Annotated in this window: 59 protein-coding genes (2 of these 59 only partly in view); 33 read left to right on the top strand and 26 right to left on the bottom strand. The window is 72.9% G+C overall.

Annotated features, from left to right (window positions below):
• The 4 genes in view from AAD528_RS03915 to AAD528_RS03900 are tightly spaced (at most 29 nt apart) and all read left to right on the top strand, a layout consistent with a single transcriptional unit that may run on beyond the window.
• Window positions 1-225, top strand: the 3' portion of a protein-coding gene (locus tag AAD528_RS03915) for a lycopene cyclase domain-containing protein (protein ID WP_345750712.1). It extends 93 nt beyond the left edge of the window; the window shows 225 of its 318 coding nt (coding positions 94-318); its start codon lies off the left edge, out of view; its stop codon occupies window positions 223-225.
• Window positions 222-1,082, top strand: coding sequence for a prenyltransferase (locus AAD528_RS03910; RefSeq protein WP_345750711.1), 861 nt, complete (start codon window positions 222-224; stop codon window positions 1,080-1,082). The genes AAD528_RS03915 and AAD528_RS03910 overlap by 4 nt, the downstream gene beginning before the upstream one ends.
• A gap of 29 nt (window positions 1,083-1,111) precedes the next feature.
• Window positions 1,112-2,296 carry a ferrochelatase gene (locus AAD528_RS03905; protein ID WP_345750710.1) on the top strand — a complete coding sequence of 395 codons (1,185 nt, stop codon included), beginning with the start codon at window positions 1,112-1,114 and terminating at the stop codon, window positions 2,294-2,296.
• Window positions 2,293-3,888, top strand: a complete 1,596-nt coding sequence (locus tag AAD528_RS03900) for an SDR family oxidoreductase (protein ID WP_345750709.1) — start codon at window positions 2,293-2,295, stop codon at window positions 3,886-3,888. Before AAD528_RS03905 ends, AAD528_RS03900 begins: the two co-directional genes overlap by 4 nt.
• 72 nt (window positions 3,889-3,960) lie before the next feature.
• On the opposite strand, the gene AAD528_RS03895 is transcribed toward AAD528_RS03900, so the two are convergent.
• The 4 genes from AAD528_RS03895 to AAD528_RS03880 all read right to left on the bottom strand — a co-directional run bounded on the left by AAD528_RS03895 (window position 3,961) and on the right by AAD528_RS03880 (window position 7,123).
• The gene (locus tag AAD528_RS03895; RefSeq protein ID WP_345750708.1) at window positions 3,961-4,842 is read right to left on the bottom strand and encodes an NAD(P)H-hydrate dehydratase; all 882 of its coding nucleotides are present in this window, start codon (window positions 4,840-4,842) and stop codon (window positions 3,961-3,963) included.
• A complete protein-coding gene (locus tag AAD528_RS03890) occupies window positions 4,826-5,626 on the bottom strand; it encodes a histidine phosphatase family protein (RefSeq protein ID WP_345750707.1) in 801 nt (266 codons plus the stop codon). Before AAD528_RS03890 ends, AAD528_RS03895 begins: the two co-directional genes overlap by 17 nt.
• A 97-nt stretch (window positions 5,627-5,723) precedes the next feature.
• Entirely contained in the window at window positions 5,724-6,134 is a 411-nt protein-coding gene (locus tag AAD528_RS03885) for a VOC family protein (protein ID WP_345750706.1), read from the bottom strand.
• A gap of 20 nt (window positions 6,135-6,154) precedes the next feature.
• On the bottom strand, window positions 6,155-7,123 hold the full coding sequence (locus tag AAD528_RS03880) for an intradiol ring-cleavage dioxygenase (protein WP_345750705.1): 969 nt from the start codon (window positions 7,121-7,123) through the stop codon (window positions 6,155-6,157).
• A 797-nt stretch (window positions 7,124-7,920) separates the two neighbouring features.
• Here AAD528_RS03880 and AAD528_RS03875 point away from each other — a divergent pair.
• From AAD528_RS03875 to nhaA, 3 genes are all read left to right on the top strand, one after another.
• A complete protein-coding gene (locus tag AAD528_RS03875; protein ID WP_345750704.1) occupies window positions 7,921-10,212 on the top strand; it encodes a HelD family protein in 2,292 nt (763 codons plus the stop codon).
• Between the two features lie 94 nt (window positions 10,213-10,306).
• Complete coding sequence (locus AAD528_RS03870; protein WP_345750703.1) at window positions 10,307-11,221, top strand: hypothetical protein; 915 nt, start codon at window positions 10,307-10,309, stop codon at window positions 11,219-11,221.
• A gap of 144 nt (window positions 11,222-11,365) precedes the next feature.
• Window positions 11,366-13,231 carry a Na+/H+ antiporter NhaA gene (gene nhaA, locus AAD528_RS03865; RefSeq protein WP_345750702.1) on the top strand — a complete coding sequence of 622 codons (1,866 nt, stop codon included), beginning with the start codon at window positions 11,366-11,368 and terminating at the stop codon, window positions 13,229-13,231.
• A 37-nt stretch (window positions 13,232-13,268) separates the two neighbouring features.
• Here nhaA and AAD528_RS03860 read toward each other — a convergent pair whose 3' ends face one another.
• The 3 genes from AAD528_RS03860 to AAD528_RS03850 all read right to left on the bottom strand — a co-directional run bounded on the left by AAD528_RS03860 (window position 13,269) and on the right by AAD528_RS03850 (window position 15,606).
• The gene (locus tag AAD528_RS03860; protein WP_345750701.1) at window positions 13,269-14,582 is read right to left on the bottom strand and encodes an NAD(P)/FAD-dependent oxidoreductase; all 1,314 of its coding nucleotides are present in this window, start codon (window positions 14,580-14,582) and stop codon (window positions 13,269-13,271) included.
• Window positions 14,579-14,956, bottom strand: coding sequence for a UBP-type zinc finger domain-containing protein (locus tag AAD528_RS03855; RefSeq protein WP_345750700.1), 378 nt, complete (start codon window positions 14,954-14,956; stop codon window positions 14,579-14,581). Before AAD528_RS03855 ends, AAD528_RS03860 begins: the two co-directional genes overlap by 4 nt.
• Before the next feature lie 80 nt (window positions 14,957-15,036).
• Window positions 15,037-15,606: a TetR family transcriptional regulator gene (locus tag AAD528_RS03850; protein WP_345750699.1), complete on the bottom strand. Its 570-nt coding sequence runs from the start codon at window positions 15,604-15,606 to the stop codon at window positions 15,037-15,039.
• Window positions 15,607-15,724: 118 nt separating this feature from the next.
• Here AAD528_RS03850 and AAD528_RS03845 point away from each other — a divergent pair, with 118 nt between their 5' ends.
• From AAD528_RS03845 to AAD528_RS03805, 9 genes are all read left to right on the top strand, one after another.
• Window positions 15,725-16,618 (top strand): SDR family oxidoreductase, encoded by an 894-nt coding sequence (locus AAD528_RS03845; protein ID WP_345750698.1) that lies wholly within the window; start codon window positions 15,725-15,727, stop codon window positions 16,616-16,618.
• 117 nt (window positions 16,619-16,735) lie between these two features.
• On the top strand, window positions 16,736-17,161 hold the full coding sequence (locus AAD528_RS03840) for a hypothetical protein (protein WP_345750697.1): 426 nt from the start codon (window positions 16,736-16,738) through the stop codon (window positions 17,159-17,161).
• A 12-nt stretch (window positions 17,162-17,173) separates the two neighbouring features.
• Window positions 17,174-18,328 (top strand): PP2C family protein-serine/threonine phosphatase, encoded by a 1,155-nt coding sequence (locus AAD528_RS03835; RefSeq protein WP_345750696.1) that lies wholly within the window; start codon window positions 17,174-17,176, stop codon window positions 18,326-18,328.
• Window positions 18,329-18,404: 76 nt separating this feature from the next.
• Window positions 18,405-18,737, top strand: a complete 333-nt coding sequence (locus AAD528_RS03830; RefSeq protein WP_345750695.1) for an STAS domain-containing protein — start codon at window positions 18,405-18,407, stop codon at window positions 18,735-18,737.
• The gene (locus tag AAD528_RS03825) at window positions 18,727-19,149 is read left to right on the top strand and encodes an ATP-binding protein (protein ID WP_345750694.1); all 423 of its coding nucleotides are present in this window, start codon (window positions 18,727-18,729) and stop codon (window positions 19,147-19,149) included. Before AAD528_RS03830 ends, AAD528_RS03825 begins: the two co-directional genes overlap by 11 nt.
• Before the next feature lie 220 nt (window positions 19,150-19,369).
• Window positions 19,370-19,591, top strand: coding sequence for a hypothetical protein (locus AAD528_RS03820; RefSeq protein WP_345750693.1), 222 nt, complete (start codon window positions 19,370-19,372; stop codon window positions 19,589-19,591).
• A gap of 250 nt (window positions 19,592-19,841) precedes the next feature.
• On the top strand, window positions 19,842-20,150 hold the full coding sequence (locus AAD528_RS03815; protein WP_345750692.1) for a hypothetical protein: 309 nt from the start codon (window positions 19,842-19,844) through the stop codon (window positions 20,148-20,150).
• Window positions 20,151-20,315: 165 nt separating this feature from the next.
• On the top strand, window positions 20,316-21,431 hold the full coding sequence (locus tag AAD528_RS03810; RefSeq protein ID WP_345750758.1) for a fatty acid desaturase family protein: 1,116 nt from the start codon (window positions 20,316-20,318) through the stop codon (window positions 21,429-21,431).
• Between the two features lie 105 nt (window positions 21,432-21,536).
• A complete protein-coding gene (locus AAD528_RS03805; RefSeq protein ID WP_345750691.1) occupies window positions 21,537-22,841 on the top strand; it encodes an MFS transporter in 1,305 nt (434 codons plus the stop codon).
• A gap of 10 nt (window positions 22,842-22,851) precedes the next feature.
• On the opposite strand, the gene AAD528_RS03800 is transcribed toward AAD528_RS03805, so the two are convergent.
• Window positions 22,852-23,070, bottom strand: a complete 219-nt coding sequence (locus AAD528_RS03800) for a KTSC domain-containing protein (protein ID WP_345750690.1) — start codon at window positions 23,068-23,070, stop codon at window positions 22,852-22,854.
• Window positions 23,071-23,145: 75 nt separating this feature from the next.
• Entirely contained in the window at window positions 23,146-23,640 is a 495-nt protein-coding gene (locus AAD528_RS03795) for a MarR family winged helix-turn-helix transcriptional regulator (protein WP_345750689.1), read from the bottom strand.
• A gap of 136 nt (window positions 23,641-23,776) precedes the next feature.
• On the opposite strand from AAD528_RS03795, the gene AAD528_RS03790 reads away from it, so the two are divergent.
• Window positions 23,777-24,433 (top strand): NAD(P)H-dependent oxidoreductase, encoded by a 657-nt coding sequence (locus AAD528_RS03790; RefSeq protein ID WP_345750688.1) that lies wholly within the window; start codon window positions 23,777-23,779, stop codon window positions 24,431-24,433.
• Window positions 24,434-24,602: 169 nt separating this feature from the next.
• On the opposite strand, the gene AAD528_RS03785 is transcribed toward AAD528_RS03790, so the two are convergent.
• The 3 genes from AAD528_RS03785 to AAD528_RS03775 all read right to left on the bottom strand — a co-directional run bounded on the left by AAD528_RS03785 (window position 24,603) and on the right by AAD528_RS03775 (window position 27,780).
• Complete coding sequence (locus AAD528_RS03785; protein ID WP_345750687.1) at window positions 24,603-25,052, bottom strand: acyl-CoA thioesterase; 450 nt, start codon at window positions 25,050-25,052, stop codon at window positions 24,603-24,605.
• Window positions 25,053-25,323: 271 nt separating this feature from the next.
• Window positions 25,324-26,118 carry an SDR family NAD(P)-dependent oxidoreductase gene (locus AAD528_RS03780; RefSeq protein WP_345750686.1) on the bottom strand — a complete coding sequence of 265 codons (795 nt, stop codon included), beginning with the start codon at window positions 26,116-26,118 and terminating at the stop codon, window positions 25,324-25,326.
• A 39-nt stretch (window positions 26,119-26,157) separates the two neighbouring features.
• On the bottom strand, window positions 26,158-27,780 hold the full coding sequence (locus AAD528_RS03775; protein ID WP_345750685.1) for an ABC-F family ATP-binding cassette domain-containing protein: 1,623 nt from the start codon (window positions 27,778-27,780) through the stop codon (window positions 26,158-26,160).
• A 252-nt stretch (window positions 27,781-28,032) separates the two neighbouring features.
• Between AAD528_RS03775 and AAD528_RS03770 the strand changes: the two genes are divergently transcribed.
• The gene (locus tag AAD528_RS03770; protein WP_345750684.1) at window positions 28,033-29,451 is read left to right on the top strand and encodes an MFS transporter; all 1,419 of its coding nucleotides are present in this window, start codon (window positions 28,033-28,035) and stop codon (window positions 29,449-29,451) included.
• A 10-nt stretch (window positions 29,452-29,461) separates the two neighbouring features.
• On the opposite strand, the gene AAD528_RS03765 is transcribed toward AAD528_RS03770, so the two are convergent.
• Entirely contained in the window at window positions 29,462-29,932 is a 471-nt protein-coding gene (locus AAD528_RS03765; protein ID WP_345750683.1) for a DUF2000 domain-containing protein, read from the bottom strand.
• Between the two features lie 102 nt (window positions 29,933-30,034).
• Between AAD528_RS03765 and AAD528_RS03760 the strand changes: the two genes are divergently transcribed.
• On the top strand, window positions 30,035-30,505 hold the full coding sequence (locus AAD528_RS03760; RefSeq protein ID WP_345750682.1) for an Lrp/AsnC family transcriptional regulator: 471 nt from the start codon (window positions 30,035-30,037) through the stop codon (window positions 30,503-30,505).
• A gap of 63 nt (window positions 30,506-30,568) precedes the next feature.
• Here AAD528_RS03760 and phnF read toward each other — a convergent pair whose 3' ends face one another.
• Window positions 30,569-31,405 carry a phosphonate metabolism transcriptional regulator PhnF gene (phnF, locus tag AAD528_RS03755; protein WP_345750681.1) on the bottom strand — a complete coding sequence of 279 codons (837 nt, stop codon included), beginning with the start codon at window positions 31,403-31,405 and terminating at the stop codon, window positions 30,569-30,571.
• A 138-nt stretch (window positions 31,406-31,543) separates the two neighbouring features.
• Between phnF and phnG the strand changes: the two genes are divergently transcribed.
• From phnG to AAD528_RS03700, 11 genes are read left to right on the top strand one after another with little or no spacing between them, the layout of a single operon-like run.
• On the top strand, window positions 31,544-32,026 hold the full coding sequence (gene phnG, locus AAD528_RS03750; RefSeq protein ID WP_345750680.1) for a phosphonate C-P lyase system protein PhnG: 483 nt from the start codon (window positions 31,544-31,546) through the stop codon (window positions 32,024-32,026).
• On the top strand, window positions 32,023-32,676 hold the full coding sequence (gene phnH / locus AAD528_RS03745; RefSeq protein WP_345750679.1) for a phosphonate C-P lyase system protein PhnH: 654 nt from the start codon (window positions 32,023-32,025) through the stop codon (window positions 32,674-32,676). The genes phnG and phnH overlap by 4 nt, the downstream gene beginning before the upstream one ends.
• Window positions 32,676-33,803: a carbon-phosphorus lyase complex subunit gene (locus AAD528_RS03740; protein ID WP_345750678.1), complete on the top strand. Its 1,128-nt coding sequence runs from the start codon at window positions 32,676-32,678 to the stop codon at window positions 33,801-33,803. Before phnH ends, AAD528_RS03740 begins: the two co-directional genes overlap by 1 nt.
• A complete protein-coding gene (locus AAD528_RS03735) occupies window positions 33,796-34,686 on the top strand; it encodes an alpha-D-ribose 1-methylphosphonate 5-phosphate C-P-lyase PhnJ (protein WP_345750677.1) in 891 nt (296 codons plus the stop codon). Before AAD528_RS03740 ends, AAD528_RS03735 begins: the two co-directional genes overlap by 8 nt.
• On the top strand, window positions 34,683-35,462 hold the full coding sequence (gene phnK, locus AAD528_RS03730) for a phosphonate C-P lyase system protein PhnK (RefSeq protein WP_345750676.1): 780 nt from the start codon (window positions 34,683-34,685) through the stop codon (window positions 35,460-35,462). The genes AAD528_RS03735 and phnK overlap by 4 nt, the downstream gene beginning before the upstream one ends.
• 27 nt (window positions 35,463-35,489) lie before the next feature.
• Window positions 35,490-36,185 (top strand): phosphonate C-P lyase system protein PhnL, encoded by a 696-nt coding sequence (gene phnL / locus AAD528_RS03725; RefSeq protein ID WP_345750675.1) that lies wholly within the window; start codon window positions 35,490-35,492, stop codon window positions 36,183-36,185.
• A complete protein-coding gene (locus AAD528_RS03720; RefSeq protein ID WP_345750674.1) occupies window positions 36,182-36,910 on the top strand; it encodes a DUF1045 domain-containing protein in 729 nt (242 codons plus the stop codon). The genes phnL and AAD528_RS03720 overlap by 4 nt, the downstream gene beginning before the upstream one ends.
• Complete coding sequence (locus tag AAD528_RS03715) at window positions 36,907-38,079, top strand: alpha-D-ribose 1-methylphosphonate 5-triphosphate diphosphatase (RefSeq protein WP_345750673.1); 1,173 nt, start codon at window positions 36,907-36,909, stop codon at window positions 38,077-38,079. The genes AAD528_RS03720 and AAD528_RS03715 overlap by 4 nt, the downstream gene beginning before the upstream one ends.
• A 24-nt stretch (window positions 38,080-38,103) precedes the next feature.
• On the top strand, window positions 38,104-38,700 hold the full coding sequence (gene phnN, locus AAD528_RS03710) for a phosphonate metabolism protein/1,5-bisphosphokinase (PRPP-forming) PhnN (RefSeq protein ID WP_345750672.1): 597 nt from the start codon (window positions 38,104-38,106) through the stop codon (window positions 38,698-38,700).
• Window positions 38,701-38,743: 43 nt separating this feature from the next.
• Window positions 38,744-39,637: an oxidoreductase gene (locus AAD528_RS03705; protein ID WP_345750671.1), complete on the top strand. Its 894-nt coding sequence runs from the start codon at window positions 38,744-38,746 to the stop codon at window positions 39,635-39,637.
• Window positions 39,634-40,251, top strand: coding sequence for an LbetaH domain-containing protein (locus AAD528_RS03700; protein WP_345750670.1), 618 nt, complete (start codon window positions 39,634-39,636; stop codon window positions 40,249-40,251). The genes AAD528_RS03705 and AAD528_RS03700 overlap by 4 nt, the downstream gene beginning before the upstream one ends.
• A gap of 13 nt (window positions 40,252-40,264) precedes the next feature.
• On the opposite strand, the gene AAD528_RS03695 is transcribed toward AAD528_RS03700, so the two are convergent.
• Window positions 40,265-41,023 (bottom strand): SDR family NAD(P)-dependent oxidoreductase, encoded by a 759-nt coding sequence (locus AAD528_RS03695; protein ID WP_345750669.1) that lies wholly within the window; start codon window positions 41,021-41,023, stop codon window positions 40,265-40,267.
• Window positions 41,024-41,153: 130 nt separating this feature from the next.
• On the opposite strand from AAD528_RS03695, the gene AAD528_RS03690 reads away from it, so the two are divergent.
• Window positions 41,154-41,645: a MarR family winged helix-turn-helix transcriptional regulator gene (locus tag AAD528_RS03690; protein ID WP_345750668.1), complete on the top strand. Its 492-nt coding sequence runs from the start codon at window positions 41,154-41,156 to the stop codon at window positions 41,643-41,645.
• A 3-nt stretch (window positions 41,646-41,648) separates the two neighbouring features.
• On the opposite strand, the gene AAD528_RS03685 is transcribed toward AAD528_RS03690, so the two are convergent.
• The 6 genes from AAD528_RS03685 to AAD528_RS03660 form a co-directional block, all read right to left on the bottom strand.
• Window positions 41,649-42,740, bottom strand: coding sequence for an epoxide hydrolase family protein (locus AAD528_RS03685; RefSeq protein ID WP_345750667.1), 1,092 nt, complete (start codon window positions 42,738-42,740; stop codon window positions 41,649-41,651).
• Window positions 42,741-42,756: 16 nt separating this feature from the next.
• Window positions 42,757-43,869 (bottom strand): NAD(P)-binding domain-containing protein, encoded by a 1,113-nt coding sequence (locus tag AAD528_RS03680; RefSeq protein WP_345750666.1) that lies wholly within the window; start codon window positions 43,867-43,869, stop codon window positions 42,757-42,759.
• 63 nt (window positions 43,870-43,932) lie between these two features.
• Window positions 43,933-45,255 carry an HNH endonuclease signature motif containing protein gene (locus AAD528_RS03675; protein ID WP_345750665.1) on the bottom strand — a complete coding sequence of 441 codons (1,323 nt, stop codon included), beginning with the start codon at window positions 45,253-45,255 and terminating at the stop codon, window positions 43,933-43,935.
• A 125-nt stretch (window positions 45,256-45,380) separates the two neighbouring features.
• Window positions 45,381-45,791, bottom strand: coding sequence for a hypothetical protein (locus AAD528_RS03670; RefSeq protein WP_345750664.1), 411 nt, complete (start codon window positions 45,789-45,791; stop codon window positions 45,381-45,383).
• Window positions 45,788-46,348, bottom strand: a complete 561-nt coding sequence (locus AAD528_RS03665; protein ID WP_345750663.1) for a ribonuclease H family protein — start codon at window positions 46,346-46,348, stop codon at window positions 45,788-45,790. Before AAD528_RS03665 ends, AAD528_RS03670 begins: the two co-directional genes overlap by 4 nt.
• A 35-nt stretch (window positions 46,349-46,383) precedes the next feature.
• Entirely contained in the window at window positions 46,384-47,232 is an 849-nt protein-coding gene (locus AAD528_RS03660; protein ID WP_345750662.1) for a DUF72 domain-containing protein, read from the bottom strand.
• Between the two features lie 60 nt (window positions 47,233-47,292).
• On the opposite strand from AAD528_RS03660, the gene pepN reads away from it, so the two are divergent.
• Window positions 47,293-49,800 carry an aminopeptidase N gene (pepN, locus tag AAD528_RS03655; protein ID WP_345750661.1) on the top strand — a complete coding sequence of 836 codons (2,508 nt, stop codon included), beginning with the start codon at window positions 47,293-47,295 and terminating at the stop codon, window positions 49,798-49,800.
• A complete protein-coding gene (locus tag AAD528_RS03650) occupies window positions 49,797-50,135 on the top strand; it encodes a hypothetical protein (RefSeq protein WP_345750660.1) in 339 nt (112 codons plus the stop codon). The genes pepN and AAD528_RS03650 overlap by 4 nt, the downstream gene beginning before the upstream one ends.
• Window positions 50,136-50,153: 18 nt before the next feature.
• On the opposite strand, the gene AAD528_RS03645 is transcribed toward AAD528_RS03650, so the two are convergent.
• The 5 genes in view from AAD528_RS03645 to AAD528_RS03625 are tightly spaced (at most 23 nt apart) and all read right to left on the bottom strand, a layout consistent with a single transcriptional unit that may run on beyond the window.
• Complete coding sequence (locus tag AAD528_RS03645; protein ID WP_345750659.1) at window positions 50,154-50,903, bottom strand: FadR/GntR family transcriptional regulator; 750 nt, start codon at window positions 50,901-50,903, stop codon at window positions 50,154-50,156.
• Between the two features lie 13 nt (window positions 50,904-50,916).
• Complete coding sequence (locus AAD528_RS03640) at window positions 50,917-51,705, bottom strand: 3-oxoacyl-ACP reductase (RefSeq protein ID WP_345750658.1); 789 nt, start codon at window positions 51,703-51,705, stop codon at window positions 50,917-50,919.
• Between the two features lie 23 nt (window positions 51,706-51,728).
• Complete coding sequence (locus tag AAD528_RS03635; protein ID WP_375339573.1) at window positions 51,729-53,081, bottom strand: aldehyde dehydrogenase family protein; 1,353 nt, start codon at window positions 53,079-53,081, stop codon at window positions 51,729-51,731.
• Window positions 53,082-53,083: 2 nt separating this feature from the next.
• Window positions 53,084-53,845: a gamma-glutamyl-gamma-aminobutyrate hydrolase family protein gene (locus AAD528_RS03630; protein ID WP_345750657.1), complete on the bottom strand. Its 762-nt coding sequence runs from the start codon at window positions 53,843-53,845 to the stop codon at window positions 53,084-53,086.
• On the bottom strand, window positions 53,826-54,549 hold the 3' portion of the coding sequence (locus AAD528_RS03625) for a glutamine synthetase family protein (RefSeq protein ID WP_345750656.1). Its footprint extends 644 nt past the window's final position; 724 of the gene's 1,368 nt are visible here — the last part of the coding sequence; its start codon lies beyond the right edge, outside the window; its stop codon occupies window positions 53,826-53,828. The genes AAD528_RS03630 and AAD528_RS03625 overlap by 20 nt, the downstream gene beginning before the upstream one ends.

Below are 54,549 nucleotides of genomic sequence, written 5' to 3'. Positions count from 1 at the left end.
GCCGCCACGGCGATCGCCGCGCTCGCGCTCGTCGTCCTCACGGCGGTGTTCGACAACGTCATGATCGCCGCGGGCCTGTTCGCGTACGACGACGCCCGCATCTCCGGGATCCGGATCGGCGCGGCCCCGATCGAGGACTTCGCGTATCCGCTGGCCGCCGTGATCCTGCTTCCGCACCTGTGGGCACGACTTCGCGGGCGGGCGCGCGCGGGGGAGGCGGCATGATCCGCGACCTCCTGATCGCCTCGCGACCGCTGAGCTGGATCAACACGGCGTTCCCGTTCGCCGCCGCGTATCTCCTCGCCGCGCGCGAGGTCGACGCCGCGCTCGTCGTCGGCACGATCTTCTTCCTCGTGCCGTACAACCTTGCGATGTACGGCGTGAACGACGTGTTCGACTACGCGTCCGACCTCGCCAACCCCCGGAAGGGCGGCGTGGAGGGCGCGCTGCTGGCCCCCGAGAGGCACCGCGCGGTGCTGATCGCCTCGGCCGTCGCGTGCCTCCCGTTCGTCGCGGCACTCGTCGTGTGGGGGTCTCCGCTGTCGTGGCTGCTGCTCGCGGTCAGCCTGTTCGCCGTCGTCGCATACTCGGCTCCGCCGCTGCGCTTCAAGGAGATCCCGGTGCTCGACTCGCTGACCTCGAGCGTGCACTTCGTGAGCCCGGCCGCCTACGGCGTCGCGCTCGCGGGCGGGACGTTCGACGCGCAGCTGCTCGCGGTCCTCGGCGCGTTCCTGCTGTGGGGCGTCGCGAGCCACGCGTTCGGCGCGGTGCAGGACGTCGTGCCGGACCGTGCGGCCGGCATCGCGTCCATCGCCACGGCGCTCGGCGCCGCGCGCACCGTGCGCCTCGCGCTCGCCGCCTGGACCGCGGCCGGGCTGCTCATGCTCACCACGGGAGTCCCGGGAGCCTGGGCGGCGCTGCTCGCGGTCCCGTACCTGTGCGCCGCCGCGCCGTACGCTCGCGTGTCGGACGCCGACTCGGCGCGCGCCAACCGCGGCTGGCGCCACTTCCTCTGGATCAACTACGCGTGCGGGTTCGTCGTGACGATGCTGCTGATCGTCGTCGCGATGAACACCGCCTGATGTCCGCCCTCGACCAAGGAGCACTCATCTTGGACAGCACCACCACCACGACGACCGCCGACCGCGTCCCGTTCGCCTCGCCCGCGTCGGCGTCCGGCGCGCCCTACGCGACCGAGCCGCAGCCGTACGACGGCCTGCTGCTCGCCGGATTCGGCGGGCCCGAGGGGCAGGACGACGTGATCCCCTTCCTGCGCAACGTGACGCGCGGTCGGGGTATCCCGGACGAGCGCCTCGAGGAGGTCGCGCACCACTACCGGCACTTCGGGGGCGTGAGCCCGATCAACGCGCAGAACCGCGCGCTGAAGGCCGCGCTCGAGGCCGAGCTCGCGCGCCGCGGGATCGACCTGCCCGTGTACTGGGGCAACCGCAACTGGGCGCCGTACCTCGAAGACGCCGTGACCGAGGCGGCCGCGCAGGGGAGCACCCGCCTGCTGGCGTTCGCCACGAGCGCCTACAGCTCGTTCTCCAGCTGCCGCCAGTACCGCGAGGACTTCGCGCGCGTGCTGACGGGAACGGGACTCGCCGAGACCGTGACGATCGACAAGATCCGGCAGTTCTTCGACCACCCCGGGTTCGTCGACGCGTTCGTGCCGGGAGTGCTGGATGCGCTCACGCAGCTGCGCGAGGCGGGCCAGACGCGCGTGCTGTTCACGACGCACAGCATCCCGGTCGACGACGCGCGCCGCTCGGGTCCGCGCGAGCTCGACCTGGGCGACGGCGGCGCGTACGAGGCGCAGCACCGTGCGGTCGCCGAGGCCGTGATGCGGCGCGTGGCGGAGCGCGACGCGTCGCTGGCGGACGTGGCGTGGGAGCTCGTGTACCAGTCGCGCTCGGGCCCCGCGTCGCAGCCGTGGCTGGAGCCGGACATCTGCGACCGCATCGGCGAACTGCCGGGCGAGGGGGTCGCGGCGGTCGCGATCGTGCCGGTCGGCTTCGTGAGCGACCACATGGAGGTGATGTGGGACCTCGACAACGAGGCGCTCGAGGCCGCCGAGGCCGCGGGCATGCGCGCGATCCGGACGCCCACGCCGGGCGTGGACCCGGTGTTCGTGGCGGGGATCGTCGACCTGGTCGAGGAGCGGATCGCGGCGGTGCCCGCCGCCGACCGCCCGCGCGCGACCGACCTCGGTCCCTGGTTCGACGTGTGCCGTCCCGCGTGCTGCGAGAACGTGCGGGCGGGCTTCAAGCCGGCCGCCGCGGGCGTGGCGCCGTGAGCGACGAGCGCCTGTCCTTTCCGGCGGGCGAACTCAGCGCCCCGACCGGGGCGGAGGAGGGTCTTCGCGCGCTGCCGCGGGAGGACGGGCGCTCGCCTCGCGTCGTCGTGCTCGGCGCGACCGGCTACCTCGGCGGCCGGCTCGTGCCGCGACTGCTGCACGGCGGGTACCGCGTGCGCGTGCTGTCGCGCTCGTCCGGCCGCGTCGCGGCGCTGCCGTGGGCGGCGGACGTCGAGGTCGTCACGGGCGACGCGGCCGACGCGGATGCGGTGGGCCGCGCGGTCGAGGACGCGGACATCGTCTACCACCTCGTGCATTCCATGACCGCGGGCGCGGGCTTCGCCGAGCGCGACCGCGCCATCGCGGAGAACGTGGCGCACCAGGCCCAGGCGCACGGCGTGCGTCGCATCGTGTACCTGGGAGGACTGCACCCCGAGGGCGTGCCGCTGTCGCCGCACCTCGCCTCGCGCAAGGAGGTGGGGGACATCCTGCTCGCCTCGGGCGTGCCCACGCTCGTGCTGCAGGCGGGCGTCGTGATCGGCTCGGGGTCGGCCTCGTTCGAGATGGTGCGGCACCTCACGGACGTGCTGCCGTACATGCCCGCGCCCCGATGGGTGCGCAACCGGATCCAGCCCATCGCAGTGCGCGACGTGCTGCACTACCTGCTCGCGGCGGCGCGCGTCGAGCCCTCGCTGAACCGCGCGGTCGACATCGGCGGGCCCGACGTGCTGCGCTACGGGCAGATGATGAACGGCTACGCGCTCGAGGCGGGCCTGCCGCAGCGCGGCATCGCGGCGCTGCCCGTGCTCACGCCGCGCCTCGCGTCGCTGTGGGTGGGCCTCGTCACGCCCGTGCCGTGGCAGATCGCGCGGCCGCTCGTGGAGTCGCTCCAGCACCCGTGCGTCATGAGGGATCACGCGATCGACGGCATCATCCCGCCGCCGGCCGCGGGGCTGACCGGCTATCGCGAGGCGGTCCGCCTGGCGCTCGCGCGCATCGAGATCGACGACGTGGAGACGAGCTGGGTCGACACGACGGTGTCGCGCGCTCCGAGCGATCCGCTGCCGAGCGATCCGGACTGGGCCGGGCGCACGGTGTTCACGGATCGGCGCACGCGCCGCACGGTCGCGGATCGCGATGCGGTGTGGGCCGTCATCACGCAGATCGGCGGCACGAACGGGTGGTACTCGGCCCCCGCGCTGTGGGCCGTGCGCGGATGGATCGACCGGCTGATGGGCGGCGTCGGGCTGCAGCGCGGGCGCCGGACCCGCGCGCGGGTGGCCGTGGGCGATGCGATCGACCTGTGGCGCGTCGAGGCGATGGAGCCGGGGAGCCTGCTGCGGCTGCGCGCCGAGATGTGGACGCCCGGCAACGCGTGGCTCGAGCTCGCGGTGCACGACGCGCCGGACGGCGCGGAGTACGTGCAGCGCGCGGTGTTCTTCCCGCGCGGGCTGACCGGCCGGCTCTACTGGCTCGCGATGCTGCCGTTCCACGGCATGATCTTCAGCGGCATGGTGAGCCGGATCGTCTCGACGGCGGAGCGCGGCACGGCAGGCGCGACCGCCACGACCGGCACGACGGCCGAGGGCTGAGCGGCCGGCGAGGTCTGAGCGACCGCCGAGGTCTGAGCGACCGCCGAGGGCCGAGCGACCGCCGCCGGCGCGTCAGCTCAGGTCGGCGATCAGGGCGGGGAAGCGGTCGGACAGCTCGCGCGCGAGGTATCCGACGCCCTGCCGCCCCGGCGCGAGCTGATCACCCGCGCACGCGTGCAGGTACGTGCCCCACACGGCCGCGTGCGCGGGAGTGGCTCCGCGGGCGGCCAGTCCCGCGATCGCGCCCGCGAGCACGTCGCCGCTGCCGGACGTGCCGAGCCCGGGACCCCCCGCGCGGATCCGCCACGCCGAGCCGTCCACATCGGCCACCAGTGCCTGCGTGGCCACGGCAGCGCCGTACGCGCGCGCCACCTCGCGCGCTGCGCGGCGCACATCGGCCGCGCGGTCGGCCGCGATCTCGCGCCCGCCCAGCAGCACGCCCAGCTCGGTAGGGCTCGGCGTCAGGATGAGCCGCCCGTGGAGGTTGGAGACCAGGCCGGGCTCGTCGGCGATCGCAGCCAGCGCGTACGCGTCGAGCACGAACACCGTGGACTCCGGCGCCTCGGCGACCAGCGCCTCGACGAGGCGCGCCGCCGACTCGAGGTCGTCGAGCCCCGGTCCGATCAGCACGGCCTGCACCGAGCGCAGGGTCGGAAGCACGGCCGTGTAGGCGTCGGGACGCACGGATCCGTCCGGCGTCTCCGGCAGGGCGATCACGCCCGCCTCGGGCACGCCGACGCCGAGCGCCGGCGCGACGGACCGCGCGACGCCCAGCGTGATGCGGCCCGCTCCCACCCGGAGCGCCGCCACGCCCGCCAGCGCGACCGCGCCCGGACTGCGCAGCGCGCCTCCCACCACGAGCAGCGTGCCGCGGTCGTACTTCGACGAGCCGGGATCGGGCAGCGGCCAGCGGCGCAGGGAGCGCCGGCCGACCGTCTCAGTCCGCAGTGGCACGGGGCTCCTCCTCGGCGTCGTCGGGGCGGCCGGGATCGATCTCGTCCTGGCGGGGCGCGACGTCCCTCCGGCCGGTGTGCAGGGTCGCGGGAACGCCGTGACGCTCCAGATGCGTCACGTCGCCGACGAGCGCGGCGCGCCACGGGCGGTCCGGATCCGCGTCGGCCTCCAGGATCGTCACGGACGCGTTCGGCACGGGAGCCTCGATCGCCGCGGACAGCACGCGCTGCTCGTCCCAGCCCTCCAGAACGTAGCGGAACAGGTGGACGACCGCCTCGTGCACGAACACGACACCGGTCGTGGCCGGCGCGCTGCGGGCGTCGACCAGGAACGAGCGCAGCCGCAGGGCCACGTCCGCCCACGACTCGCCGCCCGGCGGGCGGTAGTAGAACTTGCCGAGGTGGGCGCGCCGCTCGGTCTCGGACGCGTATCGGGCCGCGACGCCGTGCGACGTGAGGTGGTCGAGCACCCCGAGCTCGCGATCGCGCAGCCGCTCGTCCGGCCGCGGCACCCGGGCGACGCCCGAGGCCGCGAGCGCGAGGCGTCCGGTGTGCGCCGCGCGGCGATACGTCGAGACCCAGGCCGCCGCGCCGTCGTCCACGCCGAACGCCGGCAGCGCCGAGCCGAGCGCGCGCGCCTGCGCCTCGCCCGTGTCCGACAGGGGCGTGTCCGCGTCGCGGTACGGCAGGTCGATCACCTCGTCGCCGGCCAGCTCGGCGGCGCTCGCCGCCTCGTTGCCGACGCTCTCGCCGTGGCGGACGATCACGAGTCGCTCGAGTCCCATCGTCCGAGCGTAACGAGCGCCCCGGCGCCGGGGGGAGGCTTGACAGACGGCTGCGCGACGGCCGTGGGCGCGCGATCCCGCACCGCCCGGCCGCGGTTCACTCCGCCGGCGCGTCCCGCGGCGGGTTGTGCATGAACTCGATGCGGATGCCGTTGTCGTCCTCGACGAACGCGGCGTAGTACCGATCCGAGAACCGCGGGTACTCCTTGGGATCGCGCACGGCCGTCCACCCCGCGTCCAGCGCGATCGCGTGGAAGCGGTCGACATCCGCGCGGGACTCGACGGCGAACGCCAGGTGCTGCCATCCCACCCGACCGTGCACGTGCGGGCCCGTGCCGTCCTCGCGGGGCGGCATCAGGATCAGCTCGGTCTCGCCGTCCTTCCACCAGGACACCGAGTCGGACGCGTCCTGCCGCTCGAAGCCGAGCGCCTGCAGGATCGGGTCGAACTGCGCGATCCCGCGCGGGACGTCGTCGACGGTGATTCCGAGATGATCGAACACGGGCATGCGCTCGATCCTAGGACCGCCTAGCGCGGCGGCATGCCGCCGCCCATCGCGCCCGCGGTCGGCTCCGTGGCGGTGTCGACCCGCACCGTGAGGGCGGCGGAGTACCCCGCGGTCGAATTGCCCGTCACGGCCGCCAGCTGCAGCGCGCCGCCGTCCTCGCCGAACACGTTGTCGCTTTCGAGGCTGATGCGCGCCAGGTTCGCCGCTGATCCGTCGTACGCGGGCCGCGCGTACACGTCCGCGAGCACGTCCTCGGGGAGAGCGAGCTGGGACGTCGCGATCGCGTTCGCGGAGTCGGTGATCGAGCCCGCGTCCGGGTAGACCTCGAAGTGGATGTGCGGCCAGCGCCCCGCGTAGCAGCCCGGCATGATCGACGTGAACGTCACCAGGCCGTCCGCGTCCGCGACCTGCACGCCGCGCAGCCAGGTCTGATCCTCGACGCCCTGCGAGTACATCGAGTAGCGGCCCTGCGCGTCGCAGTGCCACGCGTACACCGCGACGCCCGCGAAGGCGGCGTCCGCCTGCGCCATGTCGGTGATCCGCAGCGTGAACCTCAGCGGCACGCCGTCGACCGGATCGTCGGATCCGACGCTGGAACGGATGTCGGATCGCACGATGCCTGACTGCTCGAGCACGTCGGGGCCGTTGGAGCCGTCGCCGGGATAGGGACCCGCGGTCTCGTCGGGGATCTCCGCGGCCGGGACCTCCGCGGTGGTGCCGGGCGATGATGTCGGCGACGGCGACGGCGACGACGCACCGCCGGCGCCCGACGCGGAGCGCCCCGTGCCGGAGGCGGGCGCGCACGCCGCCAGGAGCGCCGCTCCCGCGCCGAGGCCCGCGAGGCCGAAGAGCGCGCGCCGGTTCAGCAGCGTGCCGAGGTCGAAGCCCGCGCCCTGGTCCACGACCTCCTCGTGGGGCCTGGCCAGCGGCCGACCCTCGTACGAGGGCCCGTCGCTCGTGGGCCGGGGGTCGGGAATGCGTCGCGTCATGTGCGTCTCCTCTGCTCGGGGCGCCCCGAGGCGCCACACGAAGACACTGCGCGTCGCGCTGCGGTGGGCGCACTGAGCCGCGTATGAGATCGCTATGCGGGGGAGCCCGGATCCCGGATCCGCCCGGATCCCGGAGTTCGCCTGGATCCCGGATCGTTGCACGCTCAACGCTCCGGGATCGGGGCGTCCTCCGGATTCCGGGTGTCTGAGCTTCGCGGGCGAGGCCTGGATCCGAGATCCGCCTGGATGCCGGATCCGCCTGGATCCCGGAGTTCGCCTGGATCCCGGATCCTTGCACGCGCAATGCTCCGGGATCGGGGCGTTCTCCGGTGTGTGGGTGTGTGAGCTTCGCGGGCGAGGCCTGAATCCCGGATCCCGCCTTAATCCCGGACCCGCCCGATCACGGAGTCTGCCTGGATCCCGGATCCTTGCACGCTCAATGTTCCGGGATCGGGGCGTTCTCCGGTGCCGGGTGTCTGAGCTTCGCGGGCGAGGCGTGGTCCCGGCGCCGCCTGAATCCCGGAGTCCGCCGGGATCCCGGATCCCTGCACGCTGGAGGCTCCGGGATCGGGGCGTTCTCCGGTTTCCGGGTGCCCGAGCGTGGCCGCTGATTCCGAACGGCGTCGCCGTCGCGCGGGTCCGCCGTGAAGGAAAGCCGCCGGGGCGAGAGAGCGGGGCGGTGATCCGCCCGCATCTCCAGGATACGCGGGCGGTGGGGCCTTGCCGCAAGGCCCAGGTCGTGGGGCAGAATTGCGCGTTCCCCCTTCCCGGACCGCCGCCATTCCAGGAGCCGCCGCGTGAACCTGCATCCCTTCTCCCTCGACGCCCACCCGGCGAAGGTCGACCCCGCGCTGATCGCGGCGGACGTCGCGCAGTTCGCGAGGATCGGCGCGAGCCTCGCCCGCCAGATCGCCGAGCTCGAGGCGCGCCTCGACGCGCAGCGCCGCGCGCCCGCCGGGCACGGTCAGGCGGCCCTCGACCGCGACCTCGAGATCCATCGCCTCACGGCGCGGCTGCGGATGCTGCGCCGGTTCGGGCTGGACCTGTGCCTGGGTCGCATCGTGGGGGAGCAGGGCACGCTGTACATCGGGCGGCTGGCCCTGACCGACGACGACGGCGAGCCGCTGCTGATCGACTGGCGCGCGCCGGCCGCCGAGCCGTTCTTCGGCGCGACGCTCGCGACGCCCATGGGGCTGGAGACGAGGCGGCGCTACCGCTGGACGGGCGCGGTCATCACGGACTACTGGGACGAGGCGTTCACTCCCGACGCGCTCGCGTCGGGAGCGGCGCTCGATGACCAGTCGGCGTTCATCGCGAGCCTCGGCGCCAGCCGCTCGTCCCGCATGCGGGACGTGCTCGGCACGATCCAGGCGGATCAGGACGCCATCATCCGGGCGGGCTCGCGCGGCGCCCTCGTGGTCGACGGCGGCCCGGGCACGGGCAAGACCGTCGTGGCCCTGCACCGCGCGGCGTACCTGCTGTACGCCGACCCGCGGCTGCAGGACGGTCGCGGCGGCGTGCTGTTCGTGGGCCCGTCGCCCGCCTACACGGCGTACGTGTCGGACATCCTGCCCGGGCTGGGGGAGGAGGGCGTGCGGATCGCCACGCTGCGCGACCTCGTGCCGGAGGGCGCGACCGCGGTAGACGAGCCCGACCCGGAGGTCGCGAGGCTGAAGGCGGCAGGCGAGATGGTCGACGCGGTCGACGCGGCCGTGCGGCTGCGGGAGCACCCGCCGGCGCGCGACGTCGTGGTCGACACCCCGTGGGGCGACGTGCGCGTGCGCGCGGCCGACTGGGCCGAGGCCTTCGGCGCGATCGAGGCGGCCTCCTCGCACAACGAGGCGCGCGAACAGGCGTGGGAGGCGCTGCTCGGCGTCCTCGTCGATCGCATCGCCGCCGCCGCGCCGGCCCGCGACGCGTGGGCGGACGACGACGACGCCGACGATCGGTGGGGCGACGAGGGCTGGGGCGACGCGGGGTCGACCGCGTGGGACGACGAGCGCCGCGCCGAGGAGCGGGCACGCGAGGACGAGGACCAGTTCGACGCCTACGGGCTCGCGGGCGAGGACGGGGACGCGGCCGTGCGCCGTGCGCTCGCCGACAGCGAGCGGCTGCGCGCGGAGTTCGACGCGGCGTGGCCGCTGCTGGATCCCGTCGCGCTCGTGCGCGCGTTCTGGACGGATCCGGCGCTGCTGCGACGGTGCGCCCCGTGGCTGAGCGGCGCGGAGGTGCGCGCGCTGCAGCGTCCCGCGGGAGCGCCGTGGACGCGCGCGGATCTACCGCTGCTGGACGCCGCCCGACTGCGCGCGGGCGACCCGGACGCGGCCGTGCGGCGGCGGCGGGCCGAGGCCGAGGCGGCGGCCGAGCGCGCACGCATGAACGACGTCGTCGCGGATCTGATCGCCACGGACGATTCCGACATGCGCGTGATGTCCATGCTGCGCGGGCAGGATCTGCGCGGCACGCTGGCGGTGCCGGCCGTCGCGCCGCCTGCGGGGGACGCGCTCGCGGGCCCGTTCGCGCACATCGTGGTGGACGAGGCGCAGGAGCTGACCGACGCCGAGTGGCGCATGCTGCTGCGGCGCAACCCGTCCCGCAGCTTCACGGTCGTGGGCGACCGCGCGCAGGCGCGCCGCGGTTTCACGCAGACGTGGCAGCGGCGTCTGGCGCGCGCGGGCCTGCGGGACGTGGCCATGGCCGCGCTCACGATCAACTACCGCACCCCCGAGGAGGTCATGGCCCACGCGGCGCCGCTGATCCGCTCGGCGATCCCGGATGCCAACGTGCCGACGTCGATCCGCCGCAGCGGCATCCCCGTGCGGCACGGATCGGTCGGCGAGCGGGACGCTCTGCTGTCGGCCTGGGCGGCGGCGCACGAGGAGGGCGTGGCGTGCGTGATCGGCGATCCGTCGTTCGCGGGCGGCGAGCGCGTCCGCTCGCTGTCGCCGGCCGAGGCCAAGGGGCTCGAGTTCGACCTCGTGGTGCTTGTCGACCCGGATGGGTGGGGTGCGGGGATCGAGGGCGTCGTGGACCGCTACGTCGCGATGACGCGCTCGACGCGAGAGCTCGCGATCCTCGCGCGCCATTAGCGCGCTGGCCGCGGATGCGCAATGCCCTGTGTGAGAGCACGTCCGCCCGAGTTCACTGGACCGACCACAGGTGAATCCTGAAAGGAGCATCGCCATGAGCACTCCCCTGAACCGAGACGACGGTCGCGACGGATCCAATCGCGACGAGACCTACCGCGACGAGGTGATCCGCGAGGAGGCCCGCCGCGACGCGGGTGCCGCGAGCGGCGCACACGTGCACGACGACACCGTCACGACGGGGCAGCCGTCCCCGGATCGCGACGCGGGACGCGGCAGCGACGAGCCGACGGTCGCGTACGCCGCGCCGCCCGTCGACGACCGCAGCACGTCCGGCTCCCGCAGCGACGACGCCGACCGCCGCCGGGACGACCGAGACCGGGACCGGGACGACGACCGCGACCGCACGTCGGCCGCCCCCGTCGCGGGCGCGGTGTCGCCCGACGCGGCGCGGGCCGCTCGTCACGAGGTGGTCGCGCGCGAGAAGGAGGAGTTCGGGGGCATGAAGTTCGGCTCCGCCTTCTTCGGCTGGCTGAGCGCTATGGGCATGACGGTGCTGCTGACGGCGCTGGTGGCGGGCGCGGGAGCCGCGCTCGGTCTCGGCGCCCAGGTCGATCCCGAGCAGGCCGCGCAGGAGAATGCCGAGACGATCGGCATCGCCGGCGCGATCGCGGTGATCGTGATCCTGTTCATCGCGTACTACTGCGGCGGGTACGTCGCGGGCCGGATGGCGCGCTTCAGCGGCGCCAAGCAGGGGATCGCCGTGTGGCTGTGGGCGCTCATCGTGGCGATCATCGTCGCGATCATCACCGCGATCGCGGGCGCGCAGTGGAACATCCTCGCGAACGTCAACACGTTCCCGCGTCTGCCGTTCAACGAGGGCGAGCTGACGACCGCGGGCATCATCACGGCGGTCGCCGCGCTGCTCGTCAGCCTGGGCGGCGCCGTGCTGGGCGGTCTCGCCGGCATGCGCTACCACCGCAAGGTGGACAAGGCGGGCTTCGGCCGCTGAGCCGCGGGCGACGCTCCGGCTGCGCCTGACCCATCGGGCCTTCCCTCCTCGGAGGGGAGGCCCGATCCGCGTGCGCGCATTTTCGCTCCGCCCACCCCGCGGCGGGAGCAGAATACGTGTCAGGCGCGGCGAAGAAGGAGTCGGATGACCAGCATCAGCACGATCGGGACGGGACGGCCAGGACGCGCGCGCGGCGCGAAGGAGTCGATCGCATCCTGGATCCAGAACATGGGCCAGACGCGTCTCGGCGCGCTGCTGCTGCTGCTCGCGACGATCGCCGCGATCGTGTGGGCGAACGCGTTCGGGGACCTGTACCGCGAGTTCTGGGAGACCCACTTCACGATCGGGGTCGGTGACCTGCGGCTCGACTTCACGTTGCACGCGCTCGTGAACGACGCGCTCATGGCCGTGTTCTTCTTCACGGTGGGTCTCGAGGTGCGGCGGGAGTTCGCGATCGGCGAGCTCACCGACTGGTCCCGCGCCATGGTGCCCGTGATCGCCGCCGTGGTGGGACTCGCGGTGCCCGCGCTGATCTTCGTGGCCGTCGCAGCGGGCTCGGGGCAGGAGCACGCGTGGGGGGTCGTGATCTCCACGGACACGGCCTTCCTCGTGGGCGCGCTCGCGCTGATCGGTCCGCGCGTGCCCGGGCGGCTGCGGGTGTTCCTGCTGACGCTGGCGGTGGTGGACGACATCGGCGCGCTCAGCATCATCGCGCTCGTCTACACCGAGAGCTTCGATCCGCTGCCGCTCGTGCTGGCGGGCCTCGGGCTCGCGGCCATCTTCGCCACGCGCTACCTGCCGAGCGGCCGCGGCCCCGTGTACGCGACGCTCGCGATCGTGGTGTGGCTGGCGTTCCTCGCGTCGGGCGTGCACCCCACGCTGGCGGGCGTCGCGATCGCGCTGCTCGTGCCCGTGTACCGGCCCAACCGGCGCGACATCGAGCACGCCCTGGACCTCGCCCGCACGTTCCGGCAGTCGCCCAACAGCGAGTACGCCCGCGCGGCGGCGAACAGCCTGCGCGAGTCGATCTCGATCAACGAGCGGCTGCAGAGCGCGTGGGGGCCGTACGTCGCCTACGCCGTGCTGCCGCTGTTCGCGCTCGCGAACGCGGGCGTGCGACTGGACGGGGACATCCTCGCGGGAGCCCTGCGGTCGCCCGTCGCGTGGGGCATCGTCGCGGGTCTGGTGGCGGGGAAGATCATCGGCATCCTGGGGCCCGTCGCGCTCATGCGCGCGCTGCGGATCGGCGAGTTCGGTCCCGGCCTGACGCTCGACCGCATCGCGGGCGGTGCGGCCCTGTGCGGCATCGGCTTCACGATCTCGCTGTTCATCATCGAGCTCGCGATCGACGACGCCGCGGCCCAGAACGAGGCGCGCGTGGGGGTGCTGGCCGCGTCGATCATCGCGCTCGTGCTCGCGACCGTGGTGTTCCGCATCTCCGACGCGGCGCGCCCCGCGGAGGAGACAGGGCAGACGCTGCAGCGCCCCGTCGATCCGCGGCGCGACCACGTGTTCGGCTCGATGGACGCGCCGCTCGAGATCGTCGAGTACGGCGACTTCCAGTGCGAGTTCTGCTCCAAGGCGTCCGGCGTGATCCAGGAGGTGCACGAGGAGCTGGGCGACCGCGTGCGCTACGTGTGGCGGCACGCGCCCCTCACGCGCAAGCATCCCAACGCGCTCGCCGCGGCGGAGGCGTCCGAGGCGGCCGCCAAGCAGGGTCGCTTCTTCGAGTACGAGCGCAGCCTGTTCGCCGACCAGGAGCATCAGCGCCCGTCCGACATCATCCGCCGCGCCGAGGAGCTGGGGCTGGACGTCGAGCGGTTCGAGGAGGACCTGCGCTCGGGCGACGTCGCGGCGCACGTCCGCGACGACCTCCTGGACGCCGAGGCCATGGACATCACGAGCGTCCCGACGTTCTTCGTGAACGGGCGGCGGCACGTCGGGCCGTACGACGCGCGCTCGCTCATCCGGGCCCTGGAGGAGACCGCGCCCGACCGCGTGCCGGCCTGAGCCGTCGGCCTGAGCGGCGGTCAGTCGGCCCGGGCGGTCAGACCGCCCATCGGCCGGCCTCGCCGAACAGCATGGGCGGGGGCGTGCCGATCGTGCCCTCCTCGCCGAACGTCTCGGACAGGTAGCGGTGCACGAGGGTCACGGCCATCGCGCCCTCGCCCACCGCGGACGCGACCCGCTTGACCGACCCGGATCGCACGTCCCCCGCGGCGAACGTGCCCGGCACGCTGGTCTCGAGGTGGAACGGCGCGCGGTCGAGCGTCCACCGGCCGTCCAGCAGGTCCGGCGTCAGGTCCGGTCCGGTCAGGAGGAAGCCGCGCGGATCGCACGCGATCGACGTGTGCGTGGCCCAGTGCGTGTCGGGCACGCCGCCGATGCACACGAACACGCGGCCCGTGGCGCACTCGCGGCGCTCGCCGCGGTCGTCCTCCAGCACGATCGACGCGAGATCCTCGTCCCCGCGCAGCTCCACGATGCGCGTGCCGGTCAGCACGCGCACGCGGGGCTCCTGCTCGATGCGGTTCGCCAGGTAGGACGACATCGTGCGGGAGAGGCTGGGTCCGCGCACCACGAGCGTCACGCTCGCGGCGTGCTGCGCGAGATTCATGGCCGCCTGGCCCGCCGAGTTGGCGCCGCCCACGATGAACACGTCCTCGCCCGCGCACGCGAGCACCTCGCTCGTGCCCGCGCCGTAATATATGCCGGCGCCCAGGAAGCGGTCCTCGTCGTCGAGCCCGAGGCGGCGCCACGCGACGCCCGTGGCCGCGATGACCGCCGTCGCGGCGATCTGCGTGCCGTCCGAGAACGCGCTCCGGCTGCCGTGCTGGCGGATCTCCCCGCGGATCTTGCGCCGCATGAGCAGCAGCTCCGCGCCGAACGCGACGGCCTGCTGGCGCGCCCGCTCCATGAGCTCCGCGCCGCGCACGCCGCTCGGGAAGCCCAGGTAGTTCTCGATCAGGCTGCTCGATCCCGCCTGTCCGCCCACGGCCTCGCGCTCCACGAGCACGACGCGCAGCCCCTCGGAGGCGGCGTACACCGCGGCGGACAGCCCCGCGGGGCCCGCGCCGTAGATCGCCAGGTCGTACGTCGACACGTGCGGCTCCGAGATCCAGCCGAGGCTGCGGGCGATCTGCTCGAGGCTCGGCTCGACGAGCTCGGCGCCGTCGGGCAGCACGAGCACCGGCAGCCGGGCGTGCGCGAGCGTCGTGCCGAGCGCGTCGAAGCACTCCGCGTCGGAGTCGACGGGCGTCCACTCGTACTCGACGACCGTCCGGGTCAGGAAGTCGCGGATCTCGTACGTCACGCGGTCGTGCCGACCGCCGTACAGCTGCGCGAGGCCCTTGGCGCTCATGACGCCTCCGCCCGGTCGCGCTCGTCCAGCACCGACCGCCAGCCGAGCGGCACGCGCCCGCGCGGCCCGGGGGAGGGCTGATCCTGCGGGCGGCTCTGCGGCGCGGCCAGCTCGGGACCCTCGAAGGTCTTCTCGTCGACGTAGTCCCAGAACCAGGTCTCGCCGGGCTCGAAGCTGCGGATGTAGCGATGGCCCGTCGCGCGGAAGTGCTCCGTCGCGTGGCGGCCGAGCGACGTGTCGCAGCAGCCGATGTGCCCGCACGTCGCGCAGCGCCGCAGGTGCACCCACCAGCCGTCGTGGTCGTCGCACTCCGGACATCCGGTGCCGGACGGCGCGACGGACGGGTCGATCCGGGGCTCTGTCTCCTCGCTCATGCGGCGCCCTTCGTTCCAGCGGAGGGGATGAGCGACACACTAGGGCGCGCACGCGGCGCGCGACAGAGGCCGGGCGGGGCTCAGGCCGCGACGAGGGCGCGGAGCGCGTCCAGCAGCTCGGTCTGGATCGCGGTGAGGTCGCGGGTCTCGCCGGGGGCGATCCAGCGGGCGAAGGCATTCGAGAACACCGACACCAGCAGGTCGCCGGCCAGGTCCGCGGCCTCGGGGGCGGTGCCGCGGGCGCGCAGGGCCTCGGCGACGGCCGCCGCGATGCGCGTCATCTTGAGCTGCTCCCGCTCCCGCAGGGCGACGTTCGCCGCGACGATCGCGCCGCGCACGCGCGCCTGCTCCCGTTCCCGGATGCGCTGCAGCTCGCCGCCGGCCGCGTCGAGGGCGTGGGCGACGATCGCGAGGTCGGAGGCGCCGGCCGGGGCGCCCTGCACGGCGCCGACGAAGGCGGTCAGGAGCACGTCCTCGCCGCCGAAGAGCACCTCGCGCTTGTCGGCGTAGTGGCGGAAGAAGGTGCGCTCGGTCACGCCGGCCGCCGCGGCGATGTCGGCCACCGAGGTCGTCTCGAAGCCGCGCTCGGCGAACAGCCGCAGCGCGGCCTCGTGCAGCCGAGCCGCGGCGCCGGGAGCCCATCGTGCCATGGAGGGAGTCTAGCGCGAGTGATGACAGTGACCGACATCGGGTGTATTCTCGCTATGTCAGTCACTGACGTCAGTGACTGACATGACGATGTCGCCCAGGCGACGAGGAAAGGACCTCATGCGCGTTTTCATCACCGGAGCATCCGGATACATCGGCCGCGCGGTCGTGGCCGAGCTCGTGGCGGCGGGCCACGACGTCGTCGGCATGGCCCGATCGCAGGCCGCCGCGGAGACGGTGGCCGCCCTCGGCGCGAACGTCCGGCGCGGTGAGCTGGACGATCTCGACGCGATCCGCGCCGGCGCGGCCGACGCGGACGGCGTCATCCATCTGGCGAACAAGCACGACTGGGCCAACCCCGCCGAGTCGGATCGCGCCGAGCGCGCCGCGGTGGGGGCGATCGCCGAGCAGCTGCAGGGCACGGGCAAGCCCTTCCTCCTCGCGGCGGGCGTCGCCGGGCTCACCCCCGGTCGCCCCGTCACCGAGCTCGACCCCAACCCGTCCGTGGGCCCGGAGTCGATGCGCGGCGGTGCCGAGAACCTCGCGCTCGAGTACGTCACCCGGGGCGTCCGCGTGGTGCCGGTGCGCTTCGCGCCCACCGTGCACGGCGAGGGCGACCACGGCTTCGTGGCCGCCGTCGCGCAGGCCGCGCGCCGACGCGGATCCGTGCCCTACGTCGGCGACGGCGTCAACCGCTGGCCGGCCGTCCACCGCTCCGACGCGGCTCGTCTCGTGCGCCTCGGCCTCGAGACCGCGGAGGCGGGCGCGATCCTGCATGCGGTGGGTGAGGAGGGCAGCGCCGTGCGGCGCATGGCCGAGGCGCTCGCCGAGCGGCTCGAGCTGCCCGCCGTGTCGGTCGATGCGGAGACGCTGGCGGCGGAGATCCCGTTCATCGGACGCATCCTGGGGCTCGACATCCCCGCCTCGAGCGCCCTGACGCGCGAGCGCACGGGATGGGAGCCCTCAGGCCCGACCCTCCTCGCGGACATCCGGGCCGGGCACTACGACGCGTGACCACGAGCCGGGCGGACGGATCCCATCCGTCCGCCCGGCGAGGATGCGGCGCTGGTCGGTGACGCGCCCGGCGCGCGACGCTGGGCAGGAGCGGGGCGCGCGGCTATCGTGGCGATCGTGAGCACACTTGACGACGTGATGCGCTCCGTCATCGATGAGGTGGACGGGGCCCTGGGATGCGCGGTGGTGGATGTCACGACGGGCGAGCTGCTCGGCGTCGCGCATGACGTGCCCTACTTCAACCAGACGTACCTGGATGCCGTGGCCGCGGCGGCCGTGCAGATGTTCCGCGGCGCCACCGTCACGACGGTCGAGAAGCTCATCTCGGAGCGCCGCGGGGTCACGCCCGAGCACCTCATCGAGGAGGTGCAGATGACCACGCGGCGGACGATGCACTTCATGATGATCCTGCCCAACCATCCGCGGGCCGCGAGCGTTCTCATCACCGACCGCCGGGCGAACGTGGGCATGAGCTGGGCCGCGATCCGCCGATCGATGCTGGAGGTCGAGCCGCTCCTGGACGCCGCCGGCACGGCCGCGTGAGGACAGGGCTCCATGTCCACACGCGCAACTGAGATCGAGCGCCTCGCGACCGCCGGCAACGAGCGGTTCGACGGCGTCATCCGCCTGGCACAGGCGATCTTCGGCGCCCCCATCGCCGCGCTCAACCTCGTCACCGAGACCCAGCAGTTCACGGTCGCCGCGAGCGGCACGCCCAAGGCGAGCCGTGGGCTGGGCGACTCGATCTGCCAGTACACGGTGCAGCGCGAGGGCGTCTTCGAGGTCCCCGACCTGCGGCTGGACGACCGCTTCGCGGAGATGCCGAGCGTCGCCGCCGGCCCGCGCGTGCGCTTCTACGCGGGCGTGCCGCTGCACTCGACCAGCGGACAGCGCGTCGGATCGCTGTGCCTCCTCGACCTGGTGCCGAGAGAGCTCGGCAACGCGCAGCGCGAGATGCTCGCCGATCTCGGCGCCATGCTCGAGCGGGAGATCGCGGTCGAGCTCGAGATGATGCGCGCCGGCGAGGTGCAGGCGCTGCTGCTGCCGAGCGAGCCCCCGGCGCTCGAGGGCGTCGAGATCGCCGGACGCGTGCAGCAGGCGCGCGCCGCGGGCGGCGACTTCTTCGACTGGCAGGTCATCGACGACGGCGCACCACAGCTGCAGTTCGTGCTGGCCGACGTGATGGGCAAGGGCCTGTCGGCCTCGCTCATCGCGTCGGAGGTGCGCGCGGTGCTGCGCACGCACTCGCGCTATGCGACGCTCGCGGAGTCCCTGAACCGCACCGTCGAGACCATCGCGCAGGACCTGGAGACGAACGGCAGCTTCGTCACGATGTGGACGGGGCGGCTCGATCCGGTGACCGGCGCGCTGCAGTACGTCGACGCGGGCCACGGCCTCGGTGTCGTGGTCTCGCCGCGCGGCGTGCGGCGTCTCGCGCAGCCGAACGTGCCTCTCGGTGTGCCGTTCGCGGGGACCATGGAATCCTCGACCGACGTGCTGGAACCCGACGAGACCGTCGTGATCGTCAGCGACGGGGTCTTCGACGTCTTCGGCGAGATCGATCTCGCGCTCGACGCCGTGCAGGCCGCGGCCGATCCGGCGCTGACGCCCGCGCAGCTCGTCGACCGCGTGGTCGACTACGCCGCCGCACAGGGCGCATCGGACGACCTCACGGCCGTCGCGCTGCGGCGCACGGGCGTGCGCACATGAGAGTGCCGGCGCGCGCGCCGCGCACCGATCCCGAGCGCGAAGTCGGCGCTCTCGACCGCAAGGAGCAGGAGATCTGATGGAGTTCCAGGAGACGGGCACGGATCGGTACACGGTCCTGTCCCCGCAGGGCAAGCTCAACCTCGTCGCGGCGCCGCCCCTCAAGGCGCGCATCGACGAGCTGGTGCGCGACCAGCGGAGCAGGATCGTCATCGACCTCGCCGCCGTCGACTTCGTCGACTCGTCCGGTCTCGGCGCGCTGATCGGAGGGCTCAAGGCCGCGCGTCAGGCGGGCGGCGACGTACGGATCGCCGCAGCGGGGGACCAGGTGAGGGCGGTGCTGAAGCTCACCAACCTCGACCGGATCCTCGCGCCGTTCGACACGATCGAGGACGCGACTCGTGAGTGGTGAGGAGGAGCAGTACTCGCTGGACGGCTTCGCCGTCCCGACCGAGATCGATCGCCTGCACACCCTGCTGGAGACGGTGGGCGCGGATCATCCGGACATCGAGTCGATGGATCTGATGCTCTTCGAGACGGCCGTGATCGAGATCGCGAACAACGTCGTCGAGCACGGCACGCCCGCCGGCGAGGTGCGCTGGCGCTTCGAGGTGCGCGTGACGGACGAGGAGATCGTCGCCGACCTGTACGACACGGGCCAGGAGTTCTCGCCCACGTTCGGCGAGGCGATGCCCGGGGAGGACGCCGAGGGCGGCCGCGGCCTCGCGCTGGCGGAGGCGGTGCTCGACGAGCTCGAGGTGGAGCGCACCGAAGAGGGCAACCACTGGCGCATGGTGCGCCGCCTCGGGCAGACCTCGTTCTGAGCGCAGGATGAGCGCCCCGCGCCGCCGCGTCAAGACCGGTGCGCCCGGTCGCGGTCGCGGGTAGACCGGACACGGACGCGACAGGAGGCTCATCCATGACCGTGAAGCTGAACGACAAGGCGCTGCGCCACGCAAGGAAGCTCGTGAAGGACGGGGCGGTCGTGCGCGACGAGCGCGACCACTGGAGTGAGCACGCGCTCGCGGCGAAGAAGGAGACCGCGTGGCGCGAGGAGCACGGCTGGGCCGAGTACGCCGACTGGCACTCGGCATCGACAGGGACGCGAACGAGGAGACGAAGGCGCGCTACGAGTTCCCGTTCGGCGATTACGAGAAGGTGCACCGGTGCGCCGTGATCTCGATGGAGTCGCGCGCCGCGCAGTACGACCACGACGACATCGCCAAGGCCGCGAAGGAGCTGCTCGAGCTCATCGACGCCGAGTGAGGCGGACGCGCGCAGGCCGCGTCCAGGGCCATCGGCTAAGGTGGGAGGACGCGGCCGCCGTCTCGGCCATTCCGCCCGCCATCCCACGGGCGCCGCGTCATCCCGATCGTCTGCCTCCATGGCCTCTCGCGTCGCACTGCGCGCGCGAAGCCCGGCGCGATCCGCCCACCCGAGCGACTCCCGCTCAGGTGCCCGAACCTTCCCGCGATCCGCCGACGACGGCGCGACCGCTCCGACGAAAACGACCTCCATGTCCTCCGCAGCACCCGTCCATCCGCCCATCCCCGCGCCCGCCGGCGACGCCCTCCGCTGGAGGCAGGCCGACCACGACGTGTTCGTCGCGACGCTCCACGAGGAGTTCGCGGGCTTCATCTCCGTCTCGAGCGCGGGCCACGCGCTGCACGGCGCCCACGCTCAGCCGATCGGCGTGTATCGCACGCGACGCGACGCGCAGGAGGCCCTGCGCGCGCACACCCTGCGCCAGGTCGCGGTATCGCCCCGCGGCGCGGTGGCGTCCAGGGGCGGCCGCCGGCGGCCGCGCTCGCGCGTCCGAGGCTGATCGCGCCCCGCCGGGCGTGACTGGCCGACGCCTGGGCGTCCCCGATGGATCGCCCGAGTATTCCGGCGCGCGCATGGCGTTGCGTGTAGCGTCAGCCTCAGCGATCGGCATCCGCCTTTGGCTTCCAGGCCCGGACGCGGCCGAACCGATCGACAGAGGTGCTGCATCTCCTCCACCCTCACGGCCGCCCCGCACGCTCACCTCGGCCCCATTCGCCAGACGTACTCCGGCACCGCCGAGTTCCCGCCGCTCGCCAAGGCCTACACGCAGGTGTCGCAGGTCGTGAAGGAGACGGGGCTGCTGCGCCGCACACCGTGGTTCTACGCGATCGTGGGCGCGGCCATCCTCGTGGGGCTCGGCGGCGTCGTCACCGGCTTCATCCTGCTGGGGGACAGCTGGTTCCAGCTCCTCATGGCCGCCGCGCTCGGAATCCTGTTCACGCAGGTCGCGTTCCTGGCGCACGAGGCGGCCCACCGTCAGATCCTGTCGGGTGGCCCCGCGAACGCCCGCCTCGCGCGCGTGCTCGCGGCCGGCGTCGTGGGCATCAGCTACGCGTGGTGGGACAGCAAGCACACCCGCCACCACGGCAACCCCAACCGCGTGGGCAAGGACCCGGACATCGCGGTCGACACGATCTCGTTCCTGGACGTCGACGCCGCCGAGGCGCGCGGGCTCCGCCGGCTCATCACCCGCAAGCAGGGGTGGCTGTTCTTCCCGCTGCTCACGTTCGAGGGACTGAACCTCCACTGGCAGGGACTGCAGCACCTGACGCAGCGCGGCCCGGTGAAGGGCCGCTGGATCGAGCTCGGCCTCATCGCGCTGCGCTTCGCGGTCGTGCTCACGCCGATCTTCCTGCTGCTGCCGGTGGGGATGGCGTTCGCGTTCCTCGGCGTGCAGCTCGCGGTGTTCGGCGTGTACATGGGCGCGTCCTTCGCGCCGAACCACAAGGGCATGCCGGTCATCGCGCCCGACGCGAAGCTCGACTTCTTCTCGAAGCAGGTGCGCACCTCGCGCAACATCTCCGGCGGATGGTGGGCGAGCTGGCTGATGGGCGGCCTGAACTACCAGGTGGAGCACCACCTGTTCCCGAACATGCCGCGCCCGCACCTGGCGCAGGCGCGGGAGATCGTGCGCGACTACTGCGCGACGCTCGACGTGCCGTACACGGAGACCACCCTGTGGCGCTCGTACGGCATCGTGATCGACTACCTCAACCGCGTCGGCCTCGCAGCGCGCGATCCGTTCGACTGCCCCGCCGCCGCGCGGTTCGGACGCGCCTGACACGCCCGCGGGGCGTGGGTCCCGTGGCAGGATCCGGGCGGACCTCGGCAGGATCCGGTCCACGGATCCGGCATCGGCCCGCTCCGACGCGGACAGAATGAGGGAGTGACCTCTCCCTCCCGTGCGCGCCGTCGCCTGCACCCGGCCTGGCTCGTCGCGATCGTGGCGTTCCTCGCGCTCGTCGGCGCCGCCGGGTTCCGCGCGGCGCCGAGCGTGTTCATGGTGCCGATCGAGACCGAGCTCGGCTTCAGCCGCACCGACCTGTCGATCGCGATCGGCATCAACATCGTGCTGTTCGGCCTGACAGCGCCGTTCGCCGCGGCGCTCATGGACCGGTTCGGGATCAAGCGGGTCACGATCCTCGCGCTGATCCTGGTCGCCTCCGGCGCGGTGCTCGGCACCCTCGCCACGGCTCCGTTCATCCTGTGGCTGACGTGGGGCGGCCTGATCGGCATCGGCACGGGATCGATGGCGATGGTCTTCGCCGCGACCGTCACGCAGCGCTGGTTCGTGCGTCACCGCGGCGCGGTGTCGGGCGTCCTGAGCGCGGGCAGCGCGACGGGACAGCTGATCTTCCTGCCGCCGACCGCGTGGCTGGCCACCGAGGTCGGCTGGCGCGAGGCGAGCCTCGTCGTCGCGGCGGGCGCGCTGGTCGTGGTGCCGCTCGTCGCCTGGTTCCTGCACGACTCGCCGCAGCGGATCGGCGTGCTGCCCTACGGCGCCGATCCCGCGCACCCGCCGGCGCCGCCGCAGCGCTCGCGCGTCAACCCCGCGATCCTCGCCCTGCGGGCGCTGCGCGACGCCGCCCGCCATCGCACGTTCTGGGCGCTCGCGATCGGCTTCGCCGTGTGCGGTGCGTCGACCAATGGGCTGATCGGCGCGCATTTCATCCCGGCCGCGCACGACCACGGCATGACCGAGCCCGTCGCGGCGGGCCTTCTCGCCACGGTCGGGATCTTCGACATCGTCGGCACCGTGCTGTCGGGCTGGCTCACCGACCGCGTCAACCCGCGGATCCTGCTCGCCGTGTACTACGCGGGACGCGGCGTCAGCCTGCTGTTCCTGCCGTTCCTGCTGTCGAGCGAGGTCCACCCGCCGATGTGGTTCTTCATCGTGTTCTACGGCCTCGACTGGGTCGCCACGGTGCCGCCCACGATCGCGCTGTGCCGGGAGCTGTTCGGCGAGCGCGGACCCCTGGTGTTCGGGTGGGTGTTCGCGAGCCACCAGCTCGGCGCCGGCGTCGCGACCGTGCTCGCCGGCATCGTGCGCGACGCGACGGGGCAGTACACCGTGGCGTGGTTCGCGGCCGCGGGCCTGTGCCTGGTCGCCGCGCTTGTGTCGATCAGCATCCGTCGCGCGCCCGTGATCCCGGATGAGCCCGAGCTGCAGCGGCCCGAGCGCGTACCCTGAGGCGCCGTCGTCAGGCGAGTCTCACGTGCTCGAAGGGGTAGACGTCGCGGATCCGCCGGCCGAAGAACTCGCCGGGGCTGTCGGCGCCGACGAGACCGCGGTGCACCGACGGCGGCACCGCGAAGTAGCGGTACAGCTCGCCGGTCGTGAACAGGATCTCCATGGTCGACACCACGCGGTCGTAGCCGACCTCGGCGATCACGCTCGACTCGACGGATACCCGCTTCATGCCGGCTCCCTCCGTCGGCCCGGATCCGCTGGTCCTCACCGTAGGCGGGACGCGGCGTCCGGGCGCAGCCCGGCGTCAGTCCGCGAGGCGGCCGGCGGCCTCGCATCGGTCCGCGACCTCGCAGACCGACTCCGGTGTCCCGCCCAGCGCGTGGGCGGCGCGGCCGAGCGAGTCGCGCAGCGCGGTGGCGGCGTCGGGGGAGAGGCCGCGCAGCAGGCTCTCCTCGGCACCGCGCATGCACGCGCTGAGCTCCGAGAAGCGCGCGGCGCCCGCGTCGGTGAAGGACACCCGGCGCGAGCGGCGATCCTGCGGATCCGGCGTGCGCGTGACGAGACCGGAGGCCTCGAGGCCGTCCACGAGGTACGTCACGGCGGTGCGATCCAGGCCCATGCTCTCGGCGATGGCCGCCTGGTTGTTGCAGCCGCCGGAGGCGACGATCGACAGCACCTGATAGCCGCGGGGGCCGCCGGGCAGGTCGCCCACGGCCTCGGACGAGAGCCGCATGTAGGTGCGCAGCAGACTGCCCAGGGCCCAGCCCAGGTCGGTCTCCTGCTCCTCCATCTGCGGCATGACGCGATTTTACCGCCGGATCAGGCGTCTCGGTCCCCTTTTCGCCTCGACGGCGCCGCCGTGTTCGGATCGCCCGTATGATCGGAAAGTCAGATCATCTGATCCGACCACCATCCGATACGAGGAGTTCCATTCGATGAGCACCGTCTTCCGTCTGGACGCGAGCGTCCGCGTCGAGGGCTCGGTCACCCGCGCCGTCGCCGACACCCTGCAGCACGCGATCGTCGCCGAGCTCGGCGACGACGCCACCGTCATCCGTCGCGAGGTGGGTCTCGAGCCGCTCGCGTCCGACCTGTGGGCCACCGCAGCGTTCGCGACCTTCGTGGGCGAGGACGACCGCAGCGACGAGCAGAAGGCGGCGGTCTCGGTCGTCCGCGAGCTGGCGGACGAGCTCGAGGCCGCGGACGCCGCGATCTTCACCGCGCCGTTCTACAACTGGGGCGTCTCGCAGCACTTCAAGACGTGGGCGGACCTCGTGCTCACCGACCCGCGGTTCGGCCCCGGCTCGGGCGGCGGCAAGGGCAAGCCCGCCTTCCTCGTGATCGCGCGCGGCGGCGGCTACGGCGAGGGCACCCCGCGCTTCGGCTGGGACCACGCCACCGACTGGTACAAGCGCGTGATCCAGGACGTCTGGGGCTTCGACCTCGAGGTGATCGAGGCCGAGCTCACGCTCGCCGAGGGAAACCCCGCCATGGCCGACCTCGTGGACCTCGCCAAGCAGAACCTCGCCGAGGCCCACGCCACGGCCCAGGCGCACGGGAAGACGGTCGCCGGCCGGCTCGTCGCGGCCTGATCCGGCTCCGCCGACGCCGCCCGCGCCCCTCGGGGCCGGGCGGCGTCCGCGTGCCGGACGCCTGGGCGAGGATGTCGGCATGGGTGACGCGGCCGATGCCGATCTCCGGCACGCACGTGCCGCTGCGGGCGCCGCGGCTGTCCGGTGCCGTGTGGCCCGCGGCGGACGGTCATTCGATCCGGATCGTGCCCGTCTGCGGATGCTCGGTGGGCATGCGGTCGCGGTTGTAGGTGATGGCCGAGTAGCCGTGCGGCGCCGGGTGGCCGTCCTCGTCGAGATTGACGAACACGATCCGGTCGATCGTGAGGATCGTGCGACGCGTGATCATGTTGCGCACGATCGCGCGCATCGTGAGCGACGTGCGGCCGAATCGCGTGGCGATCAGTCCCATCTCGACCAGGTCGCCCTGCTGCGCCGACGCCTCGAAGTTGATCTCCGAGACGAACTTGGTGACCACGCGGTAGTTGCCGAGCTGGATGATCGCGTAGATCGCGGCCTCCTCGTCGATCCAGCGCAGCAGGCTGCCGCCGAAGAGCGTGCCGTTGGCGTTGAGGTCCTCGGGCTTGACCCACTTGCGGGTGTGGAAGTTGATCTCGATGTCGCTCTCGTCGCCGGTCACAGCGCGGCTCCCATCGGTCGTCCGGTTCCGTCGTGACCGAAGCTAGATGCGGTCGGCAGCGCGGCGGCATCCGATTGACCGCGCACGGTCGCGTGCGCTAGCGGCGCTGTCAGCTGGCGGCCGTCGGCGGCCGCGAAGACCTCACCGGAGGTCGTGAAGGCGCGTCGGCGTCGCCGTCTCGCGCCGATCGCCGGCGAGTCGGTTCGACATCTCCAAACGTCGCGCCGGCGCCACGCGCTGACCGCCGCCGCAGGAGGAGCCGGTGGTGCGATCAGGGCACGATGGCGTCGACGTAGCCGCCGTCGACGCGCACGGCGGCGCCCGTGGTCGCCGACGCGAGGGGAGAGCTGAGGTAGGCCACCATGTTGGCGATCTCCTCGGGCTCGATCAGCCGCTGCAGCAGCGACTGCGGGCGGTGTGCGCGCATGAACTCGCGCTGCGCCTCGTCCCACGGCAGGCTCTCGTCCACCAGCTCGTACACGAGCTTCTCGACGCCGCCCGTGTGGGTCGGGCCGGCGATGACCGAGTTCACCGTGACGCCCGTGCCCGCCGCGTCCTTCGCGAAGCCGCGCGAGACCGCGAGCAGGGCGGTCTTCGACATCCCGTAGTGGATCATCTCGGCCGGGATCACGATCGCCGAGTCGCTGGCGATGTTCAGGATGCGCCCCCACCCGCGGGCCTTCATTCCCGGCAGCGTCTCGCGGATCAGGCGCACCGCGGCGAGCACGTTCACCTCGAAGTAGCGGCGCCACTCGGCGTCGTCGATCTCGAGCGCGGACTCGGCGCCGAAGATCCCGAGGTTGTTGATCAGGATGTCGACGTCGCCCGTCGCGGCGAGCACCGCGGCGGCCCCCGCGGCGCGGGTCACGTCTCCGGGAGCTGCGACGAGATCGCGGCCGTCCGCCTCGTCCTGCAGCTCGCGGATCGTGTCGTCCACCCCGTCCGCGCGCCTCCCGTTGACGGCCACGCGGGCTCCCGCGTCGGCGAGCGTCGCGGCGATCGCCCGCCCGATGCCCTGCGTCGAGCCCGTGACCAGTGCCGTCTTCCCCGTCAGATCGATGCGCATACCGGGGGAGAACCGATCCGGGGGCGCGGGCATTCCGCGCTACGCGTCGAGCTCGGCGCGCTCGGCCAGGCGGCCGCCGGGTTCGATGCCGATCACGACGTCGATGCCCACACGGCGCAGGAACGCGTGGTCGTGGCTGACGATCAACAGCGCGCCCCGATATGCCTCGAGCGCCTCGGCGAGATGCTCGACGCTCGCGATGTCGAGGTTGTTGGTCGGCTCGTCGAGGATCAGCAGCTGCGCCGGCGGCTCCGCGAACAGCAGCTTCGCAAGCGCCACGCGGAAGCGCTCGCCGCCGGACAGGGTGCCGACCGGGCGGTCGAGCGCGCTGCCGCGCAGCAGCAGCCGCGCGAGCTGGTTGCGCAGCTCGCCCGGGGCCGTGCCGGGAGCGGTCTCGCGCACGTTGTCGACGGCCGAGCGCGCGTCGTCCAGGTCGTCGAGCCGCTGGTGCAGGTAGCCGACGCGCCCGGTCAGCAGCACCCCGCGGGCTGCGTCTGCCGAGACCAGGGCCTCGAGCAGCGTGGTCTTGCCCGCGCCGTTCGGACCGACCAGGGCCACGCGCTCGGGTCCCTGGATCGTGACGGTGCGCGATCCGTCGGTCAGCTCGGCGATCCGCTTCCCGCGCGGGACGTCCGGATCCGGCAGCGCGAGATGGATGTGCTCCTCCTCGCGGACGCGGGCGTCGGCCGCGTCGACCGCCGCCTGCGCCTCCTCGACCCGGTCGTCGAGCGTGCCACGCATCTTGCCGGCCGAACTCTCCGCCTTGTTCTTCCGGGCGTTCGCGAGGATCTTCGGGATGCTCTCGGCCGACTTCCTCCCGGCCCGCGCGCGGGCCGCGAGCTTCGCCTCGGCCTCGATGCGCTCGCGCTTCTCGACCTTGAGCTGCTGCTGCGCGGTGCGCGCGGCCTGCGTCGCGGCGGCCTGATCCTGCGCGACGAACGCGCGGAACGCGCTGTACGGCCCGCCGAACACCTCGAGCCGCGCGCCGCGGCCGCGGGCGGCCTGGCCGAGCCCGGTCGCGCGCAGCTCGGCCGTGTGTTCCATCCGCTCGAGCAGCTCGAGGTCGTGGCTGACCACGACGAGCGTGCCCGGCCAGGTGTCGACGAGGCCCGCGAGCCGGGCGCGCGTCGGGCGGTCGAGGTTGTTCGTCGGCTCGTCGAGCAGCGTGATGGGGGTCCGTCGCAGGCGCAGCCCGGTGATCGCGATCAGCATGGCCTCGCCGCCCGACAGCCCGCCGACGCGACGATCGAGGTCCGGGGCGCCGAAGCCGATGTCGGCGAGCGCCTCGTCGGCGCGGGCCTCGATGTCCCAGTCGTCGCCGACCGCCTCGAAGTTCCGGACGTCCGGATCGCCCGACTCGATCGCCCGCAGGCCGGTCAGGATGGGCGCGATGCCGAGCAGATCCGCGACGGTCGCATCGCGGCCGAGCGTGAGGGTCTGCGGCAGGTAGCCGACGTCGCCGGCCGTCTCGATGCGGCCGCGGGTGGGCACGAGGACGCCCGCGATGAGCCTGAGCAGCGTGGACTTGCCGACGCCGTTGCGCCCGACGAGGCCCGTGCGCCCGACGGGCAGCGTGCCGTGCAGCCCGGTGAGGGCGGCGGATCCGTCCGGCCAGTCGAACGAGACGTCGACGAGCGTGACGGCGGAGGAGGAGAGTGCCATGGAGAGACCCTTCGGGGCGGCGATCGGGGAAGCGCACCCGTTGCTGTCCGGGTGCCGGCTAGATCCTGTCGACGTCGATCTCCATGGCTTCACCGTACCGCGCGCGGCCGTCGGAAGCGGACCGGGCCCCTCCGCGGGACATCAAGGAGAAAATATTCTTACTTCAGGAATGTTCAATCCGTCGGTATAGTGGTGGAACGTCCGCCTCTTCGGGGGCGCATCCGAGTCTTCGACGGTGAAGAGGTTGTTTCCGTGGCAGAGCAGACACAGGGTCCGACGACGCGTCCCTCCCCGACGCCGAGCGGCGCGGGTGAGAACGCGGCGGTCTCGCTGAACACCAAGTGGCATCTGATGGGGATCGCCGGGGGTGACGAGAAGAGCGAGTCGCTCAACACGAAGGATCTGCGCCGTGTGCTCGCCTCCTCGATGATCGGCAGCATCGTCGAGTACTACGACTTCATCCTGTACGCGACGGCCGCCTCGCTGATCTTCGCGAGCGTCTTCTTCGAGGGCATGCCCCCCGCCATCGGTCAGCTGTCGGCATTCGCGACGTTCGCCGTCGGCTACCTCGCCCGCCCGCTGGGCGGCATCGTATTCGGCCACTTCGGCGACCGGCTGAGTCGCAAGCAGATGCTCGTCGTGTCGATGCTGATGATGGGCGTCGCCACGGTCGCGATCGGCCTGCTGCCGACGCCCGCGCTCATCGGGGTCTGGGCTCCGATCCTGCTGGTCGTGCTTCGCGTCGTGCAGGGCATCTCCGTCGGCGGCGAGTGGGGAGGCGCCACCCTGATGGCGCTCGAGCACGCACCGGAGAGCAAGCGCGGATTCGCCGCGGCGTTCGCGAACGCCGGTGGTCCCGCCGGCGGGCTGCTGGCGACGTTCGTGGTCTCGGGCGTCTCGCTCGCCACGGGTGATCAGTTCCTCGTCTGGGGATGGCGGATCCCGTTCCTGTTCTCGATCGTCCTGATCCTGATCGGCCTGCTCATCCGCCTGAAGGTCGCGGAGTCGCCGGTCTTCCAGCGACTCGAGGAGCGGGCGGCCGAGCGTGCCGAGAAGCAGCGCCTGCCGATCACGCAGGTCCTCCTGAGCCACCCGCGCGTCGTGATCCTGACGCTCGTCGCGTCGCTCGGGTTCTACGCCTGCCAGGGCATCCTCACCACGTGGGGCGTGACGCAGGCGACCAACGAGGGCGTCGCCCGCGAGGCCGTGCTGAACATCAAGGGCCTCGCCGCGGTCGTGACCATCGTCGTGGCCTTCGTCGCCGCGCGGATGTCCGACCGCCTCGGACGCCGCACGGTGCTCATCGTCGGCGGCGTGATGGGCGTGATCTGGGCGTACCCGGCTCTGCTGCTCATGCACGACGGCACGCCATGGGGCTTCGCGCTCGCCGTGGTGATCGGCAACGGCGTGATCCAGGGCATCCTCGCGGGGCCCATCGGCGCGTACATCTCCGAGCAGTTCCCGCCGGCCGTGCGGTACACGGGCGCCTCGCTCGCGTACCAGGGCGCCTCGACCCTCGGCGCGGGCTTCACGCCGATGATCGCCACGGCCCTCATGGCGGCCGCGGGCCTCATGGGCGTCGCGGTGTTCTGGATGGCGATCCTCGCGCTCGGCGTGGTCGCCGTCGTGATGTCGCGTGAGGGTGCGGTCCTGAAGCCCAAGGCGGCTTGACCCGGCCCGCTCACGCGAGCAGCGGCAGGCGTCCCACGATCCGATCGACGCGATTGCGCGGTCCGACGAGCCCCACGGCCAGGTAGCCGAGGTCCTCGGACGGGCGCGTCGCCACCTCGGCGACGTACTCGTCGTACACGCGCGTGAGCTGCGCGTGCGCGGGCATGTCCGCCACGAACACACCCTCCGAGCCGTCGGCCCTCGCGCGGATCGTCGCGAGCTGCGTCGCGTCCGCGGCCAGCACCGTGCAGCCGATCCACGGCAGGCCCGCGTGGGCGGAGCCGTGTGCGTCGACGGCGCCGGGCCCGAGCAGGCCCGCGATCGCCGCCCCGGTCGCCGCGCCGACGCACGCCGTGGCGTTCGCGATCCGCCCGCCCGGCAGCGATCCGTCGACCACGATCACCCACTTCAGGCGCGCGGCGCGCGTGGGTGCGGCGGTGTCGATCTCGTCGGGCGCGAAGCCGATGCCGGCGTCGTCCATGTGCTCTCCTCGTGTGCGGATAGTCGGGTGATCACACAGAATGTAGTCATGGATCCGACTTCTCGGATTCACCGGCGTATGAGATACGGATGAGGGCGACGGATGGCGGATCTGGACGGACTTGATGCGGCGATCCTGGCCGCTCTCCAGACGAATGCGCGGATGACCAACCGCGAGGTCGCCGCGCGCGTGGGCGTCTCGCCGACCACCGCGCTCGACCGCACGCGCGCGCTGCGGCGCCGCGGCATCATTCGGGGCGCGACGCTCGACGTGGATCTCGCGAGCGTCGGCCGCGGGGTGCAGGCGCTCATCTCGGTGCGCGTGCGGCCACCGTCGCGCGACGTGATCGAGGCGTTCCGCGACTGGGTGTCGCTGCTGCCGGAGACCCTCGGCGTGTTCGTCGTCAGCGGCGACGTCGACTTCGTGATCCACGTCGCGGTCGCCGACAACGACGCGCTGTACGCGTTCGTGATCGACCGGCTCACCGAGCGCGAGGAGATCGCGGACGTCCGCACCACGGTGGTCTACGAGCACCTCCGCGCCGACCGGATCGAGATCCCGCCGACGCGCTGAGGCCTCGTGACGCCGGATGACGACACGCGGCGTCACAGCCCTTGGGAGTGTCGGAGGGTCGACCTAGCGTGGGGGCATCGCGGCGGTCCGGGTGGTCCCGGGGCCCGGCTCATACCCGGTGCCGCAGCGGGTTCGACTCCCGCCGTCGCGTCGATCAGCCGGCTCCGCGTGCTCGATGTCCAGCCGCACCCTCTGGGCGGCGAAGCGCGTGATCTGGTGCTGCAGCGGGGTGCCGTCGACGAGGGCGTCGAGCGCCTCGGTCACGAGCACGATCGCCCCGGGGTCGAGCTTCAGCAGCGCGGCCTCGGCGGTCGTCGCGTGGCGCGCGGCCACGACCGTGGACACGCGGATGTAGTCGTCGATGCCGCTCGCGCGCAGCGCCGCGGTCACCGAAGCGGTGCGGCGCAGCACCGCGGCGATGTCGGGCAGGCGTGCGGCGTCGAACCAGCGCGTGCCGAGCGCGAGGGGCTCGCCGTCGACCGTGCGCAGCGCCTCGACGCGCACCGCGGGGTCGCCGGCCGCGATGCCCAGGCGCGCGGCGACGTCCGCGGGCGCCGGCTCCGTGGCGCTCTCGAGCACCCGCCCGGCCGCCGAGTGGCGGTCGCCCAGGCTGGTCGTCAGGCGCGTGCGCATGCCGATCCGGTGCACGTGGACGGATCCGCCCGTCACGAACGTGCCGCTTCCGCGGCGGGATTCCACGAGCCCCTCGGTCGAGAGGGAGGCGATGGCCTGGCGCGCGGTGTGGCGGTTCACCGCGAAGCGCTCGGCGAGCGCGTTCTCGGTCGGCAGGCGGTCGCCCACGCGCAGCCGGCCCTCGGTGATGTCGGCGCGCAGCTCCTCGGCGATGAGGCGCCATGCCGAATATCCCGTGGTCGGCCGGCTTCCGGCGCTCTCGCTCACGCTCGTCCTCGCCCTCGTTCACCCGGTGTTCACGGGAACGTGGCCGGAATGTTCCGCCCCGCGCACCCGTCGCTCCCCATCGTGCCAGTACATTGGCAGATGTCTAGAGAGATAGACAACTTCGGGAAGAGGTTCAGGATGACGCAGGACGCAGTTCAGGCGCGGCGCCGCACGGCGCGGGTCCTCGCGACGGCGCCGCAGGACGAGCTCCAGCGGCTCTGGGACGCGTGGCCGGATCGGCCGGAGGTCGAGTACCTGCGCGGCCCCGAGGCGGGACTCGTGATGGTGCAGGGCCGCGTCGGCGGCACGGGCGACCGATTCAACCTCGGCGAGGCGACCGTCACGCGCGCCACCGTCGTGGTGCGCGGCGCGGGAGCGGAGACCACCGGCACGGCGTACGTGCTGGGCAGCCACCCCAAGCACGCCGGGCTCGCCGCGATCTTCGAGGCGCTGCTGGCGGGCGAGGCGCGCGAGCGCGTGCTGGCCGACGTGATCGCACCGCTCGAGGCCGCGCAAGCCGAGCGCGACGCGCTCGCCCAGGCCCAGGCCCGCAGCACGGTCGTCGACTTCTTCACCGTCGCCCGCGAGAACAACGGACCGGAAGACGAGGACCTCGAATGAGCACCGTGACGGCCGACATCCTGAGCGGCGGCGGCCACCAGCCCGGCTTCGCCCAGCCCGTGCACGACGCGCAGCGCGTGTTCCGCGCGACGCTCGAGGCACTGGGACGCCCGACGCTCGCGCAGCCCCTGCCGCGCGTCGTCGAGCCGCCGGCCCCGCTCGGCGCGGCCGCGGGCGCCGTGCTGCTCGCGCTGTGCGACGACCAGACCCCGATCTGGCTCGACCGCCCGCTGCGCGCGTCGGCCGACGTCACCGCCTGGCTGCGCTTCCACACAGGTGCCCGGATCGTCGACGCGCCGGCCGACGCGCTGTTCGCGGTCGCGTCCTCGCCGTCCGCCGCGCCGCGCCTCGCGGACCTCGCGCAGGGCGCGGACGAGGAGCCGCACCGCTCCGCCACGCTGGTGATCGACGCGACCGGCGCGCGGGGGATCGGGTCCTTCGTCGCGAGCGGTCCCGGCGTGAACGGCGAGATCGCGTGGGACGGCGCCGGCCTGCCCGGCGGGTTCCTCGCGCAGTGGGCGCAGAACCACGCCGGCTACCCGTGCGGCGTCGACGTGATCCTCACGACGTCCACCAAGGCCGGCGACACCGTGCGCGGCCTGCCGCGCAGCACCCGCCTCACCGGAGAACAGAACAGGAGCGCCGCCTGATGTACGTCGCGGTCAAGGGTGGTGAGAAGGCCATCGCGAACGCCCACGCGCTGCTCGCCCATCGCGGGCGCGGGGGTGCGGAGTCCGAGCGGATCGACTACACACAGATCCGCGAGCAGATGGGCGTGCTCGTCGCGCGCGTCATGGCGGAGGGCTCGCTCTACGATCCCGACCTCGCCGCCAAGGCGCTGCTGCAGTCGCAGGGCGACGTGCTCGAGGCCGTCACGCTGATGCGGTCGTACCGCACCACGCTGCCGCGCTTCGGCATCACCGAGGCGCTCGACACCGCGGGCCTGCCGTCCGAGCGCCGCGTCTCGGCGACGTTCAAGGACATCCCCGGCGGCCAGCAGCTCGGCGCGACGTTCGACTACACGCACCGCCTGCTCGCCGACGAGCTCACGACCCCGGAGATCCCGGTGGCGCAGGATGAGGCGGTCCCCGAGACGGCCATGCCGCGCGTGACCGACCTGCTCGGCGTCGACGCGCTGATCGAGCCGGATCGGCCGGCGTCGGTCGAAGAGGGTGGCGACTGGACGGATCCGGATCCCGCCGACCTCACGCGCGAGCCGACCGTGTTCCCGATGTCGCGCTCCGAGCGGCTGCAGGCCCTGAGCCGCGGCGACGAGGGCTTCCTGCTCTCGCTCGGCTACTCGACGCAGCGCGGCTTCGGCAACACCCACCCCTTCGTGGGCGAGGTGCGCGTGGGGGAGGTCGAGGTGGAGTTCGAGTCGCCGGAGCTCGGGATCGCCATCCCGATCGGCCGGATCGAGGTCACCGAGTGCCAGATGGTGAACCAGTTCACCGGATCCGCCGATCAGGCGCCGAAGTTCACGCGCGGCTACGGCCTCGTGTTCGGCCGAGCCGAGCGCAAGGCGATGTCGATGTCGCTGGTGGACCGCGCGCTGCGGGCGGAGGAGTTCTCGGAGCGCCGGGTGTCACCCGCGCAGGACGAGGAGTTCGTCATCAGTCACGCCGACAACGTGCAGGCCACGGGCTTCGTCGAGCACCTGAAGCTGCCGCACTACGTCGACTTCCAGGGCGAGCTGGTGCTCATCCGCCAGCTGCACCGCGAGTTCCAGGAGCGCGTCGCCGCGAACTCCGCCGTCGAGGAGGAGAGTCATGTCTGAGCCCCGCATCGTCTACAACGAGGGCTACCTCGACGAGCAGACCAAGCGCGTGGTGCGCCGCGCGCTGCTGAAGGGCATCGCGGTGCCCGGCTTCCAGGTGCCATTCGCCTCCCGCGAGGTGCCCATGCCGCGCGGCTGGGGCACCGGCGGCGTGCAGGTCACGGCGGCCGTGATCGGCGCGTCCGACACGCTCAAGGTCATCGACCAGGGCGCCGACGACACGACCAACGCGGTGTCGATCCGGCAGTTCTTCGAGAAGGTCGCCGGCGCCCGCGCGACCACGCGCACGGATCTCGCCACCGTGATCCAGACGCGTCACCGGATCCCCGAGACGCCGCTCGTGGAGGGCCAGATCATCGTCTACCAGGTGCCGATCCCCGAGCCGCTGCGCTTCCTCGAGCCGCGCGAGACCGAGACGCGGCGGCTGCACGCGCTCGAGGAGTACGGCCTGATGTACGTCAAGCTCTACGAGGACATCGCCAAGTACGGGCACATCGCCCGCACGTACGACTACCCGGTGCTCGTGAACGGCCGCTACATGATGGCGCCGTCGCCGATCCCGAGCTTCGACAACCCGAAGCTGCACCAGAGCGCCGCCATGCACCTGTTCGGCGCGGGCCGCGAGAAGCGGATCTACGCGGTCCCGGCGTACACGGACGTCGAGAGCCTCGGCTTCGAGGACTTCCCGTTCGAGCCGCAGAGGTTCGAGACGCCCTGCGCGGTGTGCGGCGCCGAGGGCGTCTACCTCGATGAGATCGTCATGGACGACCAGGGCACCGTGATGTACGCGTGCTCCGACACCGATCACTGCGAGCGCAGGGTTCTGAACAGCGCGGCGGCCGAGTTCGACCCCGCCCAGCGCGAGAGGGAGATGCAGGCATGAACGTCGCGGAGCTTCCGCTGCTGAGCGTCACGGGCGCCGGCCACGCGTACGGCGACAAGTTCGGCTGCCGGGATGTGAGCTTCGACCTGTGGCCGGGCGAGGTGCTCGCGATCGTCGGCGAGTCCGGATCCGGCAAGTCCACGCTGCTCGGCATGCTGTCGCAGCGCCTGTCGGTCGACGAGGGCGACATCCGCTACCGGCAGGGCGAGGATCTCGTCGACCTCACCGCGCTGTCCGAGCGCGACGTGCGCCGGCTGTGGCGCACCGAGTGGGGCTTCGTGCACCAGAACGCGGCCGACGGCCTGCGGATGCACGTGAGCGCGGGCGGCAACATCGGCGAGCCGCTGATGGCCAACGGCGCGCGCCACTTCGGCGACATCCGCACGCAGGCGGCCGAGTGGCTCGCGCGTGTCGAGATCCCGGCGGACCGCATCGACGACGCGCCCGCCACCTTCTCGGGCGGCATGCGCCAGCGCCTGCAGATCGCGCGCAACCTCGTGTTCGGCCCGAAGCTCGTCTTCATGGACGAGCCGACCAGCGGCCTCGACGTGTCGGTGCAGGCGCGCCTGCTCGACCTGATCCGCTCGCTCGTCGCCGACCTCGGCCTCTCCGTGATCATCGTCACGCACGACCTCGCGGTCGCGCGCCTGATCTCGCACCGCACCCTCGTCATGAAGGACGGCGCCGTGATCGAGTCGGGCCTCACGGATCGCGTGCTCGACGATCCGCAGGCCGCGTACACCCAGCTGCTCGTCTCATCGATCCTCCAGGGCTGAGATATGAATCCGGACAACATCCTCGAAGTGGACCGCGTCGACAAGACGTTCACGCTGCACCTGCAGGGGCAGCAGCGGATCCCCGTGCTCGCGGGGCTCGAGTTCGACGTGCCGCGCGGATCCTGCGTCGTGCTCGGCGGCGAGTCCGGCGCGGGCAAGAGCACCGTGATGAAGATGGTCTACGGCTCGTACGGGGCCGGCGCCGGGCGCATCCTGCTCTCGCACGCCGGGGGAGTGCTCGACCTCGCGGCCGCGCAGCCGCGCGAGGTCCTCGCCGCGCGCCGCGAGACGATGGGCTACGTGAGCCAGTTCCTGCGCGCCGTGCCGCGCGTGCCGGCGCTCGACGTCGTCGCCGAGCCGCTCGTCGAGCGCGGGGTCGATCGCGCCAGGGCGCGAGAGCGCGCGGGCGAGATGCTCGCGCGCCTGTCGATCCCCGAGCGCCTGTGGACGCTGCCGCCCGCGACCTTCTCGGGCGGCGAGCAGCAGCGCGTCAACATCGCGCGCGGCTTCCTCGCCGAGCGCCCGCTGCTGCTGCTCGACGAGCCCACCGCCTCGCTCGACGCCCGCAACCGCGGCGTCGTGATCGAGCTGATCCGCGAGCGCCTCGACCGCGGCGTCGGCATGCTCGCGATCTTCCACGACCACGACGTGCGCGACGCCGTGAGCGACGCGATCGTCGACGTGCGCGCCTTCACCCCGAGCCCGTCCGGCGCCGCCGCATGACGCGGTACGCGGTGTACGCGCTGCCCGGGGCGCTCGCGATTGACCCGATCCGCCCGAGTTCCGCCGCGAGTTCGGGCACATTGGGTCAACTTCCGGACGCCCCGGAGGCGGTGCGCCTGCGCGAGGTCGTCGAGGCCTGGTACGCGCGGGAGGAGTTCCGCGACCTCACGGTCGACGCCCGCCGGTACGGCTTCCACGCCACGCTCAAGGCGCCGTTCCGCCTCGCGGACGGGCGCAGCGAGGCCGAGCTGCGCGAGGCGGCCGGCGCCTTCGCGGCCGCCCGCGGGTCCGTGACGATCGCCGCGCCCCGCCCGGCCGCGCTGGACCGCTTCCGTGCTCTGCTCCCGACCGGCGACCAGTCCGAGCTCGACGCGCTCGCCGCGGACGCCGTGCGGGAGTTCGACGGGTTCCGTGCGGCGCCGAACGCGGACGAGATCGGGCGCCGCCGCCCCGAGCGACTCGCCCCGCGCGAGCGCGAGCTGCTCGAGCGGTGGGGGTACCCGTACGTGCTCGACCGGTTCCGCTTCCACATGACGCTCACGGACCCGGTCCCCGCCGATCGCGCGGCCGAGGTGGACGCCGCGCTCGAGTCCCACTTCGCCGCGGTGTCGGGCGTCGACGTGCCGCTGCGCTCGATCGCGCTGTTCGTCGAGCCCGAGCCGGGCGACCCGTTCGAGATCCTTTCCGTCCACCCGTTCGCACCTGCAGGAGAGCACCGCCCATGAGAAACGAGACCGTCTTCACCAATGCGCGCGTGGTGCTCGCCGACGAGGTGATCCACGGATCCGTGCGCGTCGTCGACGGCGCGATCGTCGACGTCGCCGGATCGACGTCCACGGCGGGGGAGGACCTGCAGGGCGACTTCCTGATGCCGGGCCTCGTCGAGGTGCACACCGACCAGGTCGAGGCCCACTTCCAGCCGCGCCCCAAGCGGTACTGGGACCCGATCCCCGCCGTGATCGCGCACGACGCCCAGATGGCCGCCTCCGGCATGACGACCGTGCTGGACGCGCTGCGGATCGGGACGGGTCCGACCGACGGCAACAACATGGCCAAGAACGCGCGCACGCTGGTCGACGCCGTCGTGCACGCCGCCGAGTCCGGCCTGCTGCGCGCCGACCACTTCGTGCACCTGCGCTGCGAGGTGTCGACCCCGGATGTCGTGGACGTGTTCGACGAGGTCGGCGGTCACGAGCGGGTGCGGATGGTGTCGCTCATGGACCACACGCCGGGCCAACGGCAGTACGCCGATGTCGAGGCGTTCCGCACCTACATGGTCGGCAAGGGGCGCCTGACGAACGACGAGTTCGAGGACCACGTCGCCGAGCTGCACCGGCTGTCGGCGCGGTACGCCGACTCGCATCGCCGGCTGATGGCCGAGCGCGCGACCGGCCGCGGCATCACGATGGCCGCGCACGACGACGCCACGCAGGCGCACGTCGACGAGGGCGTCGCGCTGGGCGTGGGCATCTCCGAGTTCCCCACCACGGTGGACGCCGCCCGCGCGGCGCGCGCCGCCGGTCAGCTCGTGGTCATGGGCGCGCCGAACATCGTGCGCGGCGGCTCCCACTCGGGCAATGTCGCGGCGTCCGACCTGCTGGCGGCCGGGCTGCTCGACATCCTGTCCAGCGACTACGTGCCCGCGAGCCCGCTGCAGGCCGCGTTCCTGCTGTTCGCCCGCGGCGACGTCACGCTGTCCGAGGCGTCGAAGCTGGTCAGCGCCAACCCCGCTCGGGCCATCGGGCTCGGCGACCGCGGCGTGATCGCCCCCGGCAAGCGCGCCGACCTCATCCGCGTGCACGCGTACGACGAGGCCCCCGGCGAGCAGCACCCGCTCGGCGTGCCCGTGCCGATCGTGCGCGGCGTGTGGCGCCAGGGCGACCGTGTCGCCTAAGCCGCCTTCGGCGGAGGGGATCGCATGAGCGGCGCGTTCGTCGGCATCGTGGGGCCGTCCGGATCGGGCAAGGACTCGGTGATCGAGTTCGCCCGCGCCGCGCTCGCGGACGAGGGGTTCGTGTTCGCGCGGCGCGTGATCACGCGCCCGGCGGGCCCGGCGGAGGACTGCGTCGAGGCGTCGTCGGCCGAGTTCGACCGGCTCGAGGCCGGCGGGGCGTTCGCCCTGTCGTGGCGCGCGCATGGGCTGGCGTACGGCATCCCGGGGGAGGCCGTCGCGCAGGTGGAGGGCGGCGCGGTCGTGGTCGGCAACCTGTCGCGCGCGGTGCTCGACGAGCTGGACGGGCGCTTCCGCCGGGCCCTCTCGGTGCGCATCACGGTGCCGGAGGACGTGCGCCGCGCGCGCATCGCCGCCCGCGGGCGCGAGGACGACGCGGCCGCCCGGGCGCGCCTGGACCGCGCGGATCCCGCCCCGGACTTCCCGGTCGACCTCGAGATCGTCAACGACGGCACGCTCGAGCAGGCCGGCGAGAGGCTCGTGGCGTTCCTGCGCGAGGTCGCGGCATCCGACTTCTCCGGAGATCCCCGCTTCTCAGGGGCATCCGGCCGATCCGGATCCTGAGAACCCGGTATCCCCGGAGAACCCGGCACCACGAGGAGAGCGCATGAGTGCACAGCCGACGATCGCGATCGTGGGCCCCGGCGCGATCGGCACGACGGTCGCCGCGGCGCTGCACGAGGCCGGCCGCACGCCGCTGCTGTACGGCCGCACGGCGCGGGACGGGCTCGAGCTGCGCGCGGACGGCGACCGGATTGTCGTGCCCGGTCCCGTGCGGACCGATCCGGCCGAGGCGGAGGGCCCGGTCGACCTCGTGCTCCTCGCCGTGAAGGCCACGCAGATCGAGGGCGCGGCGCCGTGGCTGGCGGCGCTGTGCGGCCCCGGGACCGTCGTGTGCGTGCTGCAGAACGGGGTCGAGCAGCGCGCGCAGGTCTCGCCACATGCGGGCGACGCGCGCGTGATCCCGTCCGTCGTGTGGTTCCCTGCCGAGGCCCAGCCCGACGGATCCGTGCGGCTGCGCGGCGAGCCGCGGCTCACGCTGCCGGATGACCCCGCCTCCCACGTCGTGGTCGCGGCGCTGGCGGGCACGCGGTGCGCGGTCGAGGTCGTCGCCGACTTCCGGACCGTGGCGTGGCGCAAGCTGCTGCAGAACGCCGTCGCGGGCCTGATGGCCCTCGCGGGTCGCACGCTCGGCGCGTTCGCGCGGCCCGACGTCGGCGCGCTGGCCGAGGCGTATCTGGAGGAGTGCCTCGCGGTCTCCCGCGCGGAGGGCGCGGCGCTCGGCGACGAGGTGCCGGGGGAGATCCTGGACGGCTTCCGCCGCGGCCCTACCGACATGGGCACGTCGATCCTCGCCGATCGCGAGGCAGGGCGACCGCTGGAGTGGGACGTCCGCAACGGCGTCATCCGGCGCCTGGGCAGGGCGCACGGCATCCCCACGCCGATCAGCGACGTGGTCGTGCCGCTGCTGGCGGCCGTGAACGAGAGGAGTCCGCGATGAGTGCGCTGCCGGAAGAGGGGCTCGTGCACGACGGATCGACCGTGGTCGACAGCGTGCTCGGCCGGTACACCGAGGTCGGGGCGAGCACGCGGCTCGACGGCGTCGAGCTGGGCGACTACAGCTACTGCGACCGGCTGTGCGACCTCGCGAACACCACCGTGGGGCGGTTCTCGAACATCGCGAGCTTCGTGCGCATCGGCGCGACCGACCATCCGCTCGACAAGGCGAGCCTGCATCATCTCCTGTACCGCTCCGAGAAGTACTGGCCGGATGAGCCCGACGACGCGGCTTGGTTCGCGAAGCGCCGGTCGCGCCGCACGGTCATCGGGCACGACACCTGGATCGGCCACGGCGCGCAGGTGAAGCCGGAGGTGACCGTCGGCGACGGCGCCGTCGTCGCCTCGGGTGCCATCGTCACGAAGGACGTGCCGGCGTACGCGATCGTCGCGGGCGTGCCCGCGCGCGTCGTCCGGATGCGCCAGCCCGAGGACGTCGCCGACCGCCTCGTGCGCCTGGCGTGGTGGGACTGGGATCACGACGCGCTCCGCGCGCGCCTGGCCGACTTCCGCGCGCTGCCGGCCGAGGAGTTCCTCGCCCGCTACGAGAGCGAGTGACCGCGGGGCGCCCTCAGAGGATGCCGGTCAGGACGCCGCCGTCGGCGCGCAGCGCCGCGCCGTTCGTCGCGGACGAGCGCGGGCTGGCGAGGTAGACCGCGAGGTCGGCGATCTCCGCCGGATCGAGGAACCGCTGCACCAGCGACGTCCCGTTCCCGGCCGCGATGGCCGCCTTGAGGTCGTCGGCCGGCATGCCCTGCGCGCGCGCGATCCGGTCGATCGCGTCGGCGACGCCGTCCGAATAGGTCGGCCCGCCGAGGATCGTGTTGACGGTCACCTCGGTGCCGCGGGTGAGCTTCGCCAGCCCGTTGCCGAGTGCGAGCATGGCGGCCTTCGTCGCGCCGTAGTGCACCATGTCGCCCGGCACGTTGACGCCCGACTCGCTCGCGATGAAGACGATCCGGCCCCATCCCGCCGCGAGCATGGGGCCGAGCAGGTGCCGGGAGAGGCGGACGCCGCTCATCACGTTGACATCGAAGTAGCGCTGCCACTGGGCGTCCGCGATGGCGGCGAAGTCGGCCACCTCGAACAGGCCCACGCTGTTGACGAGGATGTCGACGTCGCCCAGTTCCTCGAGCAGCCGGCCGACCTGATCCGGATCCGCGAAGTCCGCCGCGATTCCGGCGACATCCGCGTCGGGCTGGGCCGCCCGCAGCGCCTCGACCGCTGCGCCGACGCTGTCCGCGTCGCGCCCGTTCAGGACCACCGCGACGCCCTCGCGGACCAGCGCGGCGGCGATCGCGTACCCGATTCCCCGCGTCGAACCGCTCACGAAGGCCCTCCTGCCCGTCAGTCCCAGATCCATCTCGGCCGTCCTTTCACTTTCCTAGTCAACTGAATCGTAGGCGCGATGACTTTCCCGATCAACTCGACGGCCCGGATCTGCGCGGTAGCGTGGTGCCATGACCGAATCCCGCGATCCGGCCCCGCTGACGGGCGAAGACCTCGAGACCTGGGCCGCGCTGGCCACCCTCCTCGAATGGCTGCCGGCGGCGCTCGACGCCCAGCTGCAGCGCGACGCGCAGCTGACGCACTTCGAGTACGGGGTCCTGTACGCGCTCGACACGGCGCCCGAGCGCACGCTGCGGATGAGCGTCCTGGCCGGATATGCGAACAGCTCGCTGTCGCGCCTGTCCCGTGCCGCCACGCGGCTGGAGGCGAAGGGCTGGGTGGAGCGCATGCCCGATCCGGCCGACGGGCGCTTCACCCTGGCGATCCTCACGGACCGCGGGAGCCAGAAGGCCGCCGAGGCCGCGCCCGGGCACGTGGAGACGGTCCGGCGCCTGGTGCTCGATCGCCTCACGAAGCCGCAGACCCGGCAGCTGCGCGAGATCACCGGCCGGATCGCGCGGGCGATCCGGGAGGACGAGGGATGGCGGCCGCCCGCGACCTGACCCTCAGTCGAGCGTGGCCAGGAACGCGCGGAGGTCGTCGGCCAACAGCTCCGGCTCCTCGTGCGGGGCGAAGTGACCGCCGCGCGGCATGGTCGTGTAACGCGTGACGGCGTAGGCGCGCTCGGCCCACTCGCGCGGCGGCTGCGCGAGATCGTGCGGGAAGACCGCGAGCGCGGTCGGCACCTCGACGCGGCGCACGCGCGTCGTGAACCCCGCCGCGAACTCCCAGTACGGCCGGAACGACGTGCCGATCGTGTTCGTGAACCAGTAGAGCGACGCGAGGGTCAGCAGGTAGTCCTCGTCGAAGCGCGAGAACACGTCGCCGCCGCTGTCGCTCCACGCGCGGTGCTTCTCGAGGATCCACGCCAGCAGGCCGACGGGGGAGTCGGACAGCGCGGGCGCGAGCGTGAGCGGGCGGGTCTGCTGCTGGTGCTGGTACGCGCCCTCCCGCGCCAGCCAGTCCTGCACGCGCGCGACGTGCGAGCGCTCCGCGTCGGACAGCGTCGTCTCGTCCAGCTCGAGCGGCGGCGCGACTGCGAGCAGATGGATGCCGGCGACGGACTCCGGATGATCCTGCGCGAGCCGTGAGGTGATCCCGGCGCCGAGATCACCGCCGTGCGCGGCATAGCGCGCGAAGCCGAGGCGCGTCATGAGCGCGTGCCACAGGTCGTGCGTCTGCTCGTCGTGGCGCGGACGCTGCGGCGAGAACGGGAAGCCCGGCAGCGCCGGCACGATCGCGGTGTGACCCGCCTCGGCGAGCAGCCGGGCGAGCGGCACGAGCTCGAGCGCGCTGCTCGGCCAGCCGTTCGTCAGGATCACCGGGAGCCCGCGCGGCGCGGACGCCTCGAACCGGAGATACGCGAGCGGTGTGCCGTCGAGGTCCTCGACGCCCCACGGGAGGTCGGCGATCTCGCGTTCCGCCGCGCGCCAGTCGAATCCGTCGGCCCAGCGGTCCACGAGTCGGCGCAGGACATCCGGATCCGTGCCGGCGTCCCATCCGCTCGCGGGCCAGTCGTCGGCCCAGCGCGTGCGGCGCAGCCGGGACCGCAGGTCGGCGAGATCCTCGTCGCTCACCGGGGGGAAGGGTGCGGGCACGTCGGTCTCCTGTCGCTCAGACCGCGATATCGGCCGCGGAGGTCTCGTCAAGATAGCGGACGAGCTCGGCCACCGCCGCCCGGCCCGCCCTGTTCGCCCCGACCGTGGACTGCGAGGGCCCGAAGCCGATCAGGTGCACGCGGGGCTCGCCGCGCACCTGCGTGCCGCGCATCGTGATGCCGCCGAGCTCATTGCGCAGGTACAGCGGGTCGAGGTGGCGGAGATCCGCCTTGAAGCCCGTCGCCCACAGGATGACGTCCAGCCGTGTGAACGATCCGTCGGCCTCGCGGACGCCGTCCGGCTCGATCCGGGTGAACATCGGACGGCGCACCAGCACCCCGCGGTCGCGCGCGGCGCGCGCGTACGGCGTCCAGCCGAGGCCCGTGTACCCGACCACGCTGCCGGTCGGGCGGCCCGCCTCGACGTCGGCGGTGACCTTCTCGATCGTGGCGCGGCCGCTCTCGGTGTCGAACTCGCCCTCGTTGAACACCGGCTCCCGGCGCGTGTACCAGAACGTCGCGGCCGTGCGCGAGATCTCCTCGAGCAGCTGCACTGCGGAGATCCCGCCGCCCACGATCCCGACGCGCAGGCCCGCGAAGTCCTCGAGCAGTCCGTAGTCGCGCGTGTGCAGCTGCCGGCCGCGGAAGGTCTCCTGCCCCGGGTACTGCGGCAGCACGGGGTTGCTCCACGTGCCGGTCGCGTTGACGATCGCGCGGGTCGTCCAGGCGCCGCGATCGGTGCGCACCACGAGGTCGCCGTCCTCGTCGTCGTCGGCGAAGTCGACCGACTCCACGCGCACGGGACGCAGGATCGGCAGGTCGTAGCGGTCCTCGAACGCCGCGAAGTACCGCGGCACGGCGTCTCGGCTGGGCTCGTCCGGATCCATCTCCGGCTGGGCGAATCCCGGCAGGTCGAAGATCCGGTTGAGCTTGTCGACGTGCAGCGACGGCCACCGGTGCTGCCACGCCCCGCCGGGAGCGGGGTTCGCGTCCAGCACGACGTATGTGTGCCGCGCGTCGGGCGACGCGAGCGCGCTCGCGAAGCCGCTGCGGTGCAGGTGGAACGCCGCGGACAGCCCCGCCTGCCCCGCGCCGATCACCACGACGGTGGCGGTGCGGGGCGCGGTCATGACAGATGCAACCGCGGCGTGCGGTGGCTCATTCCGCTGCGGCAGGTCGCTTGGGTGCGCGTCTCAGAACGGGGCGGGCGGGCCGAGGTTCGGGAAGATCAGGGGCGGGCCCTCGGTGTACTCGTAGCCGCAGGGGCTGGAGATCCTGATCCTGCCGTGGCCGAGATTGGTGAAGCCCCAGGGGGCGTGGTGCTTCGTCATGTGGTGGCTTTCGCACAGGCATCCCAGATTGTGCACGTTGGTGACGCCGCCCGCGGAGTAGGGGATGGTGTGGTCGATGTCGCAGTGCTTCGCCTTGGTGGTGCAGCCGGGGACGCGGCAGGTCCTGTCGCGGGCGTGCAGGTACCGGCGCTGCGCGGCCGTCGGGCTGTGGTGGTCGACCGTGAGCAGGGATCCGGTGTCCGGATTCAGGAACAGCCGTTCCCACCCGGCCGCATGGCCGGCGAGACGGCGGGCGGTGTCGGGGTCGATCGGTCCGTAGCCGGCGAGGAGAGCGGCGCCGTCGTCCAGGCCGGTGAGGGTGGTGACGGGGATGGTGATCTCGACGGTGGCGGTGATGTGCTGATCGAGGTCGTGCCCGGCGGGGGTGCCGGTCAGCAGCAGGTCGGCGGCGAGGTCGGCGCGCAACTGCCCGACGTGCCGGTCGTCGGCAGCCTTGATCGCCTCCGGGGACCGCGGCTCCGGTGCGGTGCCGTCCAGGGCACGCTGCAGGGAGCGGCGATCGCGTTTGACGACGTGCCCCATTGCGGTCAGGCGGTCCTGGATCGCGTACGCGCGGACGGCGGGCATCAGGATCCGCAGTTCGGCCATGGCGTCGGGGAACTCCACAACGTACGAGCCGCGGTGGGCGCAGGCGCGTTCGTGGCGATCCTGGACCGGCTCGGGGTCGTGCCGCTCGGCGAGCAGCACGGCCTGCTGCTTCGTCCTGAACGGCGTCGTGGTCTGGGCGATCGGGACGACGTCGGCCTCGTATCCGGCGCGGGCCGTGTCGTCGCCGATGCGGGTGCCGGCCGCGACGATCTCGCGGGCGTGCCGCCGCGTGATCGCCCCGCTTGTCAGGGCCGCGGCGGTGGCGGGGAATCGTTCGATGAGGTCGTAGGCGTCGTCCATCCGGCCATGCATCGCTCGCGGGGATTCCTTCAGCGCCAGCGCGAGCTCGGCGGCCATCGACCGCAGGGGGAATGCGCAGTCGCTGTGGGACGGCATCCGCCCGATCTGGTCCACCGCGATCCCGGTCACCTCGGCGAGCACCCGCGCCTCCTCGGCGTCCAGCGCCGCACGCTCCGACCGGATCCGCTTCAGCCGCTCGATCCCCGCGCGCGTCCGGGCCCGCTCGCCCGGGGCGAAATCCCAGGCCGGGCCTTCGGAATCCGAGAACTTCGGCATGCGTCCATCATCCCACCAGCCTTGGACATTTGTTCGAAGGTCGGTGGGGTGTGGAGAACTCGGCTATACGGGTCGCTTCGGACCGTCACCGCCGCTCGGTAACCGGGCGCGGGTCTCAGGCCCGCTCAGTTCGACAGCACCGTGAGCGTGACGGGCTGTGCGCCCTCTGGTGCGGTCATCGTCACCGTCGCGGCGCCCGTCGAGGTCCCTGCCGGTACGACGACCTCCGCACTCAGCGCGGCATCGTCATCCGGGCGATCCTGCACGAGGACCGTCTCGGTGCCGTCCGAGGCGGACAGGACGATCTCCACCTGCTCGGCCACCGGCCGCCGGGCGTACGGACCGGTGTCGGAGCACTCGCCGAACGCGTTCGCGACGGTGATCGCCAGCGCGTCACCGGCATGGACCGTCGTCGGCGAGACGCTCAGCGCCGGTGCGACGCACGAGCCGGCGCTGCTGGAGCATCCCGCGAGCGCGACGAGCGCGGCGGCGCTCAGCACGGCGCCCGCGATGCGGCCAACGCGCGATCCGGTCACTTGCGGCGCACCCGGTCCTGCGCGCTCGCGGGCGGCGCGGAGGCCACATCCACCGCGGGGTGACCGGCGCGCGACTCCCATGAGCCCTCGAGGCCCTTCGCCGCGTGGCGCGCCGCGCGCACGGCGCGCTCGTCCGCCCAGCTGTTGAGGCGGTGGCCGGCGTGCCCCTTCACGTGCTCGAGCACCACGTCGGGCAGGCCCGCGGCGCGGCGGGCGTCGCGCGCGGCGATCAGCGCCTCGAGGATGTCGACGTTCTTCACGGGCAGCTTCGCGGAGGTCTTCCATCCGCGGCGCTTGTGGCCGTCCATCCACGACCGGTACGTGTTGATCGCGTACATCGAGTCGGCCTGCACGGTGAGGTGCCGCACGTGCGCGTTGTCGCGGATGCCGCGCAGCAGCGCCGTGAGCTCCCCGATGTTGTTGGTGCCCTGCGGGATCGCGCCGGCGGCCCACTGGCCGTCCTCGCCGACCCAGGCCCACCCCGTCGGACCGGGGTTGCCCTGGCAGGCGCCGTCGGTCGCGATGATGTAGCGGTCGAGCAGGGGGGAATCGGGCACGGATCCACCGTAACCGCGCGCGCCGGGCGCCGCGTTCAGGCGCCCAGCCGCTCCTCGAGCGCGACGGCGTCGTGCGGCGCCCGCCCCCGGCCGTCGTTGTCGAAGTACACGTACACGTCGCGCGGGCGCCCGTCGGGCGATCCGGATCCGTCCGCCCAGGCCCGGATCCGGCGCGCCCAGTCGTCGAGCTCGTCGCTCGTGTAGCCGCTCATGTACAGCTCCTGCGAGCCGTGCAGCCGCACGTACACGTGATCGCGAGAGGTCACCTCGTCGAACATCGGGAAGTTGTCCGCCGTGTCGGCCACGGTCAGCGACACGTCGCGCTCGCGCAGCAGCGCGGCGAACGCGGGATCGGCGAAGCTCTCCGAACGCGGCTCGATCGAGTGCCGAAGCGGCCGGTCCTCGTCGTGCTCCAGCCACACGCGGCCTTCCAGCCGGCTGTCGTGGCCGCGCGCGATGTCGAGCGCCTCGCCGGTCGTGCGCGGCAGCGACGTCAGGAACGCGTCGAGCACGTCCGGCTCGAACGGGTGCCGCGCGGGCAGCTGCCACAGGATCGGCCCGAGCTTGGCCCGCAGCGCCAGGGGGCCCGACGCGAAGAAGTTCGACAGCGCGGTGCCCGCGCTGCGCAGACGCAGCATGTGGGTGATGTAGCGCGGGCCCTTGACCGCGAACACGAAGTCGTCCGGAACGCTGTCGCGCCAGCGGACGTAGCTCGAGGGCCGCTGCAGCGAGTAGAACGAGCCGTTGATCTCGGCGCTCGACATGTGCTGTCCGATGTACTCCAGCTCGCGGCGCTGGACGAGGCCACGGGGGTAGAAGTCGCCGCGCCAGCTCGGATATCGCCAGCCGGAGACCCCGACCCGCACGCGCCCCTGATCGCCCATAGTCGTCCCGACCGTACGCCCCGCGGCATCCCGCCGCCGCGGGCTTGACATGATGGACGGATGACCTCCGCGAATGCCGCCGCCAACCTCACGCGCGAGGAGACGGCCGCCCGCTCCGCCGCGATCTCGCTCCGCGACATCCGGGTCGTGCTCGACCTGTCCGGCGCCCCGGATCCCGAGCGCACGGGCTTCCCGACGGCCGCGACGCTGGCGTTCGATGCGACCGCCGAGGCGACGTGGATCGACTTCATCGGCGAGGCCGTGCTGCGCGTGGTGGTGAACGGATCCGAGCGGGACGTCGACTGGGACGGCGCGCGGATCCGGATCGCCGGGCTCGCGCCGGGTCCCAACGAGGTCCTGATCGAGGCCGTCGGCGCGTACAGCCGCTCGGGCGAGGGCATGCACCGGTTCCGCGACCCGGTCGACGGCGAGACGTACCTGTACACGCAGTACGAGCCGGCCGACGCGCGCCGCGTGATGCCGTGCTTCGAGCAGCCCGACATGAAGGCGCGCTGCACGTTCGTCGTCACGGCCCCCGCCGGATGGCACGTCCTGTCGAACCAGGCGCCGATCCGGACCGACGCGGAGGGCGAGACGCAGACCGTCGAGTTCGCGCCCACCCTGCCCCTGTCGAGCTACATCACATCGGTCGCGGCGGGCCCGTACCACCGGGTCACCGGGGAGTGGACCAAGGCCGACCAGTCCGTGCCGCTCGGGGCGTACTGCCGCGCGTCGCTCGCCGCGCACTTCGACGCCGACGAGGTCCTCGAGATCACCCGGCAGGGCCTGGACTTCTTCGACGAGGCGTTCGGCTTCCCGTACCCGTGGTCCACCTACGACCAGGTGTTCGTGCCCGAGTACAACCTCGGTGCCATGGAGAACCCGGGCCTGGTGACCTTCACGGAGGCGTACGTGTTCCGGGGAGCCGCCACCGACGCGCAGCACGAGGGCCGCGCGAACACGATCCTGCATGAGATGGCGCACATGTGGTTCGGCGACCTCGTCACGATGCGCTGGTGGGACGACCTGTGGCTCAAGGAGTCGTTCGCCGACTACATGGGCGCGCACGCGTCGGCCGCGGCCACCCGGTTCGCCGACGCGTGGGTGTCGTTCGCCGCGCGCCGCAAGGCGTGGGCCTATCAGCAGGATCAGCTGCCCACGACGCATCCGATCGTGGCGGACATCCCGGATCTGGAGGCCGCCAAGCTCAACTTCGACGGCATCACGTACGCCAAGGGTGCGTCGGTGCTGAAGCAGCTCGTCTCCTACGTCGGCGAGGGGGCCTTCTTCGAGGGCGCCCGCCGCTACTTCCGGGCGCACGCCTACGGCAACACGACGCTCGACGACCTGCTCACCCAGCTCGAGGCCGCCTCGGGACGCGACGTGCGCGCGTGGTCGCGGGCGTGGCTCGAGACCACGGGCGTGTCGACCATCGCGTACGACCGCTCGTCCGGGCAGCTGACCCAGACGGATCCGCGCCCGCACCGCCTCGCGATCGGCTGCTACGCGCTCGCCGACGGACGCCTGTCGCGCACGGAGCTCGTCGAGGTCGATCTCGCCGACGAGCGCGCGCAGATCGCGCTGCCCGACGCCGACCTCATCCTGATCAACGACCTCGACCTCACGTACGCCAAGGCGCGCCTGGACGAGCGCTCGCTCGCGGCGGTCGAGGAGGGGCTGTCGACCCTGGAGGATCCGCTCGCGCGCGGGCTCATCTGGGCCTCGCTGTGGAACGCGGCGCGCGACGGCGAGCTTCCCGCCCGCCGCTACCTCGCCATCGTGCGACGGCACGCGCCGGCCGAGGGCAACGTCGGCCTGCTCGCGGCGGCGACGGCCAACGCGGCGTTCGCGCTCGGTCACTACGTGCCGCGCGAGCTGCGTGCCGCCGAGCGCCGCGCGTGGCTCGACACCGCGTGGGACGAGACGCACGCGGCGGCTCCCGGCAGCGGCGCGCAGCTCGCGTGGGCCCGCGCGCTCGCCGGGGCAGCGGCCTTCGACGACGCCCGCGCCGCCGAGCTGCGGGGGATCCTGGACGGGGCCCGGCCCGGGCCCGAGGGACTGCCGCTCGACGCAGACCTGCGCTGGTCGTGGCTCACGGCGCTCGCCGCGACCGGCCACGCGGGCGGCGCGGAGGCCGACGCCGAGCTGGCCCGCGACGACACCGCCACGGGGCGCACCGCGTGGATCCGCGTGCGTGCGTCGCGCCCCGAGGCGGACGTGCGCGCCGCCGCGTGGGAGTCCGCGTGGCATGATCGGTCGCTCACGAACGACCACCTCGATGCGACGATCGGCGGCTTCCGCACGGGCGACAGCCGGCACCTGATCGCGCGCTTCGACGACGAGTACTTCGCGCGGATCCGCGACGCGTGGTCGGAGCGCAGCATCGAGATCGCCCGTCGCCTCGTGACGAGGCTGTTCCCGGCGTCGGACTCGCTCGACCCGGTCGACGCGTGGCTCGCGGCGAACGAGGATGCGCCCGCGGCTCTGCGCCGCCTCGTGATCGAGCAGCGCGACCACCTCGCGCGCGACCTGCGCGTGCGCGCCGCGCAGGCGGAGTCGTCGCGGTGACGCGGATCGCCGCCTACCAGAGCCTCGCCGAGCTGCCCCCGGGCGTGCTGGCGGTCGCGGCGGTCGTCGCCGCCGCGCTCGTCGCGCTGCACGGCTGGCTCAGCCGCCGCGATCCCGTCTGGCTCGGCGCGATCGTGCCGGTCGGCTACCTGGTCGCCCTGGTCGCCCTGTCGCGCGTGATCGCCGCGGACAAGGCCCTCATCGCCGGTTACGTGACGTGCTTCATCGCGCTGCTCGTGATCTGGTGGGCCGGGGAGGACGCCCGGATCAGGCGCCGCGCCGCGCGCCTCGCCGACGATGCGGAGGACCTCCTCGCCCCGCGCGCGGCGTCCTGACCGTCGCCGTCGGATCCTTCAGCCGAAGAACCCGCGCAGCAGCGCCTCGGAGCCGGCGACGTGCTCGGCCATGGCGCGCGCGGCCTCGTCGGGCTTGCCGCGCAGGACGGCCGACACGATCGCCTCGTGCTGTTCGTCCGAATGCGCGATGTTCGGGGCGAGCACGGGGATCCGGTCCAGCAGCTCGTTCAGCCGCATGCGCGAGTCGGCCAGGAGGGCGACGACCTGCGGCGCGCCGAGCAGCTCGGCCAGCAGCAGATGCAGGCGGGAGTCGGCGACGCGGTAGCCCGCCTGATCGGCGTCCCGGCATGCCTCGAACGCCTGCCACAGCCGGTCCCGGTCGAACGCCGCGAGGTCGCGCAGCGCGAGGCGCCGCGCCACGCCCACCTCGAGCACGGCGCGCACCGCGAGCACCTCGTCCACGACCTCGGCCGTGGGGCCGCCGTCCGCCACCGGGCGGCCCTCCGCGCCGAGCGGCGTGTGCGGCGGGTGCTCGGCCACGAAGGTGCCGCCCGTGCGGCCCCGCCGCACGACGACGTACCCCGCGTCGGCCAGCGCCGCGAGCGCGTCGCGCAGCGTGTCGCGGCTGACCTCGAGCAGCGTCGCGAGCTCGCGCTCCGGGGGCAGGCGCGCCCCCGGGGCCGCGAGACCCAGCCGGATCGTCTGCAGCAGCCGCTGCACGGTCTCCTCGAACGCGTTCGCGGTGCGCAGCGGCCGCAGCAGCAGATCCGCGCTCAGCAGCGCGGCCTCGTCCGCCGAATCGGTCATGGGGGATCCGGATCTACAGCGGTGTCACGTAGGCGGACGAGATGCCGCCGTCCACGAGGAAGGTCGATCCCGTGATGAAGCTGGCGTCGTCCGACGCGAGGAACGCCACGGCCGCCGCGAGCTCCCGCGGCTCCGCGAAGCGGCCCACGGGCACGTGCACCAGGCGGCGCTGCGCGCGCTCGGGATCCTTGGCGAACAGCTCCTGCAGCAGCGGCGTGTTCACGGGGCCCGGGCACAGGGCGTTGACGCGGATGCCCTGGCGCGCGAACTGCACGCCGAGCTCGCGCGACATGGCGAGCACGCCGCCCTTCGACGCCGTGTACGAGATCTGCGACGTGGCCGATCCGAGCACGGCCACGAACGACGCCGTGTTGATGATGGATCCGCGCTGCCGCGGCACCATGTGCCGCAGGGCCGCGCGCGAGCAGAGGTACACCGACTTCAGGTTCACGTCCTGCACGCGCTCCCAGGCGGGCAGCTCCGTGGTCTCGATCGAGTCGTCGTCGGCGGGGGAGATGCCGGCGTTGTTGAACGCGATGTCGACGGATCCGAACTCCGCCGCGGCCGTGTCGAACAGGTTGTCGACCGCGTCCTTGTCGGCCACGTCGACCGGCACGAACAGGCCGTCGACCGACCGCGCGGCCTCCTCGCCCGAGGCGGGATCCACGTCGCCGATCACGATCCGCGCGCCCTCGGCGGCGAGCCGGTGCGCGGTGGCGAGGCCGATGCCCGAGGCGCCGCCCGTGATGACGGCGACGCGTCCGGCCAGGCGCTGGGTAAGGTCCAGGGGAGTCACGCTCATGAGAGTGCTTTCTGTGCAGGCGATCAGTCGACCGCGAGGAAGACGTTCTTGGTCTCGGTGAAGGCGAGCGGCGCATCCGGGCCGAGCTCGCGCCCGAGGCCCGACTGCTTGAACCCGCCGAACGGGGTCGAGTACCGCACCGAGGAGTGCGAGTTGACGGACAGGTTGCCCGCCTCGACGGCGCGGGAGACGCGGATGGCGCGGCCGACGTCGCGCGTCCAGATCGAGCCGCTGAGCCCGTACTCGCTGCTGTTGGCGAACCGGACGGCGTCGTCCTCGTCGTCGAACGGGAAGACCGACACGACGGGGCCGAAGATCTCCTCCGTCGCGGCGCGCGAGTCCCGCGCCGGCGTCAGCACGGTCGGCGCGAACCAGAAGCCGGGGCCGTCGGGTGCGGACCCGCGGAACGCGACGTCCGCGTCATCCGTCACGTACGACGCGACCTTCTCGAGGTGCGGGCGCGAGACCAGCGGGCCCATCTCGGTCGTCTCGCGCGTCGGATCGCCCACGGCGACGCCCCGCACGGCCGGCTCGAGCAGCTCCATGAAGCGCTCGTACACGCCGCGCTGCACCAGGATGCGGCTGCGCGCGCAGCAGTCCTGGCCGGCGTTCTCGAACACCCCGTACGGCGCGGTCGCGGCGGCCTTCTCGATGTCCGCGTCGGCGAAGACGATGTTGGCGCTCTTGCCGCCGAGCTCGAGCGTGACGCGCTTCACGCCTTCCGCGGCGCCGGCCATGATCCGCTTGCCCGTCGCGGTGGATCCCGTGAAGGCGACCTTGCGCACGAGCGGATGCGTCACGAACCGCTCGCCGACCACGGATCCCCTCCCGGGCAGGACCTGCAGCAGCCCCTCGGGCAGGCCGGCCTCGAGCGCGAGCTCGCCGATCCGGATCGACGTGAGCGGCGTCCACTCGGCGGGCTTCAGCACCACGGCGTTGCCGGCCGCGAGCGCGGGCGCGAAGCCCCACGACGCGATCGTCATCGGGAAGTTCCACGGCGTGATCACGCCGACGACGCCCAGGGGCTCATGGAACGTGACGTCCAGGCCCCCGGCGACGGGGATCTGCCGGCCGAACAGCCGCTCGGGGGAGGCCGAGTAGTACTCGAGCACGTCGCGCACGTGCCCCGCCTCCCAGCGCGCCTGCGCGATCGGGTGCCCCGAGTTGCGCACCTCGAGCTGGGCGAGCTCCTCGACGGCGCCGTCGAGGGCGTCGGCGAAGCGGCGCAGCAGGCGCGCTCGGTCGGCCGGCGCGAGCGCGGCCCAGCCGCGCTGCGCCTCGGCCGCTCGCTCGATGGCGGCGTCGGTCTGCTCCAGCGAGGTGTGCGCGACGGACGCGACGACGCTCTCGTCGGCGGGGTTCAGGATCTCCGGCATGCTCAGTCCCTCCGTCCGGATCGATGTGCGCGCGCCGCGTCGACGACGCTCTGGAACAGGCGCCGGTCGTCCGGGTCCTCCTCGGGATGCCACTGCACGGCGAGGCCGTGCGTCGCGCCCTCGAGCTCGACCGCCTCGACGATCCCGTCGGCCGAGCGCGCCGTCACGGCGAGCCCGTCGCCCGGGCGGTCGACGGCCTGGTGGTGGTAGACGGGCGCGTCGATCACGGGTCCCACGAGCTCCGCGATGCGGGAGCCGGGGGAGGCCTCGATCGGCACGCGCGCGAACACCCCGCCGCCGAGCTGGTAGCGCGCATCGCCCACCACGTCGGGCAGGTGCTGGTGCAGCGTGCCGCCGCGCAGCACGTTGAGCACCTGCATGCCGCGGCAGATGCCGAGGAACGGCAGGTCGAGCGCGAGGGCGCGCTCCAGCAGCGCGAACTCCCACGCGTCCCGCGTCGTGTGCGGCGCGTCCGTCCGAGGATGCGCCGGCGCGCCGTAGCGGGACGGATCCACATCCGCGCCGCCCGAGACGATCAGGCCGTCGATGCGCGCCAGCACCGCGTCCACCACGCCGGGAGCCAGGGGCTGCGGCGGCAGCAGCACGGGCGCGCCGCCCGCGGCGATCACGCCGTCCAGGTAGACGCGCGGCAGGAAGGCCGCCTCGACGTCCCACACCCCGGTCTGGGCGCGCTGCAGGTAGGTCGTGACGCCGATGACCGGGGGAGCGGCCTCGTGCGGGGCCTCAGAGACGCTCGAAGCCACGCACCCGCTCCCAGTCCGTCACGGCCGACTCGAACGCGCGCAGCTCGACGCGCGCGTTGTTCAGGTAGTGCTCGACGACCGCGTCGCCGAACGCGTCGCGCGCCAGCGCCGAGTCGGCGAACAGGCCGGCGGCCTCGTGCAGCGTCGACGGCACAGTCGGGACGTCGGCCTCGTACGCGTTGCCGGCGAACGGCTCGCCGAGCTCCAGGCCCTGATCGACGCCGTCCAGGCCCGCCGCGATGATCGCCGCGACGGCGAGGTACTGGTTCACGTCGCCGCCGGGCACGCGGTTCTCGAAGCGCAGGCCCTGCCCGTGCCCGACCACGCGCAGCGCGCACGTGCGGTTGTCGAGGCCCCACGCGAGCGCCGTGGGCGCGAAGGATCCGGGCGCGTAGCGCTTGTACGAGTTGATGTTGGGCGCCGAGAACAGGGTCAGCTCGCGCATCCCGGCGACCTGGCCGGCGAGGAACGACCGCATCAGCGCGGACATGCCGAGCGGATCCGCGTCATCCGCGAACACCGGGGCACCGTCCGCTCCGCGCAGGCTGAAGTGGATGTGGCAGCTGTTGCCCTCGCGCTCGTCGAACTTCGCCATGAAGGTCAGCGCCTTGCCGTGCGCGTCCGCGATCTCCTTGGCGCCGTTCTTGTAGATCGAGTGGTTGTCGCACGTCGCGAGCGCGTCGGTGTACCGGAACGCGATCTCC

Origin of the sequence: Microbacterium rhizophilum (genome assembly GCF_039605615.1) — a bacterium.
Taxonomy (GTDB): Bacteria; Actinomycetota; Actinomycetes; order Actinomycetales; family Microbacteriaceae; genus Microbacterium; species Microbacterium rhizophilus.
The sequence above is the reverse complement of the archived record's forward strand: the minus strand, read 5'-3'. Positions and strand labels throughout refer to the sequence as shown.

What these genes read in the sequence shown, in the direction of transcription:
- AAD528_RS03855 (WP_345750700.1), bottom strand. Translation starts at nt 14,956, where the DNA reads ATGAGCGAGGAGACAGAGCCCCGGATCGACCCGTCCGTCGCGCCGTCC.
- AAD528_RS03715 (WP_345750673.1), top strand. Translation starts at nt 36,907, where the DNA reads ATGAGAAACGAGACCGTCTTCACCAATGCGCGCGTGGTGCTCGCCGAC.
- pepN (WP_345750661.1), top strand. Translation starts at nt 47,293, where the DNA reads ATGACCTCCGCGAATGCCGCCGCCAACCTCACGCGCGAGGAGACGGCC.
- AAD528_RS03680 (WP_345750666.1), bottom strand. Translation starts at nt 43,869, where the DNA reads ATGACCGCGCCCCGCACCGCCACCGTCGTGGTGATCGGCGCGGGGCAG.
- AAD528_RS03795 (WP_345750689.1), bottom strand. Translation starts at nt 23,640, where the DNA reads ATGCCGCAGATGGAGGAGCAGGAGACCGACCTGGGCTGGGCCCTGGGC.
- AAD528_RS03690 (WP_345750668.1), top strand. Translation starts at nt 41,154, where the DNA reads ATGACCGAATCCCGCGATCCGGCCCCGCTGACGGGCGAAGACCTCGAG.
- AAD528_RS03845 (WP_345750698.1), top strand. Translation starts at nt 15,725, where the DNA reads ATGCGCGTTTTCATCACCGGAGCATCCGGATACATCGGCCGCGCGGTC.
- AAD528_RS03835 (WP_345750696.1), top strand. Translation starts at nt 17,174, where the DNA reads ATGTCCACACGCGCAACTGAGATCGAGCGCCTCGCGACCGCCGGCAAC.
- AAD528_RS03740 (WP_345750678.1), top strand. Translation starts at nt 32,676, where the DNA reads ATGTACGTCGCGGTCAAGGGTGGTGAGAAGGCCATCGCGAACGCCCAC.
- phnN (WP_345750672.1), top strand. Translation starts at nt 38,104, where the DNA reads ATGAGCGGCGCGTTCGTCGGCATCGTGGGGCCGTCCGGATCGGGCAAG.
- AAD528_RS03720 (WP_345750674.1), top strand. Translation starts at nt 36,182, where the DNA reads ATGACGCGGTACGCGGTGTACGCGCTGCCCGGGGCGCTCGCGATTGAC.
- AAD528_RS03850 (WP_345750699.1), bottom strand. Translation starts at nt 15,606, where the DNA reads ATGGCACGATGGGCTCCCGGCGCCGCGGCTCGGCTGCACGAGGCCGCG.
- AAD528_RS03660 (WP_345750662.1), bottom strand. Translation starts at nt 47,232, where the DNA reads ATGGGCGATCAGGGGCGCGTGCGGGTCGGGGTCTCCGGCTGGCGATAT.
- AAD528_RS03815 (WP_345750692.1), top strand. Translation starts at nt 19,842, where the DNA reads ATGTCCTCCGCAGCACCCGTCCATCCGCCCATCCCCGCGCCCGCCGGC.
- AAD528_RS03775 (WP_345750685.1), bottom strand. Translation starts at nt 27,780, where the DNA reads ATGGCACTCTCCTCCTCCGCCGTCACGCTCGTCGACGTCTCGTTCGAC.
- AAD528_RS03880 (WP_345750705.1), bottom strand. Translation starts at nt 7,123, where the DNA reads ATGACGCGACGCATTCCCGACCCCCGGCCCACGAGCGACGGGCCCTCG.
- AAD528_RS03780 (WP_345750686.1), bottom strand. Translation starts at nt 26,118, where the DNA reads ATGCGCATCGATCTGACGGGGAAGACGGCACTGGTCACGGGCTCGACG.
- AAD528_RS03910 (WP_345750711.1), top strand. Translation starts at nt 222, where the DNA reads ATGATCCGCGACCTCCTGATCGCCTCGCGACCGCTGAGCTGGATCAAC.
- AAD528_RS03700 (WP_345750670.1), top strand. Translation starts at nt 39,634, where the DNA reads ATGAGTGCGCTGCCGGAAGAGGGGCTCGTGCACGACGGATCGACCGTG.
- AAD528_RS03635 (WP_375339573.1), bottom strand. Translation starts at nt 53,081, where the DNA reads ATGCCGGAGATCCTGAACCCCGCCGACGAGAGCGTCGTCGCGTCCGTC.
- AAD528_RS03760 (WP_345750682.1), top strand. Translation starts at nt 30,035, where the DNA reads ATGGCGGATCTGGACGGACTTGATGCGGCGATCCTGGCCGCTCTCCAG.
- AAD528_RS03890 (WP_345750707.1), bottom strand. Translation starts at nt 5,626, where the DNA reads ATGGGACTCGAGCGACTCGTGATCGTCCGCCACGGCGAGAGCGTCGGC.
- AAD528_RS03830 (WP_345750695.1), top strand. Translation starts at nt 18,405, where the DNA reads ATGGAGTTCCAGGAGACGGGCACGGATCGGTACACGGTCCTGTCCCCG.
- AAD528_RS03675 (WP_345750665.1), bottom strand. Translation starts at nt 45,255, where the DNA reads ATGCCGAAGTTCTCGGATTCCGAAGGCCCGGCCTGGGATTTCGCCCCG.
- AAD528_RS03870 (WP_345750703.1), top strand. Translation starts at nt 10,307, where the DNA reads ATGAGCACTCCCCTGAACCGAGACGACGGTCGCGACGGATCCAATCGC.
- phnH (WP_345750679.1), top strand. Translation starts at nt 32,023, where the DNA reads ATGAGCACCGTGACGGCCGACATCCTGAGCGGCGGCGGCCACCAGCCC.
- phnG (WP_345750680.1), top strand. Translation starts at nt 31,544, where the DNA reads ATGACGCAGGACGCAGTTCAGGCGCGGCGCCGCACGGCGCGGGTCCTC.
- AAD528_RS03705 (WP_345750671.1), top strand. Translation starts at nt 38,744, where the DNA reads ATGAGTGCACAGCCGACGATCGCGATCGTGGGCCCCGGCGCGATCGGC.
- AAD528_RS03640 (WP_345750658.1), bottom strand. Translation starts at nt 51,705, where the DNA reads ATGAGCGTGACTCCCCTGGACCTTACCCAGCGCCTGGCCGGACGCGTC.
- AAD528_RS03765 (WP_345750683.1), bottom strand. Translation starts at nt 29,932, where the DNA reads ATGGACGACGCCGGCATCGGCTTCGCGCCCGACGAGATCGACACCGCC.
- AAD528_RS03735 (WP_345750677.1), top strand. Translation starts at nt 33,796, where the DNA reads ATGTCTGAGCCCCGCATCGTCTACAACGAGGGCTACCTCGACGAGCAG.
- AAD528_RS03790 (WP_345750688.1), top strand. Translation starts at nt 23,777, where the DNA reads ATGAGCACCGTCTTCCGTCTGGACGCGAGCGTCCGCGTCGAGGGCTCG.
- AAD528_RS03645 (WP_345750659.1), bottom strand. Translation starts at nt 50,903, where the DNA reads ATGACCGATTCGGCGGACGAGGCCGCGCTGCTGAGCGCGGATCTGCTG.
- phnK (WP_345750676.1), top strand. Translation starts at nt 34,683, where the DNA reads ATGAACGTCGCGGAGCTTCCGCTGCTGAGCGTCACGGGCGCCGGCCAC.
- AAD528_RS03800 (WP_345750690.1), bottom strand. Translation starts at nt 23,070, where the DNA reads ATGAAGCGGGTATCCGTCGAGTCGAGCGTGATCGCCGAGGTCGGCTAC.
- AAD528_RS03885 (WP_345750706.1), bottom strand. Translation starts at nt 6,134, where the DNA reads ATGCCCGTGTTCGATCATCTCGGAATCACCGTCGACGACGTCCCGCGC.
- nhaA (WP_345750702.1), top strand. Translation starts at nt 11,366, where the DNA reads ATGACCAGCATCAGCACGATCGGGACGGGACGGCCAGGACGCGCGCGC.
- AAD528_RS03860 (WP_345750701.1), bottom strand. Translation starts at nt 14,582, where the DNA reads ATGAGCGCCAAGGGCCTCGCGCAGCTGTACGGCGGTCGGCACGACCGC.